The following is a 57671-nucleotide window of genomic DNA, read 5'->3' on the forward strand; positions in this document are numbered from 1 at the left end:
CCGGTTTCGGCGCCCGGTTTCCGCGCGGCCCGGTTGCAGGGCGGCCTGGTTGCAGGGCGGCCTGGTTGCAGGGCGGCCCGGTTGCAGGGCGGCCCGGTTGCAGGGCGGCCCGGTTGCAGGGCGGCCCGGTTGCAGGGCGGCCCGGTTGCAGGGCGGCCCGGTTGCGGGGCGGCCCAGGTTTCCGGGCGGCCGACCCCCGGAGCGCCCGGCCTCCGAACCGCCGGACCGCCCGGCGACCGCCCGGCTGCCGGACCGCCGGACCGCCGGAGCGCCCGACCCCCGACCGCCGGACCGCCCGGCGACCGCCCGGCGACCGCCCGGCCGCTGGACCGCCCGACCGCCCGGCGGGAAGCAACTCGTAGCAGCGGTCCCACCGAGTCGTGCCGGAACACCGGGCCGTCCCGGCACTCAGCCGTCGAACGGATTGACCACCCGCACCCCGGTCCGCTCGAAGTCGGCGACGTTGCGGGTAGCCAAGGTGAGTCGGTGCACCTTGGCGGTGGCCGCGATCAGCCCGTCAACCGGCGACACCTGCCCGGCACCCGCGATGCGGCCCCATTCCGCGGCGACATCCAGGGTGACGGGCAGGATCCGGTCGGCATACGCCCCCAGCAGGCCCGCGTGCCATGCTTCGAGCAACTCGGCCCGCCGCGGCTCCCGGCGCCGCAGGAGCTCGATCCCCTTACGGATCTCGCCCACCACCAAAACGCTGAGGTACACCTCGGCATTCGAGGCGACGAGCCGCTCCAGCCATGCCACGACCCGGCGATCAGGCGACCGCCTTTGCGGCTCGGACAAGACGTTGGTGTCCAGCAGATACGACACCATCAATCGAACAGGTCCTCGTCGCGCCGCCGGCCGCGGTCTCGTTCGAGGTGGAAGTCGTCGTCGAGAGCCGCGCCCTCCGCGGGCCGCTTCAACAGGTATTCCACCAGGGTCGGCTGTTGGTCCTCGTCACGAAGTCGCCGATACTCCGTCATGGTCATCACCACTGCAATCTCCTCGCCGTGCCGGGTGACTATCTGCGGCTCACCCGTCGCCGCGGCCCGGAGCAACTCGCTGAAGCGCTGTTTCGCCTCTTGAACCTGCCAGCGCATGCCTCAATCCCCAGTCGAACAAATCCCTGTCGCATCGAACTCCACCGCACCAAAAGCGCTGAACTCCTGTCCAGACTGTCTAGACCGTATCACCCCCCGAGCCGGCGCCCCAGCCCCTCTGCCCACAGCAGAAGCGGTCGATGCCGGGTGCTGCCCTCGCTAGGCTGGCCCCAACGGATGGAGGTATCGGTGAATCTGCGACACGATCCGATGCGCTGGGGCCAGCCGCCGCACCACTCACCCGAGCCGTGGCCGCCGCCGCATCCGGGCGCCGGCCCCGCCCTGCCTGGCTGGCTCGAGGAGCGCCTGTTCGACCAGCGGATTGTGATGGTGCGCGGCCAGCTCACCCACGAGAGCGCCTCCGCCGTCTCGGCCGCCCTGCTCACGCTGGACGCGGCCGGCCCGGCCCCGATCCAGCTGCACATCGCCGGCGACGGCGGCGAGCTCAGCGCCGCCCTCTCGGTGATCGACGTGATCGACGCGATGGCCGCCCCCGTGCACGCCCTGGTGACGTCGCAGGCCGGCGGCGCCGTGGTCGCCGTGCTGGCAGCGGCCGACAAGCGCCTGGCCTACCGCCACGCCCGCTTCAAGCTCACCGAGCCCCGGGCGGCCGGCGTGACCGGCACGGCCGACGAGGTGACCCGCGCCGCCGGCCAGCATCTGCGCGAGCTGGAAGAGGTCGTGCTCCGCCTGGTCGAGGTGACCGGCCAGACCCGCAGCCGCGTCGAGGACGACCTGGCGGCCGGCCGCTCGCTCAGCGCCGAGGAGGCGGTGGCATACGGCTTGATCGACGAGATCGTCGGCAAGGCACCATAGCGACCCGGCACGGCAGACCCCGGCCGCCCGGCCCAGCCCGGCAACGGCACGGCACGGCCTGACACGCACCGCCACCCAAACCCAGCACGCGCCCGCACAGCCGTCCGACGACACGAGAAAGGGCCCCCGAAACGGGGGCCCTTTCTTGTGCTTTGTTACTCGACCGATGCGATCATCTCGCCGGCCGGGTCACCGCGTCAGGGGACCTTGACGCCCATCGAGCGGGCGGTGCCGGCGACGACCTTGATGGCCGCGTCCAGGTCGTTCGCGTTGAGGTCGGGGAGCTTGCGCTCCGCGATCTCCTTGATCTGCTGCTCGCTGAGCGTGCCGACGGTCTGCGTCAACGGGTTCGACGCGCCGGACTGGATGCCCAGGGCCTTGCGGATCAGGAAGCTGGTCGGCGGGGTCTTGTAGGCCAGCGTGTGGCTGCGGTCCTCGTAGACCGACACGATCACCGGGATGATCTCGCCACGGTTCTTCGCCGTCGCCTCGTCGTACTCCACCTTCACGGCACGCATGTTGGCCCCGGTCGGACCAAGCATCTTGCCGAGGTCGACCATCGCGGCGTTACCCGCCTCAAGCGCGAGGGTTACCTCATGGGTCTTCTTCTTGGGCGGCATTGCGTAGGGCTCCTTAGGGTGAGCTGCAAGCCGAGAAATCGCAGCTCGCCAGCTTCAAATCAACACACGACAACCCCGGGACCTTACAACCGCTCACACGGGCGGGTCAAAACAGAGTCCCGGGTTTCGGAGCAAGTGTAGCTCGCGACGAAATCCGGCCGGTCAGTAGGTGTCGCAGAAGCAGGACTTCATCAGCGAGCGCACCACGTACACGTACTGGGTGCTCGGCAGCTTCTTACTGGATGCCGCCTGCTCGATCGTGCCCACGCCGGCGTGATACGCCGCGATCACGGTGTTGAGCAGGCACCACGACGACGTCGACGAGCACTTGGAAGTCGACAGGCTGTAGTTGCCGCCGAAGTAGTTGTCGCCGATGTACTTGGTCAGCCAGGCGAGGTAGTTCGCGCCGAGGATCGCGTTCTGCTTGTAGTCCTTCACGTCGTACGTCTGCTCGAAGCGGTTATTGATCATGGAGACCGTGTCCGGCATCAGCTGCATCAGGCCGAAGCCGCCGTCGCAGTTCACGACGTTGGACTGCCAGCCGCTCTCGTTCCACGCCACCGCGCGCACCACGTCCGACGGCACGGTCAAGCTGGGCGCGCTGGTCGGCCAGTAATGCTTCGCGGCGGCCGCGTTCAGCGCCGACTTCGCGGACTTCTTGCTGACCGCTTTACCCTCGACGTGGAAGCAGGCGGCGTGCTCGAAGTTGTTGACCGGCCCGGTCGGCGTGGTCTTCGACGGCTTCGGCTTGGCCTTCTTCGTCGCCGACTTCGACGGCTTGGCCGACGGCGGCTCGGTCGTCGGTTCCTCGATGGGCGTCGGCGATTCGCTGGTCGGCTCGAAGGTCGGCTCGTTGGCCGCGACCGATGCCGCGTCCCCGTCCTTGCCGCCGGTCAGCCCGCAGCCGGCCGCCACGACCAGCGCGACCGCCGCCGCCAGCACTTTCCACCGTGAACCCATCGACGCTGAACCTCCCCGTGAGACGCCGACCGCGAACGCTAACAGGGCCCGGCCACCCGGCGCTGCCCCCTGATCCGGGCAAAGCGCGCAAGATCCGGAGCACGTCACGTCGATTGACCCCGAACCCGTAGCAGCAACCGAGGCCGGGGACAATGGGAGGCATGCAGACCCGCACCGACCTCCGCAATGTCGCCATCATCGCTCACGTCGACCATGGCAAAACCACCCTGGTCGACGCCATGCTCCGACAGGGCGGTCAGTCACATGCGCGCGGCGAGATGACCGATCGCGTCATGGACTCCATGGACCTGGAGCGGGAAAAGGGCATCACCATTCTCGCCAAGAACACGGCCATCAGCTATCAGCCGGTCGACGGCGACCCGGTCACCATCAACATCATCGACACCCCCGGCCACGCCGACTTCGGCGGCGAGGTCGAGCGCGGCCTCACCATGGTCGACGGCGTGGTGCTGCTGGTCGACGCATCCGAGGGCCCGCTGCCGCAGACCCGCTTCGTGCTCCGCAAGGCACTCCAGGCGCGCCTCCCGATCATCCTGGTGATCAACAAGGTGGACCGCCCCGACGCCCGGATCAAGGAGGTCGTCGACGACACGTACGCCCTGTTCTTCGATCTTGATGCGGATGAGACGCAGATCGACTTCCCGATCGTGTACGCGTGCGCCCGCGACGGCATCGCCTCGCTGGGCCAGCCGGCCGACGGCACGGTCCCGCAGGACAGCGACAACCTCGAGCCGCTGTTCACCACGATCCTCGAGACCATCCCCGCGCCGACATATCACGAGGACGCGCCGCTGCAAGCCCACGTGGTCAACCTCGACTCCTCGCCATTCCTCGGCCGCCTCGCACTGTGCCGCGTGCACGAGGGGCGGATCCGCAAGGGGCAGACCGTCGCGTGGTGCAAGACCGACGGGACGATCAGCAACGTACGCATCTCCGAGCTGCTGATGACCGAGGGGCTCGAGCGCAAGCCGGCCGAGAGCGCCGGCCCGGGCGACATCATGGCCATCGCCGGCATCCCCGAGATCATGATCGGCGAGACCCTCGCCGACGCGGAGAACCCGCAGCCCCTCCCGCTGATCACCGTCGACGAGCCGGCCATCTCGATGGTTCTCGGCACCAACACGTCGCCGATGGTCGGCAGGGCCAAGGGCGGCAAGGTCACGGCCCGCATGGTCAAGGACCGCCTCGACCGCGAGCTGATCGGCAACGTGTCGCTGCGCGTGCTGCCCACCGAGCGCCCCGACGCGTGGGAGGTGCAGGGCCGCGGCGAGCTCGCGCTGGCGATTCTGGTCGAGCAGATGCGCCGCGAGTCCTACGAGCTGACCGTCGGCAAGCCGCAGGTGGTCACCAAGATCGTCGACGGCAAGGTGTACGAGCCGGTCGAGCGCCTCACGATCGACGCGCCCGACGAGTTCATGGGCCCGATCACCACGCTGCTCTCGACCCGCAAGGGCCGCATGGAGCAGCTCACCAACCACGGCACCGGGTGGTTGCGCATGGAGTGGCTGGTCCCGGCCCGTGGCCTGATCGGATTCCGTACGGAGTTCCTCACCGAGACCCGCGGCACCGGCATCATGCACCACCTCTTCGAGGACTACGAGCCCTGGTTCGGCGAGCTGCGCACCCGCAGCAACGGCTCGCTGGTGGCCGACCGGGCCGGCGTCGTGACCGCGTTCGCGATGACCAACCTCCAGGAGCGCGGCCAGCTGTTCGTCGAGCCCACCACCGAGGTGTACGAAGGCATGATCGTCGGCGAGAACTCCCGCCAGGACGACATGGACGTCAACATCACCAAGGAGAAGAAGCTCACCAACATGCGGCAGTCGACGTCCGACGAGACGGAAAAGCTGATCCCGCCGCGCAAGCTCTCCCTCGAGCAGGCCCTCGAGTTCTGCCGCGAGGACGAGTGCGTCGAGGTCACCCCGTCCGCCGTCCGGATCCGCAAGGTCATCCTCGACCAGCAGACCCGGGGCCGGCAGGCCGCCCGCCGCAAGCACCAGCAGCAGTAGCGGCCGAAGGCGGGCCTCCGACCGCGAGCAGGCCGAAGTCACTCATCTTCACCTGGGAGCAGACGGGAGCCCGCCGGTCCGATAAGGGCTAGGCTGGTAAGAAATGAACAGCCGGATGGGCGTTACGGGCAGAGAGCCCCGCCACGCTTTTCCGGGGTGCTGTGCCATTGGGCCTCGTCATGAGACACAATGGCTGCCGTAGGAGGGGAGTATTCCCTCGCGCCGGTCTCGTCAACACGGAACACCCGGGTGGGTGAACCCGGGGCCGGCGGTCACCCGCTTCATCGCGGGTGGCGGAAGAGACCTCCGACAGCCGCACGTCGCTGTGCTAGCTCTCCCGAGCAGGCGCGGCGCCGAACCGTGTCTGCCGGAGGTCCTCGTTGATCGTGTCCGCCTGGGTGTGGATCGTCACCCTCATCGCCCTCGTCGCCGTCCTGGCCGTCGATCTGCTGATCATCGGCCGGCGACCGCACGAACCCTCGATGAAGGAATCGGGCGGCTGGGTCACGTTCTACGTCGGGCTGGCGGTGCTGTTCGGCATCGGCGTCTGGATCGTCGCGGGCGGCACCCCCGCCGGTGAGTTCTACACCGGCTGGCTGACCGAGTACTCGCTGAGCGTCGACAACCTCTTCGTCTTCGTGATCATCATGGCCCGCTTCGCCGTGCCGCGGCATCTGCAGCAGAAGGTGCTGCTCATCGGCATCGTGCTGGCCCTGGTGATGCGCGGCCTGTTCATCGCGGCCGGCGCCGCCCTCATCGCCCAGTTCTCCTGGGTCTTCTACATCTTCGGCGCGTTCCTGGTCTACACCGCGATCACGCTGCTGAAGGAGGGCGAGAACGACGAGGACGACTTCAAGGAGAACATCCTGATCCGCTGGTCGAAGCGGGCCCTGCCGGTCTCGTCGAAGTTCGGCGACGGCCGCCTGACCACCGTGTCGATGACCGGCAGGCGCCTGTTCACCCCGATGCTCATCGTGATGATCGCGATCGGCACCACCGACCTGCTGTTCGCCCTCGACTCGATCCCCGCGATCTTCGGCATCACCAAAGAGCCGTACCTGGTCTTCACCGCGAACGTCTTCGCCCTGATGGGCCTGCGCCAGCTGTACTTCCTGCTGGGCGGCCTGCTGGAGCGCCTGGTCTTCCTCAACTATGGCCTGGCCGCGGTCCTCGCCTTCATCGGCGCCAAGCTCTTCCTCGAGGCCCTGCACACCAACAGCCTGCCGTTCATCAACGGCGGCGAGGGCGTGCACTGGGCCCCCGAGATCCCCATCTGGCTGAGCCTGCTCGTCATCATCGGCACGCTGGGCGTCGCCACTCTCGCCAGCCTGGCCAAATCCAGCCGGGATCGAAAGCGCGAATTACAGAGCGCAAAAGCCTGACGGGTACGACTCGACCCAGTCCCCAAACCACACAGCCAGGTCCCCCGCCTCCGGCGGCTGCCACCACGCGATCACCCGGCCCGTCGCGCCCCTGCCGCGACCGCCGGGCTGATCCGCACCAAGGGCTCCACGCGATCACCCCGACCCGTCGGGCCTCTGCCGCGACCCGCGCCGCTGCACCTCGGGCTTCCTAGGAGGCTAGCTCGTTGGTGTAGCGGGCGCGCTGCCCCCGGTCGGCGAACCCCAGTCGCCGATACAGCGCCGCGGCCCCCGGGTTGTTGACGTTGACGTTGAGCCAGGCTTCGCTCGCCCCGTCCGCCGCCATCCGGCCCAGCGATTCCCGCACCAGCGCCGCCCCGACCCCCCGCCCGCGGGCCTGCGGCACCACCCCGACCTGCACAATCCACCCGAGCGCCGCGGTGACGTACCCGGCGTCGCCCAGCCCGGGCAGACTGACCAGCACCGACCACCCCGGCCGGAACTCGTCGTCCTCGGCATACTCGGCGATCCACTCCGCCGCCGCCTCATCCGGAAACCCCGGCCGGTCCTTGAACGACTCCCGGTAGACGCCATGGAACCGCCCAGCCGTGTCGCCGGACCATTCGCTCACCACCGTGCCGACCGGCCAGCTCGCGGACGCCGGATCCTCAAGCTCGATCCGCATGACGTCCTCGGCGAAGACCTGCCGAAGCCCCCGGGAGGCGAAAAGCGCCGCGCCCTCCTCGGTCAGCGACTCGGTCTCAACGGTCACCGTCACCGGCAGGGCCACATCGCCGTCCCGCTCGGAGCCAACGCCGGCCGCCAGAGCGAGTCCCCGATCGAGGACCCGGGCGCCCAGCCCACGCCCCCGCGCGCCCGGGTCGACCAGACCGGTCACGACCACCCCGTCGCCGGCCGGACACACGGCTCCGGCCGCGAGCAACTCGCCATCGTCCCCGCGCAGCGCGAAGGTCCGTCCCCCCGCCGCGGCCCACCGCCGCCGCAGAAACCACGGCTCCACCGCAAGCGGCATCCCGCCATCGGCTCGCACGCACCGCTCCGCCAGCCGCACCAAGGCAGCCGGAAGCCCACCGGCAACCTCGCAGGGGAACGCCAGCCCATCGAGCGTCGTCCAGTCAGGAGTCGCCCGGGTCCCGTCCGAAGTCACCCGGCGAGGCTAGCCAACACTGCCTACTTCACGCCTGCCATATCCATGCCGCGCAGCTCCTTCTTGAGCTCGGACATCTCGTCGCGGATCCGGGCGGCCAGCTCGAACTGCAGTTCCCGGGCCGCGGCCAGCATCTGGTCGTTCAGATCCTGGATGAGCTGGGCCAGCTCGGCCCGCGCCATGCCCTCGCGGGCCGCGCCGGCCGACGCCCGCCCCTTGGACCGGGTCTCGGGCACCGGCGCCTTGCCGCGCGACATCTGCCGGCCGCCGCCGCCGACCATCGGGCCGTTGTTGACCGTGGCGTCGGTATCTTCCGCCTCGCGGTAGATGTCGTCGAGGATGTCGTGGATCTTCTTGCGCAGCGCTTGCGGGGTGATGCCGTTGGCCTCGTTGTGCGCGATCTGCTTGGCACGGCGCCGGTCGGTCTCGTCGATGGCGTCGCGCATCGACGGGGTGACCTTGTCGGCGTACATGTGGACCTGGCCGGACACGTTACGGGCGGCGCGGCCGATCGTCTGGATCAGCGAGCGCCCGCTGCGCAGGAAGCCCTCCTTGTCGGCGTCGAGGATCGCGACCAGCGACACCTCGGGCAGGTCGAGGCCCTCGCGCAGCAGGTTGATGCCGACGAGCACGTCGTAGTCGCCCTTGCGCAGCTCCTTGAGCAGCTCGACCCGGCGCAGCGTGTCGACCTCGGAGTGCAGGTAGCGCACCCGGATGCCGTTCTCCAGCAGGTAGTCGGTGAGGTCCTCGGCCATCTTCTTGGTCAGGGTGGTCACCAGGACCCGCTCGTCGCGCTCGGTGCGCAGCCGGATCTCGTGCATCAGGTCGTCGATCTGGCCCTTGGTCGGCTTGACCACCACCTCGGGGTCGACCAGGCCGGTCGGCCGGATCACCTGCTCGACGAACTCGCCCTGCGCCTGCTGCATCTCCCACGGCCCGGGGGTCGCCGAAAGGAACACCATCTGGCCGACCCGCTCGAGGAACTCGTCGAACCGCAGCGGCCGGTTGTCGGCGGCGCTGGGCAGCCGGAAGCCGTGCTCGATGAGGATCCGCTTGCGAGAGGCGTCGCCCTCGTACATCCCGCCGATCTGCGGGATCGTCACGTGCGACTCGTCGATGATCGTCACGTAGTCGTCGGGGAAGTAGTCGAGCAGGGTGAACGACGGCTCACCGTACGTCCGGCCGTCCATGTGCATCGAGTAGTTCTCGATGCCGTTGCAGAAGCCGACCTGGCGCATCATCTCGACGTCGTAGGTCGTGCGCATGCGCAGCCGCTGCGCCTCGAGCAGCTTTCCCTGCCGCTCCAGCTCGGCCAGCCGCTCCTCGAGCTCGGCCTCGATGTCGCGGATCGCCCGCTCCATCCGCTCGGGGCCGGCCACGTAGTGCGTGGCCGGGAAGATGATCAGCTCGTCGACCTCGCGGATCACCTCACCGGTGAGCGGGTGCAGGTAGTACAGCTTCTCCACCTCGTCGCCGAACAGCTCGACCCGGACGGCCAGCTCCTCGTACGCCGGGATGATCTCGAGCGTGTCGCCGCGCACCCGGAACGTGCCCCGCTGGAAGGACATGTCGTTGCGCGAGTACTGGATGTCGACCAGGCGGCGCAGGAGTTTGTCGCGATCGACCTCCTCGCCGACCTTGAGCCGGACGGCGCGATCGACATACTCCTGGGGAGTGCCGAGGCCGTAGATCGCGCTCACGGTCGCCACCACGATCACGTCGCGCCGGGTCAGCAGCGACATGGTCGCCGAGTGACGCAGGCGCTCGACCTCCTCGTTGACCGAGGAGTCCTTCTCGATGTAGGTGTCGGTCTGGGCGATGTACGCCTCGGGCTGGTAGTAGTCGTAATAGCTGACGAAGTATTCGACGGCGTTGTTGGGCAGGAGCTCACGGAACTCCTTGGCCAACTGCGCGCAGAGCGTCTTGTTGGGGGCGAGCACCAGCGCGGGCCGCTGCAGCCGCTCGATCAGCCACGCGGTGGTCGCGCTCTTGCCCGTGCCGGTGGCGCCGAGCAGCACTGTGTTGCGGTCGCCGCGCCGGACCCGTCGCTCCAGCTCGTCGATGGCCGCCGGCTGGTCACCGGCGGGCTGAAATTCACTGACGACCTCGAATCGGCCGTCGAGCACTGGGATGTCGAGCGCCATGGGTCCAACCGTACGTCGGGGGTATGACAACTTCTGCGAACCCCGTGCTGAGGGTGCACATTCCCGCTGTTGTCCGCCGTCGCCGGCCTCGCCTAGCCTGTTCGGGTAGGCCGCTCGCGGCGGCCGCCCGGTATCGCTGACGGATCACCACACGGTCCGTCCGATCGGCTCGTGGTTGATGCGCCCCGGCTCTCCGGAGGCGCTCCCACGATGGTCGCGCTGAGCGCAGACCGGCCGCCGCGAGCGCCCCTTCTCGTCAGCGCCCGGGCGTCCAACCCGTCTCCTCCGCCCAATCGTCGGCCGCGTGCGCCTCCGCGTCGAACCAGGGCTCCTTCGCGTCGCCGTACGCAAATCGGTCGGTGTGCTGCATGGCCCACTGAGCCTTCGCCGATGCGTATTCCTCGCGTGCCGCCGGCACGGCGCGCAAGTGATCCCGCATGAGCAGGGCGAACCGCCACCCCGGCGACCCGGTCACCCGGACGTGCAGGTTGACCGGCCGGCCCGGGTCGGCGTTGCCGTGCAGCCTCTTCGGCCAGGTCTCGCCGGGCAGGCCGCGCGCATTGTCGGCCCACTCCCCGTCGCGCCGCGGGAAACCGGCCTCGGCCAGCCGGGGGGCGAGCGCGTCGGCTTCGTCGAGCGTGCGCACGGCCAGCATCAGGTCGATGATGTCCTTGGCGGGCAGGCCGGGGACCGCGGTCGAGCCGATGTGCTCCACCTCGGCGTCCGCCCCGGCCGCGTGCCGGATCCGGGCGATCAGCCGCGCCGCCTGCTCGGGCCAGGTCGGGTCGGGGTCGGCGATGTGGAGCTCGTGGCCGGCGGGCGCGCTCCGGCCGAGCCGCACATGCTCCTCGAACGGCACGAGTCGTTCCCGGAACAGCACGTCGATCTGCCCGTGCAGCTGCTCGAGAGTGCCGTTGTTCTCGATCACGACGTCGCAGACGGCCCGGCGCCGCGCGTCGTCGGCCTGCGCGCTGAAGCGCGCGAGGGCCTCCTCCGCCGACATGCCGCGGGTTGCATGGAGACGTTGCAGGCGCAGGTCACGGTGCGTTTCCACGACCAAGACCAGGTGGTACGACGATGCCAGGCCGGTCTCGGCCAGCAGCGGCACGTCGTTGACGACGATCGCGTCGTGCGGCGCGGACTGCGTCATTTCGACGGTCCGAGCCCGTACGCGTGGATGAATGATCTTTTCAAGCCGGCGGCGGGCCGCCTCGTCGCCGAAGACCTTCGCACCCAGCGCCGGCCGGTCGAGCTCGCCCTCGGCGGTGAGCACGCCCGCGCCGAACGCCTCGACGATCTCGGCGAGCCCCGGCGTGCCGGCCGCCACCACCTCGCGGGCCAGCTTGTCCGCATCGATGATCACCGCACCGTGATGGGCGAGGCGCTGCGCCGCCGCGCTCTTGCCCGCCCCGATCCCGCCCGTCAAACCGACCCTCAGCACGCGCTCCAGTATCGTCGCTCGCCCGAGCCGCGTCTCCTCCTCACCCGCGATCTTGAAGACTTCCCGCACCCCGCGCGCCCCGCCTCATCGTTGATGACTTACCGCGCGCAGCGCACCGCACCTCATCGTTGATGACTTGCCGTCCCCAGCCGCCGCCACCTCATCGTTGATGACTTACCGCGCGCAGCGCACCACACCTCATCGTTGATGACTTGCCGTTCGCGGCGCACCGCAATTCATCGACGTTGCGGTGGCGGTGCCTGAGGACGGCGAAAGGCCGCCCCGACCGGAGTCGGAGCGGCCTTTTCGGCTGCTGCTGCGGCTGCTACCTCAGTTCTTGCCGCCGGCGAGCTTCTCGCGCAGAGCGGCGAGGGCCTCGTCGGTGGCCAGGGTGCCGGACGGCTCCTCGGCGGCGCGCGCCGGGGCCGGCGAGCTGGACGAGCTCGACGACGACGTGGCAGCGCCACCGGGCGCGGCGGCCGGGGCGGGGTTGAGCGCGGCTTCGGCGTCGGCGTCGCGGGACGCCTGCACCTGCTTGGTGTGGGCCTCCCAGCGCTCGCGGGCGTCGGCGTACTGCTTCTCCCACGCCTCGCGCTGCTTCTCGAAGCCCTCGAGCCACTCGCCCGTCTCCGGGTCGAAGCCCTCCGGGTAGATGTAGTTGCCCTCGGCGTCGTAGGTCGCGGCCATGCCGTAGAGGGTCGGGTCGAAGTGCTCCTCGCCCTCGACGAAGCCCTCGTTGGCCTGCTTGAGCGACAGCGAGATCCGGCGGCGCTCCAGGTCGATGTCGATGACCTTGACCAGGACGTCGGAGCCCACCTGCACGACCTGCTCGGGCAGCTCGACGTGCCGCTCGGCCAGCTCGGAGATGTGCACCAGGCCCTCGATGCCGTCGTCGACGCGGACGAACGCGCCGAACGGAACCAGCTTGGTGACCTTGCCCGGCACGATCTGGTTGATCGCGTGGGTCCGGGCGAACTGACGCCACGGGTCTTCCTGCGTCGCCTTCAGCGACAGCGAGACGCGCTCGCGGTCCAGGTCGACGTCGAGCACCTCGACCTCGACCTCCTGGCCGACCTCGACGACCTCGGACGGGTGGTCGATGTGCTTCCAGGACAGCTCGGAGACGTGCACGAGGCCGTCCACGCCGCCCAGGTCGACGAACGCGCCGAAGTTGACGATCGAGGACACGACGCCCTTGCGGACCTGGCCCTTCTGCAGCTTGTTGAGGAACTCGGTGCGCACCTCGGACTGCGTCTGCTCCAGCCAGGCGCGGCGGGACAGGACCACGTTGTTGCGGTTCTTGTCCAGCTCGATGATCTTGGCCTCGAGCTCACGGCCCACGTACGGCTGCAGGTCGCGGACGCGGCGCATCTCGACCAGGGAGGCCGGCAGGAAGCCGCGGAGACCGATGTCGAGGATAAGGCCACCCTTGACGACCTCGATGACGGAGCCGCGCACGACGCCGTCGTCTTCCTTGATCTTTTCGATCGTGCCCCAGGCGCGCTCGTACTGTGCGCGCTTCTTGGACAGGATCAGGCGGCCTTCCTTGTCCTCCTTGGTGAGAACAAGAGCCTCGATGTGGTCACCGACCGACACCACTTCCGCGGGGTCCACGTCATGCTTGATCGACAACTCGCGCGAGGGGATCACGCCCTCGGTCTTGTAGCCGATGTCGAGCAGGACCTCGTCCCGATCGACCTTGACGACGGTGCCTTCGACAATGTCGCCGTCGTTGAAGTACTTGATGGTCTCGTCGATGGCGGCGAGGAAAGCTTCCTCAGAGCCGAGATCGTCGACGGTGACCCGGTTGGCGCTCGAGGTGGCCTCGATGCTGCTCGTCATGTGGACAGTTGCTCCGAACGGATGGATTGTGGTGTCTCTCGCGCCCGCCGGAACTGCCGCCGGGCACGGCACAACCGAGAAAGAAAGACCGGACCGGGAAAGATCAGATCCTTGCAGTCGATCATGCTGCGACCGACGACCACGGAGCCTGCTCCCTGCCGAGGCACACGATCCGCGAGCGCATCGACTAGCTTACCGTGCGCATTACCACAGGTTGCAAGCCCTCCTGACCACGGCGGCACAATGTTCGGTGGAAACTCCGCAGCATGCCCGTAATGTGCCGAAATCAGGACGGCGGAGCGCGCTGACGTACCGTAGGTCGGGTGATCGAAATTCCGAGTCCCGGGACGGCCGTCCCGGAGACCGAGACGTCGGTGGTCCGCCGCCCGGTGACCGACGACGAGAGCCGCCGCGCCAGCCGCTCCTGGTGGGATCTTGACGCCGACGACTACCAGGCAGAACACGGCAGTTTCCTCGGCGACGTCGACTTCGTGTGGTGCCCCGAGGGCCTGCGCGAGGCGGACGCCCGCCTGCTGGGCGACGTGCGCGGCCGGCGGGTGCTGGAGCTGGGCGCGGGCGCGGCCTCCGGCGCGCGCTGGCTGGCCGGCCAGGGCGCCGAGGTGGTTGCCATGGATCTCTCGGCGGGCATGTTGCGGCAGGCGCGTGCGGGCGAGGAGCGTTCCGGCGTACGCGTGCCGCTCGTGCAAGCCGACGCCCTGGCGCTCCCGTTCGCGGACAGCGTATTCGATGTCGTCTGCACCGCCTTCGGCGCGATACCTTTCGTGTCCGACTCCGGCGCCGCGATGGGCGAGGTGGCCCGGGTGCTGCGCCCCGGCGGCGCCTGGGTGTTCTCGATCACGCACCCGATGCGCTGGATCTTCTGGGACGAGCCGGACGAGACCGGCCTGATCGCGCGGAACTCGTACTTCGACCGCCGGCCCTACGTCGAGGTCGACGACCAGGGCCGCCCGACGTACGTGGAGCAGCACCGCACCCTCGGCGACCGGGTCCGCGAGCTGGTCGCGGCCGGTTTCGTGCTCCGCGACCTGATCGAGCCGGAGTGGCCGGCCGGCCACGAGCAGGTCTGGGGCCAGTGGAGTCCGCTGCGCGGCCGCCTGTTCCCGGGAACCGCGATCTTCGTGGCGGACCTGCCGGCGCCCCCGCCCGCCAACCCACCCCGCCACTGACCGCGTTTCCGGACCGCCGCGGGGCGGGACGGCACCGACTGCCGTTTCTCCTGCCCGCGGCAGAGCGCGGCGGCGCCGATCGCCGTTTCTCCGATCGTGGCGGCGCGGCACCGATCGCCGTATCCCGATCCGCTGCCGGGTAGGACGCGAGCATGACCGAGCACGAAGGTGCGCGGCACGTCCAGGAACGGATCACCGGGAGTGGGCGGCCGGTTCGGCGGGTCAGACGCCGGAGATGAAGGTTCCGGCGTCGAGGAGGGCGGCCAGCACGGTCAGGCCGGCCGGGATCAGCCGGTAGTACACCCACGTGCCGCGCCGGTCGCTGTCGACCAGGCCGGCCTCGCGCAGCACCCGCAGGTGGTGCGAGATCGTGGGCCCGGTCAGGTGGAACGCGCCGGTCAGGTCGCACACGCAGACCTCACCGCCGCCCGCCGAGGCGATCATCGAGAGCAGCCGCAGCCGCACCGGGTCGCCGAGCGCCTTGAACATGGGGGCGAACCTCGTCGCCTGCGCCGGGTCCATCGGACCACGCGCGATCGGCGGGCCGTCGAGCGCCGCGGCGGCGTCCCCGGTCGATTTGCTCACCATCGGCCCAGCCTTTCCGAAGGCCCCAACCCACCACATCGCACACGCCGGTCAGTCGTGTTCCCGAACCGGCAATTCTCGCCGACCACGACACCTCCGCTCTCCGGTCCAGCCGCGCAGAATCTACATCTACAACCTGTAGGACGACACCGCACCCGGCACGTGCGCAGCCATCTCACAGCATCCCGTCACTAGCCTCACAGCGCCGCGCCCACGCGGGCTCGGCACCGTCCGGGGGCGGACTCCCCCGCACAGGAACCCAAGCGGCGTCGGCCGCGCAAGGACAGGCGCTTGCACTGCGAAGGCCGTCGGGCACCCGCGCCAAAAGCCCGCCCGCAATGGCGGCAAGCGCGCAGGCGCCCGCAAAGGCTCGCCGCAGGGGCGACCCCGCACCGCACATGCCGCCCCGCAATGGCGGCACACACGCAAACGCCGGCCCACAGTGGGCGGCACTCGCCCGCCGTCGACCGGCCTCCGGGTCGGACGCCCGGCGCAAACCGGCCGGGGCGGAGGCCCGGGCCGGGCGCCCGCACAGCACCTGCTGGCAACGGGCACTCGCAAAGGCCAGCCCGCAGCCGCTGCCCGCACGCGAAACGAACGCCCGCGACGAAAGCCCGGCGGGGGCGCGACCCGCCGCGTGGGGCGCGACCCGCCTGGCGGGTCAGTGGTCGGCGCCGTTCCAGTCGCGGCCGGAGCCGACCGAGACCTCGAGCGGGACGGACAGCGGGTGGGCGCCGCCCATCTCGCGGCGGACCAGCGCCTCCAGCACCTCGCGCTCGCCGGGGGCCACGTCGAAGACGAGCTCGTCGTGGACCTGCAGGAGCATCCGGGAGCGCAGGCCTTCCTCCTTGATCGCGGCGTCGACGCGGAGCATGGCGACCTTGATGATGTCGGCGGCCGAGCCCTGGATCGGGGCGTTCAGCGCCATCCGCTCGGCCATCTCGCGGCGCTGGCGGTTGTCGCTGGACAGGTCGGGCAGGTAGCGCCGGCGGCCCAGGATCGTGGCCGTGTAACCGTCCTGCACGGCGCGGCGCACGACGGCCTGAAGGTACTCGCGGACGCCGCCGAAGCGGCCGAAGTATTCCTCCATCAGGCCCTTGGCCTCGTCGGTCGGGATGTTGAGCTGGTTGGACAGGCCGAAGGCGGACAGGCCGTAGGCGAGCCCGTAGTTCATCGCCTTGATCTTGCGGCGCTGGTCGGGGACCACCTCTTCGACCGGGACGTGGAAGACCGAGGACGCGGTCGCCGCGTGGAAGTCGAACGCCGAGTTGAACGCGGCGATCAGCGCGTCGTCGCCGGACAGGTGCGCCATGATGCGCATCTCGATCTGGCTGTAGTCGGCCGTCATCAGCTGCTCGAAGCCCTCACCCACGACGAAGGCGCGGCGGATCCGGCGGCCCTCCTCGGTGCGGATCGGGATGTTCTGCAGGTTGGGGTCGGTCGACGACAGCCGGCCGGTCGCGGCGACCGTCTGGTTGAACGTGGTGTGGATGCGGCCGTCGTCGGAGACCGACTTGAGCAGCCCGTCGACCGTCGACTTGAGCTTGGCGACGTCGCGGTGGCGCAGCAGGTGGGCCAGCAGCGGGTCGCCGGTCTGGGCGAACAGGCTCTGCAGGGCGTCGGCGTCGGTCGTGTACCCCGACTTGATGCGCTTGGTCTTGGGCAGGCCCCGCTCGTTGAACAGGATCTCCTGCAGCTGCTTGGGCGACCCGAGGTTGAACTCGCGCCCGACCACCTCGTGCGCGGCCTGCTGGGCGGCCTTGACCTCGGCGGCGAAGTGCGCCTCGAGCTCGGAGAGGTATTGCGTGTCGGCGGCGATGCCCAGGTGCTCCATCTCGGCCAGCACCCGCGACAGCGGCTGCTCGACCTCGGTGAGCAGGGTCTGCGAAGCACCCTGGCCGACAGGCGAATCAGGGGAGGTGGATTCGTCTCGGGACAGCTCCTCGGTCAGCACGTCGGCCAGGTCGAGGGTGGCCCGGGCGCGCAGCATCAGGTTTTCCTCGGCCGCGCCCTGGTCGCCGAGCCCGTCGATGGTGAGCTGCTCGTTGTCGTGCTCCTCGACGCGCAACTCGCGCTTGAGATAGCGCAGCGCGAGGTCGACCAGGTCGTACGCCCGCTGGTCGGGCTTGGCCAGGTAGGCCGCCAGGGCGGTGTCGACACGCACGCCCTCGAGGCGCCAGCCGTGGGCGCGCATGGCCAGCAGCGCCGGCTTGGCGTCGTGCACGACCTTGGGCCGGTCGGGGTCGGCCAGCCAGCGCGCGACGGCCTGCTCGTCGGCCTCGTCGAGGGCGGCCGGGTCGAACCAGGCGGCCGGACCGTCGCCGGTGGCCACCGCGATGCCGGTGAGCGTGCCGGTGCCGCGGCCGAAGGTGCCGGTGACCGCGACGCCGACCGGCGATCCCAGGGCGTGCTTGTCGAGCCAGCCCGCGACGGCGCCGGCGCCCAGCACCGCGGCCGAGATGTCGAAGCCGGCCTCGGCCTCGGGCTCGACGGCCTCGAGGTACGAATACAGCCGCTCGCGCAGGACCCGGAACTCGAGCGCGTCGAAGACCTGGTGCACGGCCTCGCGGTCCCACCCGTGCCATTTCACGTCCTCGGGGCGCAGCGGCAGCTCGAGGTCGCAGACCAGCTTGTTGGTCTGGTAGTTGAGCAGCACCGCGGAGAGGTGGGCGCGCAGGTTGTCGCCCGCCTTGCCCTTGATCTTGTCGGCGTTGGCGACGATGCCGTCCAGGCCGCCGTACTCGCTGATCCACTTGGCCGCGGTCTTGTCGCCCACCCCGGGCACGCCGGGCAGGTTGTCGCTGGCCTCGCCGACCAGGGCGGCCTTGTCGCGGTAGCGCGACGGGGGCACGAAATACTTCGCCTCGATCGCCTCAGGCGTCATGCGCCACACCTCGGAGACGCCGCGCACCGGGTAGAGGATCGTGACGTGCTCCTCGGCGAGCTGGAACGCGTCCCGGTCGCCGGTGGAGATGATCACCTCCATGCCGGCGGCGCGGGCCTGGGTGGCGAGCGTCGCGATCACGTCGTCGGCCTCGTAGCCCGCCTTTTCCACCACCGGGATGCGCAGCGCCTCGAGCACCTCCTTGATCAGGCTGACCTGACCGAGGAACGGCTTGGGCGTCTCGGACCGGCCCGCCTTGTACTCCGGGTAGATCTCGGTGCGGAAGGAGATGCGGGAGACATCGAACGCGACCACGATGTGCGTCGGCTTCTCGTCGCGCAACATGTTGATCAGCATCGAGGTGAAGCCGAACACCGCGTTCGTCGCCTGGCCGGTCGCGGTGCTGAAGTTGTCCACCGGCAGCGCGTAATAGGCGCGGTAGGCCAGCGAGTGACCGTCGAGCAGCAGCAAACGGGGGGTCAGGGCGTCTTCGCTCACGTCGGGAACTCTAGACCCGGCGTACGACAAGAACCGTGACCGCCCCGGTCGCCTTTACAGCACTTTGCTCAGGAATGCCTTCGTTCGCTCGTGGCGCGGGTTCGCGATGATCTCCGACGGCGGGCCCTGCTCGACCACCACGCCGCCGTCCATGAACACGACGTTGTCGCCCACCTCGCGGGCGAAGCCGATCTCATGGGTCACCACGACCATGGTCATCCCGTCGCGGGCCAGGTCTTTCATCACGTCGAGGACCTCGCCGACGAGCTCGGGGTCGAGCGCGCTGGTCGGCTCGTCGAACAGCATCAGCTTGGGCCGCATCGCCAGGGCCCGGGCGATCGCGACGCGCTGCTGCTGCCCGCCGGAGAGCTGGCCCGGGTAGCTGTCCTTCTTGCTGCCCAGCCCGACCCGCTCGAGCAGGCTCTCGGCGCGGTCGCGTACCTGTGCCCGGTCCTCTCTTTTGACCTTGCACGGCGCCTCCATGACGTTCTGGAGGACGGTCATGTGCGGAAAGAGATTGAAGCGCTGGAACACCATGCCGATCGCCTGACGCTGCTTGGCGACCTCGCTGTTCTTCATCTCGTGCAGCTTGCCGCCGCGCTCGTGGTACCCGACCAGGTCACCGTCCACGAAGATCTTGCCCGCGTTGATCTTTTCGAGGTGGTTGACGCAGCGCAGGAACGTCGACTTGCCGGAGCCGGACGGGCCGAGCACGCAGCACACCTCGCCCGACTTCACGACCAGGTCGATGCCCTTGAGCACCTCGAGCGAGCCGAACGACTTGTGCACATTGTCGGCGCGCACCATCTCGCCGGAAATATCAGTCATGTCCCCTCCGAACCAGCCGGGACCGCGCCGCCCTGTTCGACGCCGATGTTCCGCAGCCGCTGGCGGGCCCGGCCGGTTGAACCGTATCCCCTGCCGAAGTGCCGCTCCACGAAGAACTGGGCGATCATCAGCACGGTGCAGATGATCAGATACCAGATCACCGCCGCGACCAGCACCGGCAGCACCACGAACGTGCGCGCCTTGATCGCGTTGAGCTGGAAGAACAGCTCGAAGGTGACCGGCACGAACGCGACCAGCGAGGTGTCCTTGACCATCGCGATGACCTCGTTGCCGGTCGGCGGCACGATCACCCGCATGGCCTGCGGCAGCACCACCCGGCGCAGCACCTGCCCGCGGGACAGGCCCAGCGCGGTCGCCGCCTCGCCCTGGCCGGGGTCGATCGACTGGATGCCGGCCCGGACGATCTCGGCCATGTACGCGGCCTCGGACAGGCCCAGCGCGAGCATGCCGGCCACGAAGCCGGCCAGCAGGTCGCTGGCCTTGATGCTGAAGAACTGCGCGTTCAGATCGTCGATGCCGAACAGCTTGCCGATCTGCTGATCGAACGGCAGGCCGAAGCCGATCCGCTCCCACAGGATGTTCAGGTTGCCGAACAGCACGCAGAGCACCAGCCGGGGCACCGCCCGGAAGAACCAGGTGTAGACGAACGCGACCGCGCTGAGGATGCGGTTGTCGGACAGCCGCATGATCGCGACGATCACGCCGAGCACCACGCCGATCGCCATCGACGTGACGGTCAGCAGCAGGGTGCCGCGCAGGCCCTCGAGCACCGGCTCGGTGAACATGACGCCGCGCTTGCCGGGCTCGTACGAGACGAAGATGAACTTCCAGCGGAACTGGTCGTTGGTGACCAGCAGGTGCACGAACATGGCGGTGAGCACCGCGAGAACCGCGATCGTCACCCACCGCCCGGGGTGCCGGACGGGCACGGCCTTGATCGGTTCAGGCCGTGCCCGCTCGGTGGTTGTCTGGTCGGTCATCGACGGATCAGACCGTGGGGTTCACCGCGGGGTCGGTGATGCCGCCCGCGTCGACGCCCCACTTCGACAGGATCGTCTTGTAGGTACCGTCGTCGATCAGCGACTTCAGCGCGCCCTGGATCGCGGCGCCCATCGTGTCGGCCTGGTCCTTGGGCAGCACGTAGCCGTACGGCGCCGAGTCGTAGATGTCGCCGACCAGGGCCAGCTGGCCGTTGGTCTGCTTCACCGCGTACGCGCACACCGGCGAGTCGGCCAGCATCGCGTCGTCCTTGCCGGTCACCACCGCGTTGGTGGCGTCCGACTGGGCCTGGTACTGGTCGATCGTGATCTTGGGCTTGCCGGCGTCGGTGCACTTCTTCGACCGGGCGGTGATGTCGTCGACCTGCACCGTCGCCGTCTGCACCGCGATCTTCTTGCCGCAGGCGTCGTCGGCGTTGATGGTGGCGCCGGTCTTGGCCGCCCACTGGGTGCCCGCCTGGAAGTAGGAGACCATGGTGGCCTCCTTCATCCGGTCGGCGTTGATCGTGAACGAGGAGACGCCGACGTTGTACTTCTTGGTGGCGACGCCCGGGATGATGCTGTCGAACGACGCCGACTGCCACTCCGTGGTCAGGCCCAGCTTCTGGCCCACCGCGTTGAACAGGTCCACGTCGAAGCCGATGACGGTCTTGCCGTCCGCGTCCAGGAACTCGCTCGGGGCGTACGTCGAATCGGTCCCGATGATCAGCTTACCGGCCGACTTGATGTCGGCCGGGACCTTGTCGGCCAGGCCGGTGTCGGCCGACGCGCTCGCCGCCGGAGCGGCGCCCGAGTCGTCACCGGACTCCGAACCACAGGCGGCCATCGAGGTCGTCAGCGCCACCGCGACGGCCAGCCCGAGGATCGCCCGACGGCCAGGGGAGGTGCGGAACATTGAGGTCTCCCTAAAATGACGGTGCAAAATTTCGGTCATGCGACGCCGAGGTAGGCGTCCTTGACCGCCGGATCGTGCAGCAGCTCGGTGCCGGTGCCTTCCTTCACGATCCGCCCGGTCTCCAGAACGTACGCCCGATGCGCGCGGGACAGTGCCTGCTGGGCGTTCTGCTCCACGAGCAGGATCGTCGTACCCTGCTGGTTGATCTCCACGATGATGTCGAAGATCTGCTGGATCAGCATCGGCGCCAGACCCATCGACGGCTCGTCGAGCAGCAGCAGCTTGGGCCGGGTCATCAGCGCCCGGCCCACCGCGAGCATCTGCTGCTCGCCGCCGGACATCGTGCCGCCGGACTGCTTCTCGCGCTCCTTCAGCCGCGGGAACAGGCCGAACACCCGGTCGAGGTCCTCGTCGATCTCGGACCGGTTGCGCCGGGTGTAGGCGCCCATCTCGAGGTTTTCCCGGACCGTCATGCCCGGGAAGATGCCCCGGCCCTCCGGCGACTGCGCGACGCCGCGGATCACCCGCAGGTCGGCGCGCAACCGCGAGATGTCCTGCCCGTCGAACCGGATCGCGCCGTGCGACAGCGGGCGCAGGCCCGAGATGGCCCGCATCGTCGTCGACTTGCCGGCGCCGTTCGCGCCGATCAGCGCGACGACCTCACCCTCGCCGACGGTCAGGCTGATCCCGTGCAGGGCCTGGATCCGGCCGTACGACAGCGAGACGTTGTCGAGCTCAAGCAGCATCGGTGGGCACCCCCAGGTACGCGGCGATGACCGCCGGATTGTCCCGCACCTCGGCGGGTGTCCCCTCGGCGATCTTCTTGCCGAACTCCAGCACCACGATCCGGTCGGTGACGCCCATGACCAGGCGCATGTCGTGCTCGATCAGCAGCACCGTCACCCCGGTGTCGCGGATCCGCCGGATCAGGTTGAGCAGCTCCACCTTCTCGGCCGGGTTGAAGCCCGCGGCCGGCTCGTCCAGGCACAGCAGCGTCGGGTTCGTGGCGAGCGCCCGCGCGATCTCCAGCCGGCGCTGTTCGCCGTACGAGAGATTGCGGCTGACATCGCCGGCCCGGCGGCGGATCCCGACGAAGTCGAGCAGCTCCAGCGAACGCTGCCGCCCCGACCGCTCCTCCTGCCAATGCCGCGGCAGCCGGAACAGCGCGCTGACCACGCTGGTCTTGTGGTGCGCATCCGCGCCCACCATGACGTTCTCCAGCGCCGTCATCTCGGGGAACAGCCGGACGTTCTGGAACGTCCGGGCGATGCCGCCCCGGGTGATCTCGTGCTTCTTCTTGCCGACGATCGACTCGCCCTGGAACCGGATCCCACCGCTCGTCGGCCGGTACACCCCGGTCATCGCGTTGAAGCAGGTGGTCTTGCCGGCGCCGTTCGGGCCGATCAGGCCGAAGATCTCACCCTTGCGCAGCGAGAAGCTGACGTCGTTGAGCGCGACCACACCGCCGAAGCGCAAAGTCACGTGGTCGACCTCGAGAAGAGCATCGGGATCGCGTACGGCTTCGCCACCGCCACCCGGGCCACCCGTGGGCGTCGGCTCGTCGACCGGACGAGCATTCTGACGGTCGAGCTCCTCGGGAGTCTCGATGTGCGGCTCGCTCACAGCGGAGCCACCTCCTTCTCCCGGTCCTTGAGCTCCATCGCCCGGCGCCGGCTCGGAATCAGGCCCTGCGGCCGCAGGATCATGATGAGGATGATCACGACGCCGAACAGCGCGAACCGGTACTCGTACAGGTCGGTGCCGCCCACCGAGATGCCGCGCAGCCGGTCCGGGATGTACGAGATCAGCGCGCCGCCCAGGATCGCGCCCGCCATGTTTCCCGAGCCACCCATGACCACGCCGGCCAGCACCAGGATCGAGAACTGCAGGATGAACGTCGAGGAGTTGATGAAGCTCTGCTCGCCGGCGAACATCACGCCGCCCAGGCCACCGATGAACGCGCCGATCGCGAACGCCCACAGCTTGAACTTGGTGGTCCGCACGCCCATGATCTCGGCGGCCTCCTCGTCCTCCCGGATCGCCAGCCAGGACCGGCCGACCCGGCTGCGGTCGAGATTCCGCACCCCGAAGATCACCGCGATGATGACGACCAGACCCAGCCAGAAGTACGGGATCGCGTCGGTCACCCCGAAGATCGGCTCGCCGTTCCAGGTGCCCGGCGGGTGCGGCAGGCTGGTGAACCCCCGGTCGCCGCGGAACGTCTCGGTGTTCGTCGCCACGATCCGGATGATCTCGGCGAAGCCCAGCGTCACGATCGCCAGATAGTCACCGCGCAGCCGCAGCGTCGGCCAGCCGAGGATCAGGCCGGCCAGCATCGTCGCCGCCAGCGCCACCGGCACCGCGGCCAGCCAGGCCCAGCCGGTGTGCGAGTACAGCACGCTGTCCTTCGAGGTCAGCAGGGCCGTTCCGTACGCGCCGACCGCGAAGAAGCCGACATAGCCCAGGTCGAGCAGGCCGGCGTAGCCGACAACCACGTTCAGGCCCAGCGCCAGCAGCACGTAGTACGACATGTTGAACAGGGCCGACGGCCAGTCGATACCCTGCGTGATGATCTGCGGCCCGATGACCGGGATGTCACCGGCGTACGGCAGCAGGAACGCCAGCACCGCGGCCACCAGCGCGACGATCGCGCGCATCCAGCCCGGTTGCCGGCCGAACCAGCCCCGCACCCCGCCGTTGTGCCGGAAGCTCTGCTTGGGCTTCTCGGTAGCCACCGCCGTGTCGCTCATGCGCGTGCCCTTCCGAGAGACTCACCCAACAGGCCCGACGGCCGGAACATCAGGATCAGGACCAGGATGACGAACGCCGCCGCGTGCAGCCAGTTGGAGCCGAACAGGCCGGCCGCATAGCTCTGCAGCACGCCCAGCAGGATGCCGCCCACCAGCGCGCCGCGCAGGTTGCCGATGCCGCCCAGCACGGCCGCGGTGAACGCGTCGATGCCGAGCAGGAAGCCCGCGTCGTACTTGGTGACGCCGATCTTCAGGTCGTACATCACCGCCGCGATGCCCGCCATCAGGCCGCCCAGCAGGAAGACCAGCGAGATCACCCGGGACTTGTTCACGCCCATCAGCGCCGCGCTGTCCGGGTTCTGCGCCACCGCGCGGATGCCCCGGCCCAGACGTGAACCGTTGATGAAACGATCCAGGATGAACATCATCACCAGCGCCAGCACCACGATCAGGATCTGCAGGTTCGTGATGTGCGTGTTGCCGATCGTGATCACCGTCTTGGCCTGGATGATCGGCGGAACACCCCTCTGATTCCGGTGCGTCGCCACACCGACGAACTCCGAGATCGCCAGCGACGCGCCGATCGCCGTGATCAGGAACGCGAGCGGCGGAGCGTTGCGCCGGCGCAGCGGCCGATAGGCCACCAGCTCCACGAACAGCGCCACGACGCCCGAGACCACAATGGCCGCTACCAGGCCCAGCGCCATGAAACCCAGCATCGCGCCGAAATCCGGGCGCGCCGAGTTCTGGTCCAGGCCGAACCATCCCCAAACGATCAGGCAGGCGTACGTGCCGACCAGAAACACCTCGGAATGGGCAAAGTTGATCAGTCGCAGCACACCGTAGACCAGGGTGTACCCCAGCGCGAACAGCGCGATGATCGCGCCCTGCGCCAAACCTGCCACGGTGAGCGGCCCGAAATTCTCGATCAGACCGGAAAAGTTCACAGAGGGGCTCCAAAACGACGAGGTCGGTGCGGCCGGAGATCATCCGGCCACACCGGCCCTACGAAGAGATCAACGCGATCAGGAGGTCTTGATCTCCTGGTCCTTCACCGCGTCGCCGCTCTGGTCGAACTTGAACGCCCAGACCTTGATGAACTGCGGGTCCAGCTCGCCCTTGTCGGTGAACTTGTACGTGTTCGCGATGCCCTTGTAGTTCACCGTCGACAGGTAGGTGTTGAGCTTCTCCCACGTGGTGTTACCCGCGTCGATGCCCTGCAGGAAGATGTTCGCCGCGTCGAACGCCACGTCCGAGTACGTACCGGCGGCCACGTTCCACTTCGCCTTGTAGTCGTTGACGAAGGTGCCACCCGCGTTCTCCGGCGGCGAGCAGGGGCAGGTCACCACGGTGCCGACCGCCGCCGCCGTGCCGGAGGCCTTGGCCAGGCCCGGGTCCTTCATGCCGTCGCCGCCGACCATCGTGCCCTTCCAACCGGCCGCGGTCAGCTGCTTACGGATGATGCCGCCGTTGGTGTAGTAACCGCCGTAGAACAGCACCGTGGCGCCGCTCGACTGCACCTTCTGCACCAGCGCCGAGAAGTCGGTCTGCTTGCCGTCGCCCTCGGTCTTGTCCGTCTGCACCACCAGCGAGCCCAGCTTCGACTTCACCACGTCGGCCAGACCCGCGCCGTACGCCGACTGGTCGTCCGCGACGAAGACCTTCTGCGCCTTCATCACGTCCTTGATGTACGCGGCGGCCGCCGGGCCCTGCGCGTCGTCGTTCGCCACCGCGCGGTGGAACACCTTCCACCCGTTCGCCGACAGCGACGTACGCGTCGCCGCGGGCGTCACCGTCGGGATGCCGGCGGCGTCGAAGATCGGGTTGGCGGCCTCGGACTCGCCGGAGAACGGCGGGCCTACCACGCCCAGGATCTTCTTGTCCGCCACCAGGCTCCGGGCGACACCGGGAGCGACCTCGGCAGCACCCTGCGAGTCGAACTTCGCGACCGTGATGCAGTCGGAGCCCTTCGCCTGGTTGTACTGGTTGACGGCCAGCTCGAAGCCCTGCTCGATGTTCACACCGAGGTTGGCGGCCGAGCCGGTGAGAGCGCCGAAGAATGCGAGCTTGTAGCCGCAGTTCGAGCCGCCCGCGGTGTCACTGCCACCCGAATCTTTATTACAGGCAGCGGCACCGGCGATGAGCCCGATGATGGCCACCCCGCCGATGGCTCGTGCGAGAACCTGCCTCAAGGTTGGAACCCTCCTCCATACCGAACCCACCGAGCCACCGCGCGCCGATTGGCACTTGCGTGCCCCACGACGACACCGCGCCCGTCATGGGGCGGGACGCTATCCCAGGTTCCAGGCCTGCCAAAAGACTTCGTTCGGGCTTTCACCGAACCGTTACGTCTGCTCATCCGCAGGCCGGGGCAGGTGTTACATGAGAGGCGTTACGAGAAGATCAACTCGTGGCCTGCGGCGCGCCGCCGGCCTCCTGACTCTCCGCCAGAATCCGATCCGCCACCTCACGCATCGTCATCCGGTGGTCCATCGCCGTCCGCTGAATCCACTTGAACGCCTGCGGCTCGGTCATCTGATACTTCGTCATCAGCTCACCCTTGGCCCGCTCCACCGACTTGCGCGTCTCCAGACGCTCGGTCAGGCCCGCCACCTCGGACTCCAGGGCCGCGATCTCCGAGTACCGGGACAGGGCGATCTCGATCGCCGGCACCAGATCCGACTTCTGGAACGGCTTCACCAGGTACGCCATCGCACCGGCGGCACGCGCCCGCTCCACGAGATCACGCTGGCTGAACGCGGTCAGAATGACCACCGGCGCGATCCGGCCGCCGGCGATCCGCTCCGCGGCCGCCAGCCCATCCATGATCGGCATCTTGATGTCGAGGATGACCAGGTCCGGGCGAAGATCCTCGGCCAGGCGCACGGCGGTCTCGCCGTCACCGGCCTCCCCGACCACGTCGTAGCCCTCCTCGACCAGCATCTCCGCCAGATCGAGCCGGATGAGGGCCTCGTCCTCCGCGATCAGCACCCGCTTGCGATCGGCCCCAGCCTGCGTGTCGGCCACGGAACCCCTACCCCCAACGCTCCCGAAGTCGCGACACCCCGGTATGTGGGTGTCGCCGCCCTAAGCCTAGTAGGTAGGCTGTCCCCTGCTGAGCTTGGCTGGATCGAACCACCGGTCCGGCCGAGGCGTCTGTCCCCGTAGCCCAATCGGCAGCAGGCAATGGACTCAAAATCCATACAGTGTGGGTTCGAATCCCACCGGGGACACAAAACTGTCGTACCCGTGTTCGAAGATGTGGGCATGCATCCACCCCACATCCGCGAACACGCTTTGAGGCTGCGTGCTCAGGGTGTTCCCTTCCGCCAAATTTGCAGCACCCTGGGACTGTCCCGAAATACCGTGGGCCACTGGTTCTACGGCGATCGCGCGCGCCGTCGCGCCGAGTTGGACGCCGAACCGTCGAGATGCCCCCGGTGCGCCAAGCCACCACGACCGCCGGACGATCAAGACTCATATGCCTACCTTCTCGGTCTCTACCTTGGCGATGGCCACCTCGTGACCGCGGCCAGGGTGCCGGTGCTCCGAGTCTTCTGCGCCGATGCTTGGCCAGGGCTGATCAAGGAGTGCGAACTCGCGATGGTGGCCGTCATCGCGCGCAATGTCCAACGAGTACAGAAACAGGGATGCGTCGGCGTGCAGAGCTACTCCAAACACTGGCCTTGCCTGCTACCGCAGCACGGGCCCGGGCACAAGCACCATCGACCGATATTTCTGGCGGCATGGCAAATTCCGATCATCGATCGGTACCCCGGCCAATTCCTGCGCGGCCTATTTCACTCCGATGGATGCCGGGTTACGAATCGAATACGGCGCGGCAGCAAATCCTACGAATATCTCCGATACAACTTCTCCAACGAATCCCGCGACATCATGGGTCTATGCCAGGAATCCCTCGACCGCCTCGGCATCGGCTGGCGTATGTGCCGCCCGAACATGCTGTCGGTGGCCAGGAGGGAGGCGGTGGCGCGCCTCGACGAGTTCGTCGGTCCCAAGTGGTGACCCGATGCCCGATCTTGCCCGTTCCCACACCCGGCGAAAACCCAAACGGGCGCGTTCCGGTCTCTCTCCGTGAGCTTGACCTTGGCGGCGCCCGGGCCGGGTGACCGCCCCGCGCTGACCGCCGGTGGGCGTCGTCAGCTCGGCGGCGACTGCATCGCGCCCGTCACCGCCCTCGAGCCACGCTCGCTCGCGCTTGCACGCCTCGGCTCAGACTGCGCCGATTTCGACCTCACCGGCGGCCCGGCCGACGCCGCGGCCACGCGCGCCGGCCGTGCCGCTCGCATCGGCACATCGTTGTGCGCCGCCGCTCCTGGCTTTCCCAGGCCCTGCCCCCGGCCCGGCCCGCCGGCGGGTTCGGTCGCCGCCCGCGGTGCGCCGGTGGTCGCCGCCGGCCCCGCGCTCGTCGGCGGCGGCGTAGGCACCCCCGACCCCGGCGGCGTGGCCGGACGCTGCGGCGTGACCAGGCCCGGCGGCACCCCCGGCTCCGGCGGCGTGACCGGTCGCGGCGTCGTGGCCGGGCCCTGCCGCCCGGTCCCGGGGCTGCCTGACGGCGCCGCGGACGCCGATCGGCGCAGGTCGGCGCAGTACCGGTCGACGCTCTTCTCGTCGCCGGCCGCGGCCACCAGCTTCCGGCGGTTCTCGCGGCTCAGCGGGGTGGCGCCGCGCCACGAGTCGCACCAGCCGAGCACGAGGACGCGCGGCGTAGCGGTAGCCCCGGGGACGGGGGCGGGGGACGCGCTGGGGACGGGTGCGGGGGTGGTGCCTGTTCTCGGCGCCGGTACGCCCAGCGCCGAGAACAGGCGGTGTGCGTGCTGCTGGGCTTCCTGGGGGAGGTTGCCGGTGCGGGCCGCGACCGCGGTTCCGGAGAGGGTCAGGAGAGCCAGGCCGGCCGTGATGGTCACGACTGCGGTCCTCGTTCTCGCCGGAGCGCGCCGGGCGGCCCGGGCAGCACGTCGGCGATGCGCGGTGAAGGCGGCGACGACGGCCTTTTCGCCGCTGAGCTCCTGGTCGGTCGCCGGGGCACGGGCGGCGTCGAGGAGGTTCTTCAGCGGGGTGTGTGCGGGGCCGGGATGGTCGCCGGCAACCAGTTGCTCGGCTTCGGCGGGGCCGATGCGGTGGGTTCTCCGGATGCGCATCGCATGAAGAAGAGCGCGCGGAGTGCGCATTTTGTTACACCTCCCCGGCCGGTTCGCGGGTGATTCGGGCGTTTACCTGGGGGTGTGTGGCGAGGCGCCGGAGTCCGCGCATGGTGGCTATCCGGATGGCGCCGGGGCGTTTCCCGAGGATCTGGGCGGTGGTGGCGACGTCGAGGCCGGCGACGATGCGGAGCATGACGGCTTCGGCCTGGTCGGCGGGGAGGGTGGCGATGAGGCCGACCGCCCAGTCGGTGCTGCCGCGTTCGAAGGCCACGGTGGCGGCGTCGGGGGCGACCAGGTCGGCGCCGGGCCACGGGAAGGAACGGCGGTGCCGGCGCAGGTCGATGGCGCGGTGCCGGGCGATGCGGAAGAGCCACCCGCGGAAGGCGGCGAGGTCGCCGTCGAAGCGGTCGAGGTCGCGGATCACGTGGAGCCACGTTTCGCTGGCGGCGTCCTCGGCCTGGTCGCCGATGACCACGCGGAGGTAGCGCAGGACGGCCGGTTGCAGGGTTCGCCAGAGCTGGGCGAACCCGTGGGCGTCACCGCGCTGGGCGGCGCGGAGGGCCTCCTGGAGTTCGTGTTCGGCGGGGGTGGGGCGTCGCACGGGTGGGCTCCGGGGGTGGGCGGACGTGCGTGCTTGTACCCCGGGCGGCCGCTCCTTGAACCCCGGATGGGCGCGCCCTGAACCCGGGCTGTGAATCTGGGCGAACCGCCGGTCGGCCCGGTGCGCGGATGTTGTCATGGCAGGGACACCTTCCGCTGGAGGCCTCATGTTGTGGTCCGGTTCCTCCCCCATGACGGTTGTCCGTGACAGCATGTGGGCTTTCCTGCTGTTCGCCGGGGTCGCGTGGCTGGCGACCGGGTGGAGCGTGCTGCGGCTGGAGCCGGTGAATGTGGCGCGGGTGGCGGGGCCGGTGGTGTTGTTCGGGGCGGTGTGCGAGGCGGTGCGGGCGCTGGCGGGCACCCGCACCTGGTGGTTGAACGCGGGGATGTCGGTGCTGTTCGCGGCGACCGGGGCGGTGTTGTGGCTGGACCGGGATGCCACCTTCGCGACGCCGGCCGCGCTGGTGGGCTGGTTCCTGATGGTGCGGGGCGCGCTGGACGTCGCGGTTTCGACGATGAACCGGGGCACCGATCGCACCTGGGGTCTGGTGCTGTCGCTGGGAGTGGCGCAGGTGGGGCTGGGCTTCTACGCCGCGGGGCCGCTGGCCCGATCGGGCGATCCGGTGATCCTGGTGCTGGGCGGGCTGGGTGTGCTGCGCGCGATCGCCGATCTGCTGACCGCCCTGCGGTTGCGGGAGGTTTCCGGCGTACGCCATGAGGTTTTGCATCTGACGCCGGAGCGCGAGGCGGGTGTCGCGGGTTATTCCGCCGGTCTGACGGATTTCGAGGCGACGCCGAAGGCGAAGCACCGGGCCGCGAAGGACCCGAAGACTTTCCACGACGAGGTACTGCGGACCACGAAGGACCTGGATTCGATGATCGCGCAGGCCGGTGTGACCGGAACGGGCACGACGGCGCATCGGATCCCGGAGGATCTGCCGGCCGTGCCGGACACGCCGGAGGGCGCCGAGGAGGCCGCGGTCGGCGACGAGAAGCATCACTGAGGTATGTGTCCCCGGCCCCGCCGGGCGGAGTCCGCGAAACGGTCAGTCGCCGGACCGGGATTCCGCCGGCGGGGCCATCACCTGCGCTGGCCGACCCGGCGCAGCAGCCCTTCCTGGACGGCGCTGGCGATGTGCCGGCCGTCCTCGGTGAACATCCGCCCGGTGGCCAGTCCCCGGCTGCCGCTGGCCGAGGGGCTGGTGCAGTCGTAGAGGAACCACTCGTCGGCGCGGAACGGCCGGTGCAGCCACAGCGCGTGGTCGAGGCTGGCCCCGATCACGCCGCCGGGGCCCCAGACCTCGCCGTGCGCGGACAGCACGGAGTCGAGCAGCGACAGGTCGGACGCGTAGGTCAGGGCGCACGCGTGGATCAGCGGATCGTCCGGCAGGTCGCCGTTGATCCGCATCCACACCCGCTGCTGCTCGCTGGCCACGCGGTCGCCGGGCGGCACCCAGCCGGGCACGCCGACGTAGCGGACGTCGATGGCCTGGGGCGAGGAGGCGAAGATCCCGGCCCGGGACGGGTACCGCGAGACCCAGTCGGACATCGTCGGCGTTTCCAGCGGGCCGGGCACGCCGACCGGCGCGGGGAGGTAGTGGTCGAGCCCCTCCTCGCGTACCTGGAAGGAGGCCGACATGAAGAAGATCGTGCGCCCGTGCTGCTGGGCGACCGACCGGCGCACCGAGAACGACCGCCCGTCGCGGATGTTCTCCACCGTGAACTGAATCGGTTCGGTGGGGTCGCCGGGGCGTACGAAATAACCGTGCAGTGAATGCACGAAGCGGGACGGATCGACGGTCCGTCCCGCCGCCACCAGCGCCTGGCCGGCGACCTGCCCGCCGAAGACGCGCTGGGCGCCGGTCTGCGGGCTCTCCCCCACGAACGTGGCCGCGTCGACCTGCTTGAGGTCGAGGATCTCCAGAAGCTGGTCGACGGCGGCCTGTCCGCTCAGTGGGGGCACGCGATCACACCGTCGCCGGGTCGACGAGCGAGCCGAGCTGGTGCACGCGCAGCGTGTTGGTGGAGCCCGGTGCGTTCGGCGGGGAGCCGGCCACGACGACCACGAAGTCGCCGGGCTTGGCCAGCCCGAGGCCGAGCATCTTGGCGTCGACCTGGCGGAACATGTCGTCGGTGTGCTGCACGAAGTCGGTCAGGAACGTCTCGACGCCCCAGCTGAGCGCCAGCTGGTCGCGCACCTCGGGGACCGGGGTGAACGCGTAGAGCGGGAGCTCGCAGTGCAGCCGGGAGAGCCGCCGGACGGTGTCGCCGGTCTGCGAGAAGGCGACCAGGGCCTTGGCGCCGATGTTGCGGGCGATCTGCGAGGCGGCCACGGTGAGCGCGCCGCCGTGGGTGCGCGGGTCGTGCTGCAGGCGCGGGACGGGGATCGAGCCGCCCTCGGTGGTCGACACGATCTTGGCCATCGTGCTGACCGTGAGCACCGGGTACTTGCCGACCGACGTCTCGCCGGAGAGCATCACCGCGTCGGTGCCGTCGAGCACCGCGTTCGCCACGTCGGAGGCCTCGGCGCGGGTCGGGCGCGAATTCTCGATCATCGAGTCGAGCATCTGGGTGGCCACGATGACCGGCTTCGCGTTCTCCCGGCACAGCTGCACTGCGCGCTTCTGCACCAGCGGCACCTGGTCGAGGGGCAGCTCGACGCCGAGGTCGCCGCGGGCCACCATGACGCCATCGAAGGCGAGCACGATCTGCTCGAGGTGGTCGACCGCTTCCGGTTTTTCGACCTTCGCGATGACCGGGACCGTGCGGCCCTCCTCGGCCATCACGTTGTGCACGAGCTTGATGTCGTCGGGCGAGCGGACGAACGACAGCGCGACCAGGTCGACCCCGAGCGACAGGGCGAAGCGCAGGTCCTCCTCGTCCTTGTCGCTCATCGCCGGAACGCTGACCGCCACGTTGGGCAACGAGACGCCCTTGTTGTTGCTGACCGGGCCGCCCTCGATGACCAGGCAGCGGATGTCGTTGCCCTCGACGCCGGCGACCTCGACCGCCACCTTGCCGTCGTCGATGAGCAGGCGGTCGCCGACCTTGACCTCCTGCGGGAGCTTCTTGTAGGTGCACGACACCCGGTCGGGGGTGCCGATGATGTCGTCGCCGGTGATGGTGACCAGGTCACCGGTGTTCCACACGTGCGGCCCGTTCGCGAACTTGCCGAGCCGAATCTTGGGCCCCTGCAGGTCGGCGAGGACGGCCACGGCGCGCCCGGTCTGGCGGGCGGCTTCGCGCACGAGGCCGTACACCTTCTGGTGGTCCTCGTGGCTGCCGTGGGAGAAGTTCATGCGGGCCACGTCCATGCCCGCCTCGACGAGCCCGAGCATGCGCTCGGCGGATGCGGTGGCGGGGCCCATGGTGCAGACGATCTTTACGCGGCGTGTCACAGCCATCAGGCTAGTCTCTCTTTCGGATCGGCCCGCTGGCCGACCCCGGCATGGGGATGAACGGTGGGCGAGGCCCTCCCACGTGCTCTTCCTGGTGGGTGCACTGCGCCAACGAGCGGGCTTCGACGACCGCGCGGGACAGCTTAATCGGTTCGCTCACCGTGGGTGTCACGACAACCCCCTATCGGGTACGGGGCAGGCGCCGTCACCGACCGCAACGAGGCCGTGCCCGCCGTGCGGGCGCGAGCGACGTGCGTGCGAACGGCCGTGGACGCGTGTCTCGCGCGAGTGGGCGCTTCAGGACACGTCCCGCTCGAGCCCCGGAACGGCGACCGTGATGGGGCCGTCGTAGGCGGTCGCCGCGGCCGTCCGGTGGGTCTCGGGGTCGCTGCCGGGCCACAGGTGCGTGAGCCACAGCGCCTTCGCGGCGGCCCGGGTCGCGAGCTCGCCCGCGTCGATCGCGGTGCCAAGATTGCCCACCATACGCGCCGGCAGCTCGGTCGCGTGCGTGGCCTCGGCGATCAGCAGGTCGACGCCGCCGGCCAGCTCGGCGAAGGCCGGCTTGTCGCCGGCGTCCCCGGTGTAGGCGATGCTCGCTCCCCCGGCCGCGATCCGCACCCCCGCGTTCGGCAGGAAATGCGGCAACGCCACCGTGTCGACCGTGAACGGCCCGATCGCCAGCCGCCCCGGCATCGGCAGGTCGAGCACCTGGTAGGCGCCGGCCAGGGTGACCGGCCGGTCGAGTGCCAGCACCGCGTCCAGCGCCCCGCCCGGAGCGTGCAGCGGCAGCGGCTCCGGCACCCCGGTCATCGCCCGGGTGCGCAGCAGCGGATGCAGATCGGCGCAGTGGTCCGGATGCCCGTGCGTGACCAGCACCGCCCCCACGTCCCCGGCCGCGACGTGCCCGAGCAGCGCCTGGTACGTCGCGTACCCCGGGTCGATCAGCAGGGCGAAGCCGTCGTGCCGCAGCAGGTAACCGCTGCACCCGCGCTCCCGCTCCGGATACGCCCCCACGCCACCCAGCACCGTGATCCGCATGGATCCCACCGTAGCCCCAGCACCTCAACGCCCTGCCTCTTGCTCTGCTCACCGCAGGTACGCACACGCCCTTTGCTCTGCTCACCGCAGGTAAGCACGCGCCCTTTGCTCTGCTTCCCGCAGGTAAGCGCACGCCCTTTGCTCTGCCCACCGCAGGTAAGCACACGCTCCGTGAGTGCGCAGGCCCACCGGAGGGGGGCCGCTTACCACGAGTAAGCAGAGCAAAGGGCGCCTGACGGCGAGCGGCCGGGCCGCCAGGCGGGGGTCAGACGGCAGCCGGGCCGCCACGCGGAGGTCAGACGCCAGCCGGGCCGATGCGCGGGGTCAGACGGCGAGCGGCTGGGTCGACGCGCGGACCGGGGCCGGGAGCTCGCCCTTGGCGCCGAGGTAGTCGTGGATCGCAGCCGCCGCCGAGCGGCCCTCGGCGATCGCCCACACGATGAGCGAGGCGCCGCGGTGCATGTCGCCGGCGACGAAGACGCCCTCGGCCGCGGTCTGCCAGCTGTTGTCGGCGTCGAGCACGCCCCGCTGGTTGCGGTTGATGCCGAACTGCTCGAGCAGCGGCTGCTGCTCGGTGCCCTCGAAGCCGATGGCCAGCAGCACCAGATCGGCGCGCAGGTCGCGCTCCGAGCCGGGGGTGACGGTGACCGTGCGGTCGCCGCCGGCGCGCTCGACGACCACGTCGGCGATCCGGACCGCGGTGACGTTGCCCTGGTCGTCGCCGATGAACTCCTGCACGGCGACGCCGAAGACCCGGTCGCCGCCCTCCTCGTGGGCCGGGTAGTTGCGCAGGACGACCGGCCAGGTCGGCCACGGGTGCTGCTCGGCCGCCCGCACCTCGGGGGGCAGCGGGTACTGGTCGAGCTGGATGACGTTGGCCGCGCCCTGCCGGTGGGCGACGCCGAGGCAGTCGGCGCCGGTGTCGCCGCCGCCGATGATCACGACGTGCTTGCCGGCGGCGTCGATCGGGGTGCTGTACTGCAGGCCGGCCACGACGCGGTTGGCCGGGACCAGGTGCTCCATGGCCAGGCGCACGCCGTTGAGCTGCCGCCCGGGGGTGGACGGAGTGTCCCGGCCGGCCAGCGCGCCCGCGGCCAGCAGCACCGCGTCGAACCGCTCGCGCAGGTCGTCGGCGGTGACGTCGACGCCCACGTTCACGCCGGTCTCGAAGACGACGCCCTCGGCCGCCATCTGGGCGAGCCGGGCGTCCACCACATGCTTCTCGATCTTGAAGTCGGGGATGCCGTACCGGAGCAGGCCTCCGATGCGGTCGTCGCGCTCGAAGACCGTGACCGCGTGCCCGGCCCGCGCCAGCTGCTGGGCCGCCGCCAGGCCGGCCGGGCCGGAGCCGACCACGGCGACCTTGAAGCCGCTGGCGGCCGGGGCCGGCTGCGGCCGCACGTAGCCGAGGTCGAACGCGTGGTTGGCGATCTCGACCTCGACCTGCTTGATGGTCACCGGGTCGTCGGCGATGCCGAGCACGCAGGCGGCCTCGCACGGCGCCGGGCACAGCCGCCCGGTGAACTCCGGGAAGTTGTTGGTGGCGTGCAGCGCCTCGGCGGCCGCCTGCCACGCCCCGGTGCGCACCAGGTCGTTCCAGTCGGGGATGCGGTTGCCCAGCGGGCAGCCCTCGTGACAGAACGGGACGCCGCAGTCCATGCAGCGGGTCGCCTGGTCGCGGATGAGGTCCTCGCCGGCCGGCGGGTAGACCTCCCGCCAGTCGCGGATGCGCACCGGCACCGGGCGGCGCTTGGGCAGCTGCCGCTCGTACCGGAGAAAGCCGTGGGGGTCAGGCATTCTTGGCTCCCATAACCGCCTCGTCGACGTTGCGACCGGCGGCTTCGGCGGTCCTGATCAGTTCCATCACGCGCTTGTAGTCGCGCGGCACCACGGCGGTGAACCGCTCGACCGCGGCCGGCCAGTCCGCGAGCAGCTTGTCGGCGACCGCCGAGCCGGTCTCGGCCAGGTGCTTGCCGATCAGGCCGCGCAGCACGCCCTGCTCGTCCTCGGTGAGCGGGGCGAGGTCGACCAGCTCCGGGTTGACCCGGGTGGGCACCAGGTCGAGCACGAACGCCTGACCGCCGCTCATGCCGGCCGCGAAGTTGCGCCCGGTCGGGCCGAGCACCACCACGGTGCCGCCGGTCATGTACTCGCAGCCGTGGTCGCCGACGCCCTCGACGACGGCCACGCCGCCCGAGTTGCGCACCGCGAACCGCTCGCCGGCCCGTCCCCGCAGCAGCAGCTCACCGGAGGTCGCCCCGTACAGGATGGTGTTGCCGGCGATGATGTTGTCCTCGGCGACGAACGGCGCCCGCTCGTCGGGCCGCACCACGATCCGGCCGCCGGACAGGCCCTTGGCGACGTAGTCGTTGGTGTCGCCGAACAGCCGCAGCGTCACGCCGCGCGGCAGGAAAGCGCCGAACGACTGCCCGCCGGTGCCGCGCAGGGTGAAGGAGATCGTGTCGTCGGGCAGGCCGGCGCCGCCGAAGCGGCGGGTCACCTCGCCGCCCAGCATCGCGCCGACGCTGCGCTGGTCGTTGCGGACCGGCAGCTCCTCATTGACCTTGTCGCCGCCGTCGAGCGCCGGGCGGGCCAGCTCGATGAGCTGGTTGTCGAGCGCCTTGTCGAGGCCGTGGTCCTGGGCCACGACGCCGCGGCGGGCCGCGCCCTCGGGCAGGTCGGGCACGAACAGCACCGGCGACAGGTCGAGGCCGTGCGCCTTCCAGTGGTCGACGGCGGGCCGGATGTCGAGGACCTCGGCGTGGCCGATCGCCTCGTCGATGCTGCGGAACCCGAGCTCGGCCAGGTACTCCCGGACCTCCTCGGCGAGGAACAGGAAGAAGTTCTCGACGAACTCGGGCTTGCCGGTGAAGCGCTCGCGCAGCACCGGGTTCTGCGTCGCGATGCCGACCGGACACGTGTCGAGGTGGCAGACGCGCATCATGATGCAGCCCGACACGATCAGCGGCGCGGTCGCGAAGCCGAACTCCTCGGCGCCCAGCAGCGCCGCGACCACGACGTCCCGGCCGGTCTTGAGCTGGCCGTCGACCTGCACGGTGACCCGGTCGCGCAGCTTGTTGAGCAGCAGCGTCTGCTGGGCCTCGGCCAGGCCCAGCTCCCACGGGGAGCCGGCGTGCTTGAGCGAGTTCAGCGGGGACGCGCCGGTGCCGCCGTCGTGACCGGAAATCAAGATCACGTCGGCCTTGAGCTTGGCCACGCCCGCGGCGACGGTGCCGACGCCGATCTCGGAGACCAGCTTCACGTGTACGCGGGACGCCGGGTTGACCATCTTGAGGTCGTGGACCAGCTGGGCCAGGTCCTCGATGGAGTAGATGTCGTGGTGCGGCGGCGGCGAGATCAGCCCGACCCCCGGGGTGGCGTGCCGGGTCTTGGCGATCCACGGCCACACCTTGTTGCCGGGCAGCTGGCCGCCCTCGCCGGGTTTCGCGCCCTGCGCCATCTTGATCTGCAGGTCGTCCGCGTTGACCAGGTATTCGCTGGTCACGCCGAAGCGGCCGGACGCGATCTGCTTGACCGCGGAGCGCCGGTCCGGGTCGTAGAGACGCTCGACGTCCTCGCCGCCCTCGCCGGTGTTGGACTTGCCGCCCAGCCGGTTCATCGCGATCGCCAGGGTCTCGTGCGCCTCCGCCGAGATCGAGCCGTAGCTCATCGCGCCAGTCGCGAACCGCTTGACGATCTCGCTCGCCGGCTCCACCTCGTCGATCGAGATCGGGGTTCGATCCGATTTGAACTCGAACAGACCACGCAGCGATCCGGCCTCGGCGGCGAGCGCGTCGACCTTCGAGGTGTATTTGCGGAAGACGTCGTACTGGCGCGACCTGGTCGCGTGCTGGAGCAGGAACACCGTCTCGGGGTTGAACAGGTGCACCTCGCCCTCGCGGCGCCACTGGTACTCGCCGCCGACCTCGAGCCGGCGGTGGGTGCGCTCGGCCGGGTTCGCCGGGTACGCCTTCTCGTGGCGCGCCTTCACCTCGGCGTGGATCTCGGCCAGGCCCGCGCCGCCGATCCGGCCGCTGGTGCCCGCGAAGTACCGCTGCAGCAGCTTGTTGTCCAGGCCGACGGCCTCGAACACCTGGGCGCCGCAGTACGACGTGACGGTCGAGATGCCCATCTTCGACATGATCTTCAGGACGCCCTTGCCGAGCGCCTTGACGTAGTTGCGGACCGCGGTGCGAGGGTCGAGCCCGGCGAGCGGGCCGGTGGCGATCAGGTCGTCGACCGTCTCGAAGGCCAGGTACGGGTTGACCGCGGCGGCGCCGTACCCGATCAGCACGGCCGCGTGGTGCACCTCGCGGCAGTCGCCCGACTCGACGACCAGCGCCACCTGGGTGCGGGTCTGCTCGCGCACCAGGTGCTGGTGCACCGCCGCGGTGAGCAGCAGCGATGGGATCGGCGCGAGGTCGGCGGTGGCGTCGCGGTCGGAGAGGACCAGGATGCGTACGCCGTCCTCGATCGCCTCCGACACGTGCCGGCAGATCTGGGTGAGCCGGGCCTTGATGCCCTTCGCCCCGTCGCGCAACGGATACAGGCCGCTGACCCGCACCGCCTTGAAGCCGGGCAGGTCGCCGTCGTCGTCGATGGACAGCAGCTTCGCCAGCTCGTCGTTGTCGATGATCGGGTACGGCAGCACGATCTGCCGGCAGGACGCCGGGCCCGGGTCGAGCAGGTTGGCCTCGGGACCGATGGTGGTCGCCAGGCTGGTGACCAGCTCCTCCCGGATCGCGTCCAGCGGCGGGTTGGTGACCTGCGCGAACAACTGGTGGAAGTAGTCGAACAGCAGCCGCGGGCGGGTCGACAGCGGCGAGATCGGCGTGTCGGTGCCCATCGAGCCCAGCGGCTCGGCGCCGGTCCGCGCCATCGGCGCCACCAGGATCTTGAGCTCCTCCTCGGTGTAGCCGAACACCTGCTGCCGGCGGGTCACCGAGTCGTGCGTGTAGATGACGTGCTCGCGGGCCGGCAGGTCGGCCAGGTTGATCAGGCCGGCGTGCAGCCACTCGTCGTACGGCTCGGCCGCGGCCAGCCCGGCCTTGATCTCGTCGTCGTGCACGATCCGGCCCGCGGCCGTGTCGACCAGGAACATCTTGCCCGGCTGCAGGCGGCCCTTGGCCACCACCGCGGCCGGGTCGAGGTCGAGCACGCCGGCCTCCGAGCCCAGCACCACCAGGCCGTCGGCGGTGTGCCACCAGCGGCCCGGGCGCAGGCCGTTGCGGTCGAGGACCGCGCCGATCTGGGTGCCGTCGGTGAACGCCACCGCGGCCGGCCCGTCCCACGGCTCCATCAGCGAGGCGTGGAAGCGGTAGAACGCGCGGCGCTTGGCCTCCATCCCCGGGTCGTTCTCCCACGCCTCGGGGATCATCATCAGCATCGCGTGCGGCAGCGTGCGGCCGGCCAGGTGCAGCAGCTCGAGCACCTCGTCGAAGCTGGCCGAGTCGGACGCCTCCGGCGTGTTGATCGGGAACAGCCGCTTGATGTTGCCGGGCAGCACGTTCGACCGCAGCAGCGCCTCGCGGGCGGCCATCCAGTTCTTGTTGCCGCGGATGGTGTTGATCTCACCGTTGTGGGCGATGAACCGGTACGGGTGGGCGAGCGGCCACGACGGGAACGTGTTGGTCGAGAACCGGGAGTGCACCAGGGCGATCGCGCTGACCACCCGCTCGTCGGTCAGGTCGGGGAAGAACCGCGGCAGCTGGTCGGGCGTCAGCATGCCCTTGTACGTGATCGTCCGGCTGGACAGCGACGGGAAGTACGCGCCGACGCCGCGCTGCGAGGACTCCCGCTCCGCCTGCTTGCGGATGGTGAACACGACCCGGTCGAGCTCGATGCCGCTCAGCGGCTCGTCCTTGGGGCCCAGCGGCGTGTCGGTCAGCCGGTGTGCCGCGAGGAACACCTGCTTGATCACCGGGCGGGCCTCCTCGGCCGTCGCGCCCAGGCCGTCCGGCCGCACCGGCACGTCCCGCCAGCCGAGCACCTCGCCGCCCTCGACCAGCGCGTACTTCTCGAACACCTTGATCGCGCGGGCCGCGTCCGCGGCGTCGTTGGAGAGGAAGACCAGCCCGGTCGCGTAGAAGCCGGCCTCGGGCAGGTCGAAACCGGCGACCGCGCGGTAGAACGCGTCCGGGACCTGGATGAGGATGCCGGCGCCGTCGCCGGTGTTCTGCTCGGCGCCGCGGGCGCCCCGGTGGTCGAGGCGGATCAGCGCCGACAGGCCCTTGGCCACCACGTCGTGGGAGCGGCGGCCGTGCAGGTCGGCCACGAAGGCCACACCGCAGGCGTCCCGCTCCTGCGCGGGGTCGTACAGTCCACGGTTCGGCATGCTGTTTTCCGCCGCGGGACGGATCGGCCCGCGGCTGTCTGCCTTGCTTTCCGCCGCCGACTGAATCGGTCCCTGGGGGTGCGGATATGCCACCGGGCCTCCTGTCGTCACTGGTGTTTCGTATCAAGGTCGGGACGACGTCGGCCCTGCAAAGTCTCTAGAGTCTACGTGACGGGGCACCGATCTCCGCCAGTTCGGATGGATCACACTTGGATCGGGACGAACCGGCACGTACGGGAAGCAATTGTCGAGAGGCGCGGCGCTGCGCCATTCGGTAGTCTCGCGCGGTGGCGCAACCGAATTCCGACGTCTTCGTCAGGCTCGAGCGTTTCTATGACGCCCTCCCCCGACCCTACGCACGGGTCGAGGACTTCGGAGGGCTCGTGCTCTTCGTTCGCGAGGGCGAGGGGTGGCCCTATTACGCCCGGCCCCGGATAGGGGCGGGAACGCCGTCCGCCGCCGATATTACCGAGGCTCGCCGCCGGCAGCGCGAACTGGGCATCCCCGAGTCTTTCGAGTGGGTCCACGAGACCACTCCCGACCTGCTCGCCGTGGCGCGCTCGGCCGGGCTCGAGGTGCTGCTCGCCCCGCTCATGGTGCTCGAACCGGCCGCGCTCGTGCCCGACCTGCCGGTCCCCGGCGCGACCATCAGCATCCTCGACCCGGCGTTGCCGTCCTACGCCACCGATCTGGCCGCGTCGCGCGCCGTCGCCCAGCTCGCCTTCGGCAGCCCGCCCGCGGCCAGCCCGCTCGAAGGGGTCGCCGCGGCCGCCGCCGAAGCCCCGCAGGCCGAGTCCGCGCTGGTCACCGAGGAGGCCGGCGCCAAGGAGCGGGACGCGGCGACCGAGACGCTCAGCGAGGCGCTGGTCGCCGGATTCCGCGAGCGCGCGGCCGCTGGGGGTTACGTCACAGCCGTCGTGACATCGCCCACCGACGGCATCGTCGCCACCGGCGCGCTGATGCGCGACCACGACACCGCCGAGATCGCCGGCGTGGCGACGCTGCCCGCCGCGCGCGGCCGCGGCTACGCGTCCCAGCTCACCGCGACGCTGGCCCGCCACGCCCTCGACGCCGGCGCTTCGCTGATCTTCCTCTCGGCCGGCGACGACGACGTGGCCCGGCTCTACGCCCGCGTCGGCTTCCGCCGCATCGGCACCGCCTGCATCGCCGAGCCGGCCGCGGCCGGCCTCTGATCCGCCGCCCCGCCGACCGCCCACCGCCAGCCCGCCGACCGCCAGCCCGCCGGCCGACCGCCAGCCCGCCGGCCGCCGGCTGCCTGGGGACAACGCCGCGAAACTGTCACACCGGCCTGCTTGAATGGCCCCACCCAGACCGGGTGGGGGCGGTCCGTGGCGCGCGCGGCCAAATCGTCCGATATGGAGTTTTAGAGGGTTTCGTCGAGGACCAGGGCGGCGTTGATCAGGGCCAGGTGGGTGAAGGCCTGGGGGAAGTTGCCGAGCTGTTCGCCGGTGAGGGCGATCTCCTCGGAATAGAGGCCCAGGTGGTTGGCGTAGGTGAGCATCTTCGCGAACGTCATCCGGGCCTCGACGAGACGACCCGACCGGGCCAGCGCCTCGGCGTAGTTGAAGGTGCACAGCGAGAAGGTGCCCTCGCTGCCGCGGAGGCCGTCGGGGGAGGCCTCGGGGTCATAGCGATAGACCAAGCTGTCGGTGACCAGTTCGGTGGTCATGGCGTCGAGCGTGGAGAGCCACATCGGGTCGGTGGGCACCAGGAAACCGGTGCTGCACATGCGCAGCAGCGAGGAGTCCAGGACGTCGGTGGCGTAATGCTGGCGGAACGCCTGGCGGTTCGGGCTCCAGCCGCGGTCCATGATCTGCTCGTAGACGGCGTCGCGCTCGCGGATCCACTTCGCGAGCGGCGCGGGCCGGCCGTGCTCGCCGGCCAGGCGGATGCCGCGGTCCAGCGCCACCCAGCTCATCAGGCGGCCGTAGGTGAAGTCCTGCCGGCCGCCACGGGTCTCCCAGATGCCCTCCTCGGGCTGGTCCCAGTTCTCGCAGAGCCAGGAGAGCAGGTCTGCGATCTTGCGCCAGCCGGCGTGGCCGGCGGAGATGCCGAGCTGGTCGGCGGTGTAGAGGCTGTCCATCGCCTCGCCGTAGATGTCGAGCTGAAGCTGACCGGCGGCGCCGTTGCCGACGCGGACCGGCGCCGAGCCGCGGTAGCCCTCCCAGTGGTCCAGGGACTCCTCGACCAGGTCGCTCGCGCCGTCGACCCGGTACATGATCTGCAACGGGCCCCCGTCCTTGACGTCGGACTGCTCGTCGACCCGGTCGGCCAGCCAGCGGCCCAGGTCGGCGGCTTCGTCGGTGAAGCCCAGGCCGAGCAGGGCGTAGACCGAGAACGAGGCGTCGCGCACCCAGGTGTAACGGTAGTCCCAGTTGCGCTCGCCGCCGATCTGCTCGGGCAGGGCCGCGGTGGGCGCCGCGACCAGTCCGCCGGACGGCGCGTAGGTCATCAGCTTGAGGGTGATGGCGGACCGCTCCACGGCCTCGCGCCAGCGGCCTTGATAGGTGGACTGGTCCAGCCAGGTGGCCCAGTACCGGGCGGTGTCGTCGAGCAGGCGGCGGGCCTCGGCCACCCGCACCTCGCGGATCGGGCCGCTCGTGCCCGTCTCGAGGATCAGGCCGCGCAGGTCGCCGGCGTGCAGGGTGAGCTCGACGTGGATGTCGCCGCCGTCGTCCAGCCAGGTCCGGGCCAGGCGCCGGTCGTCGGGCTCGCGGACGATATGGACCGTCATCGCCTCGACGGGAGTCTCGAAGACGGCGCCGTTCTCGGTCAGGTGGGTCTCGTGCGGCCGGCGGCCGTAGTCGAACCGGGGGGCGAGATCCGCATGGAACGTGATCGTGCCGCGGACGCACCGAACCAGACGGACCAGGCGGTGGACATCGGTGCGGGTTTTTCCGGCTATCGGCATGAAATCGATGACCTCGCCGACGCCGGCGTCGGTCATGAACCTCGTGATGAGGATGGCGGTGTCCGGGACGTAAAGCTGCTTCCCCCGGGAACTGCCGGGATTTATTCGGAAATAGCCGCCGGAGTCGGCGTCCAGGAGCGCACCGAAAATGCTCGGTGAGTCGAAGCGGGGCGCACAGAACCAGTCGATCGAACCGTCGGTGGCGACCAACGCGGCCGTCTGCAGGTCGCCGATCAGACCGTGCTCGGCGATGGGTGGGTAGTCAGCCATGCTTCGAGCGTTCGGCCGATCCAGCACCGGCGCATCATGCGTCGCGGATGAGGCGCGACTCGACCACCTGGCCGGGGATCCGCTCCTGCTCGCGGGCCAGCAGGGCCAGCGCCCGCTCGTCGGCCTCGGTCGGATCGGACGTGTCGAGCGCGCGCGGCCAGAGACGGGCGCGGCGGACGGCAGCGGTCTCGGCCACCGCGACCAGCGCCTGGCTGACCAGGTAGAGCAGGGTGAACAGGCCGGCCACGGTGGCGAACGCGCCGTAGACCGGGCCCGCGTTGCGCACCAGCGCGGTCAGCAGGGGCCCGCCCACGTGCAACACCACGGCCAGGAGCAGCGCGCCGGAGGCGGCGGGACGCCAGAGCGCGGACAGCTGTGCGGGGCACACCAGGAGGATGCGAACACCGAACAGCAGAACCGCGAACGCCGACAGGGCGGTGCCGAGGGCGGCCAGCAGGCGATCCGGCGCGCCGACGCCGGGAATGGCCGCGCCCGCCACCGCCAGGCCGCCGCCCGCCACCACCCCGGCCAGCAGCACCACAACCACACCGAGGACCCGCGAATAGGCGCCGACCGGGTTGGGGAGATCCCGCATGCGGACGCCGGCGACGTGGTTGAGGGTGCGGTAGGCCGCGTAGACCACGCCGGTCGCCGACCAGATCAGGCCGATCGCACCGATCACGAACGCGACCGGGGAGGTGGGCAGGGCCGCCGCGGCGTCGTCCACGGTGGCCTGCAGGGCGGGCGGGACAATCGCGGTGATCAGCTCGCGCCGCAGCTCGGGGTTGGTGGCGAGCAGCCGGGAGACGACCGCGACGCCGAGCAGCAGCAGCGGGAACAGGCTGAGGAAGCCGTAGTAGGTGATCAGCGCGGCGTGCCGGGGGCCGTCGTCGTCGAGGTACTTGCAGAGCACCGCGTACGGGAAGCCGGCCACGCCGTGCCGTCGCTGAAACCGGTCGAGGCGGGCCAGCACACCATTCATGGTCCGGTCGCGCACGCGAGGCGCTGTCATCCGGGCCGGATGAACCTCGGCTCCGGTGGGCTCAGCACTCCGGTGGCGTCCAGTCGGTGGGGCCGTGGGCGTGGCCGCCGAGGATGCGCGGGCGCATGTGGTTGAGGGCGGCGTCGCGGGCGCGCAGGGCCAGGCGGCCGCGGGCCTGCACGACGGCGGACATGCGGCGGGTCTGCCGGACGACGCTGGTGGTGCGGGGGCGGCGCAGCCGGCTGTACGCCTCGATGGCCGCGATCAGCTGCTCGCCGGGTGCGACGTCGGCCACCAGCGGGCGCAGCGTGGCGGCGTCCTCGAAGGCCAGGCACGCGCCCTGGCCGAGGTGGTGCGGCATGGCGTGGGCGGCGTCGCCGAGCAGGACCACGCCGCCGGGTCCGGAGCGGAAACCGTACGCCCGAGGCAGCGGCCGCAGCTCGCGCACCTCCTGCGGCACCAGGTCGCCGGGGTCGGTGGCCTCGAGCAGCTCGCGCACCGGCGGATGCCAGCCGGCGAACCAGCGGCGCAGCAGGGCGAGCTGGGTGGCGGGCGGCTCGGGCCGCGGCGCGCCGGCGGCGGTGGCCACCCAGTAGATGCCGCCCCGGCCGGCGGCGCGGTCGCCGAGCGGAATCGAGACGAAGCGGTAGCCGGCCCCGAGCGTCTCGCCGCCGGCCTTCTGCTCGTCGGTCAGCCGGGGCGCCCGGTAGGCCGGGATGACCGCCTGCCAGGCCGCGAAGCCGGAGCCGACCGCGACCGACTCGGGCGCCAGCGCGCGCCGGACCGGGCTGTCGATGCCGTCGGCCGCCACCACCAGGTCGGCCTCGAGCTGGGTGCGGCCGTCGCCGACGGACGGGCGCCGGCCGGGGCCGACGCGCACCGAGGTCACGTCGAAGCCGGTGCGGATCTCCACGCGGTCGCCGAGGCCGGCGACCAGCGCGTCATAAAGATCTTCCAGGTGTACGACCGCGGGCGCCGGGCCCGCGCCGGAGCTGAGCCGGGCTCGCGGCTCGACCAGCCACTGGCCGTCGGGGCGGCGCACCCCGCCGTCGGGCAGCGCGGCGGCGATCGCCGACCAGCCGCCGTCCGGGTCGAGCGCCTCCAGCGCGCGGCGCCCGTTGGACCAGAGCACCAGCGCGGTGGGCGGCGCCGCGACCCGCTCGCCGCGCTCGAGCAGGGTGACCTGCCAGCCGGACCGGGACAGGGCGCCGGCGGTGGCCAGGCCGGCCATCCCCGCGCCCACCACCACGGCCGTGCGCACGGTCGCGGGTCAGTTCTCGTCGGCGGGGCGCTTGTCCACTTCGGCGTCGCCGCCGGTGGCGCCGTCGGGCCCGTTGGTCGCGGCCGCCCCGGTGGCCAGGACCGCCTCGGTGCTGCCCGCGGGCCCGGCCGGGTCCGGCTCGACCGGGTGCCCGCCGGCGGCCCGCTCCAGCGCGATGTCCTCGGGCGTCTCGGGCGGCAGCACGCCGGTCCGCCGGTACGCCTCGAAGCGGGCCTCGCTGACGACCTGGTAGCTCTTCGGCGCGCGGTGCGGGCCCTCGGCCTGCTCGGCCCGCTCCTCCTCCGAGGTGGGCGCGTCGTCCGGCACCACGTACGCCCGGGGGCCGCGCACCAGCACGAAGTAGGCCACCGCCGCCAGGAACACGATGATCGCCACGAAGACGTTGAGCCGGATGCCGAGAATGTGGTTGGCCTCGTCGATGCGCAGCATCTCGATCCAGAAGCGACCCGCCGTGTACGCCGCCACGTAGAGCGCGAACGCCCGGCCGCGGCCGAACTTGTACTTGCGGTCGAGCAGCCAGACCAGCACCGCCACGCCGATGTCCCACAGCGCCTCGTACAGGAACGTCGGCTGGTAGAGCCCGGCCTTGGTCACCGGCTCGCCGTCGATGGTCAGCGCGTGGCCCGGGTTGTTCTGGTCCATGTCGTGCACGCGCAGGCCCCACGGCAGGGTGGTGGCCTGGCCGTACAGCTCGTTGTTGAACCAGTTGCCGAACCGGCCGATCGCCTGGGCGACCGGCAGCCCCGGCGCCAGCGACTCGGCGAAGACGCTCAGCGGCAGGCCGAGCTGGCGGGCGGCGATCCACGCGCCGAGCGCGCCGCCGGCCACCGCGCCCCAGATGCCGAGGCCGCCCTTCCAGATGTAGAGCGCGTCGATCGGGTGCCCGCCGGCGCCGAAGTAGTCCTGCGGCGACGTGATCAGGTGATATATGCGGGCGCCGACGATGCCGAACGGCACCGCCCACACCGCCATGTCCAGCGAGGCCCAGTGGGCCACACCGCGGGCACGCAGCCGATACTCCATGATCAGGACGGCGGCGACGATGCCCAGGACGATGCAGAGCGCGTACGCCCGGATCGGCAGGCCCAGCACGTGCCAGACGGACGTCGTCGGGCTCGGAATCGCGGCAAGTATCACGGGTGCACACGCTACCGTCGCGACGCTCGCGGCGGACGACCAGGGCACGCCTACTTTTCGCGCACTCCTTCGGCCAGCTCCGCGCTGAGCGCACGCAGCCGGGACAGGCCGGTGGCGCGGTCCGGAGCGTCGAGAACACACCGGATCAGGGCGCTGCCCACGATCACCCCGTCGGCGAACGCGGCGACCTCGGCGGCCTGTTTGCCGTTGCCGACGCCGAGGCCCACCCCGACCGGCAGGTCGCGGTCGGCCTGCCGCACGCGGGCGACCAGGTCGGGCGCCTGCTGCGAGACCGCGGTGCGGGCGCCGGTGACGCCCATCAGCGCGGTGGCGTAGACGAAGCCGCGGCAGTTCGCCACCGTCATCGCGATCCGCTCGTCGGTCGAGGACGGCGAGACGAGGAACGTGCGGTCGATGTGGTGCTCGTCGGACGCGGCGATCCACTCCTGCGCCTCGTCGGGGATCAGGTCGGGCGTGATCATCCCGGTGGCGCCGGCCGACGCGAGGTCGCGGGCGAACGCGTTGACGCCGTACTTCTCGATCGGGTTCCAGTAGGTCATCAGGACGACCGGTACGCCCTTGGCGGTCACCGCCTCGATGATGCGCAGGGCGTCGCGGGTGCGGACGCCGGCCGCCAGGGCGATGTCGCTCGCCTTCTGGATCACCGGGCCGTCCATCACCGGATCGGAATAGGGCAGCTCGACCTCGATGACGTCGCAGCCGGCCTCGTGCATGGCGATCATCGAGGCGATGCTGTCCTCGACCGTCGGGAAGCCGGCCGGCATGCAGCCGATCAGAAGAGCCCGATCCTCTTTACGGAAAATCTCCGTAATGCTCACTCTTGCTCTCCCGGAACCAGCGTCTCGGTCTCGTCGAGGATGCCGAAGTAGGCGCCCGCGGTGTGCACGTCCTTGTCGCCGCGACCCGAGAGGTTGACGAGGATGACCGGCCGCCGGCCGATCTCTTCCGACAACGCCGGGATGATGCGGATCGCACCGGCCAGCGCGTGCGCGCTCTCGATCGCCGGGATGATCCCCTCGGTGCGGCAGAGCAGCTGGAACGCTTCCATCGCCTCGGCATCGGTCACCGGCTCGTACTCCGCACGGCCGGTGTCGTGCAGCCAGGCGTGCTCGGGCCCGACGCCGGGGTAGTCGAGACCGGCCGAGATCGAGTGCGACTCGACCGTCTGGCCGTCCTCGTCCTGCAGGACGTAGGTGCGGGCGCCGTGCAGCACCCCCGACGAGCCGCCGGTGATCGACGCGGCGTGCCGCCCGGTCTCGACGCCCTCGCCGCCGGCCTCGAAGCCGTACAGCCGCACGTCCTCGTCGGGCACGAAAGCGTGAAAGATGCCGATCGCGTTGGAGCCGCCGCCCACGCAGGCCGCCACCGCGTCGGGCAGGCGGCCGAGCTGCTCGAGGGACTGGGCCCGGGCCTCGACGCCGATCCCGCCCACGAAGTCGCGGACGATCTCGGGGAACGGGTGCGGCCCGGCCGCCGTGCCGAGCAGGTAGTGCGTGGAGTCCACGCTGGCCACCCAGTCGCGCAGGGCCTCGTTGAGGGCGTCCTTGAGAGTGCGCGAGCCGTTGGTCACCGGCACCACGGTGGCGCCGAGCATGCGCATCCGGGCGACGTTCAGCGCCTGGCGCTCGGTGTCCATCTCGCCCATGTAGACCACGCACTCGAGGTCGAGCAGGGCCGCGGCGGTCGCGCTGGCCACGCCGTGCTGGCCGGCGCCGGTCTCGGCGATCACCCGGGGCTTGCCCATCCGCTTGGCCAGCAGGGCCTGGCCGAGCACGTTGCGCACCTTGTGGGCGCCGGTGTGGTTCAGATCCTCGCGCTTGAGCAGGATGTCGGCGCCGACCCGCGCACTCAGCCGCTCCGCGCGGTAGAGCAGGGATGGCACTCCGGCGTAATTCTTGAGGAGATTTCCGAATTCCGCCTGAAATATCGGATCAGTCTTGGCTGTCCGATATGCGGCGTCCAGCTCGTCCAGCGCGCGGACGAGCGCCTCCGGAACGAAGCGGCCGCCGTAGCGCCCAAAATGCCCGGAAATGTCTGGCAAAACGGTCATCGCACCGGCCTTGGAGTGGCGGGATGATTACCCGCGTTGACCAGCTCGGCCACCGCGTCCCGGGGGGACTTCTGCGTCACGAGACCCTCTCCCACCAGCACGGCGTCGGCGCCGGCCGAGGCGTACCGAATCAGGTCGTGCGGCCCGCGCACCCCCGATTCCGCGATTTTCACGACGTTGTTCGGCAGGCCCGGCGCGATCCGCTCGAACACCGACCGGTCCACCTCGAGCGTGCGCAGGTCCCGGGCGTTCACCCCGATCACCTTCGCGTTCGCCTCCAGCGCCCGATCGGCCTCTTCCTCGTTGTGCACCTCGACCAGCGCGGTCATGCCCAGCGACTCGATCCGCTCCAGGAGGCCCATCAGAACGTTCTGCTCGAGCGCGGCCACGATCAGCAGCACCAGGTCGGCGCCGTGCGCGCGGGCCTCGTGCACCTGATAGGCCGAGACCACGAAGTCCTTGCGCAGCACCGGGATCTGCACCGACGCGCGCACCGCCGCCAGGTCGTCCAGCGAACCACCGAACCACCGGCCCTCGGTGAGCACGCTGATGCAGCGGGCGCCACCCGCCGCGTACTCGCCCGCGAGGTCGGCCGGGTCGGGGATGTCGGCGAGCGCGCCCCGGGACGGCGACGAGCGCTTCACCTCGGCGATCACCGCCACGCCGGGCTTGCGCAACGCCGCGTACGCGTCGATCGCCGGTGGCGCCGCCGCCGCTGCCTCCCGAACCTGCTCCAGCGGCACCCGCTCCTGCCGGGCCGCCACGTCCTCGCGCACTCCGGCGAGAATCTCCTCCAGCACGTTCTGCGGTCCGCCAGTGCCCGCTTCCGCCTGCTGATCGGATGTCACGAAATGACTCCCCTCTCCGGGTGTCCTCCGCCCGATGCTAGGAGGTGGCGGTCCCCGGCAAGCCCCCGGGGTATGGCGCGCCTCACGAGGTGGGCTGCGGCATAATGCCGCCTGCCATGCATGGTGTCACGACATCCTGTCAGTTCAGTCACAGGCATCGCACGGGCCTGCGCTGCGCCACCTCATCTGATCGGTGGATGCTCCGGCGCGTTGACGGCATCGTCATGTCCGGGAAATACGGCCCCGCCATGCTGGATCCGGGGCACACTTGCTTCCGGGAATTACCAGTGAGAGTGATCGACGTGGAGTTGACCGTGACCGACAGCAGGCCCGTTCCGGCCCCGCCGGCCGGCATCGCAGCCGTCTCCCGAGCCGTCGTCTCCGTTGCCGCCGATCTGGTCACCAACGTGCAGCGCGCGGTGGTGGGCCCGGCTAACGTCCGCACGGCCCGCGACAACGCTTTCGACGCCATGCTGGCCGACCGCGCCCGCAACCAGGCCCGCGCCGACCTCTCCCGCGAGGTGGCCGCGCTGGTCGCGGCCCGTCCCGTGCGTTCCCGCAAGATCGCAAAAACCCCGCATATCGTACGAGGCTGACGGCCCCCGCAGCGCCGGCACAGTGCGGTCGTCGCCCCGATCCGGTCGGCCGGCGCCTCCAGGACGTCCCAGGCCGCGCGGTGGCCCGCCTCGGACGGCTCGCTCAGTCGGCGGTGGGGTCGTCGCCCCGGTCCAGGGCGTCCCAGGCCGCGCGGTGGTCGGCAGTCGCGTCCGGAGTGGCGGGCTGGACGGCCGTCCCGGCGACGCGTGCGGGCGGAGCCGGCTTGCGCTCGTACCGCGCCGACATGCGGGGCCACTGGTGGCCGCGGCGGGCGGCGGTGAGCCCGCCGGCGACGACGAGCAGGCCACCCAGCGCGCAGAGAATCGGCCAGGCGGTGGCGCCGGCGCCGGCCGAGCCCGGGTCCAGGCCCGCGCGGCCGGCGATCGCGCCGATCACCACACCGAGGCCGGCCGCGGCCAGCAGCGCGCCGACCGCGCGCCGGGCCCAGCCGGAGGTGGCCAGCAGGGCGCCGGTGCCGGCCAGCGCCACCAGGGCCAGGCCGGTCACCCAGGGCTCGAGGTCGGTGCCGGTCCGGGCCTCGCGCAGGTCGGTCATGCCGGGGCGCGGGCTCAGGTGGACCGACCAGGTGCGGGTGATCGCGTACAGGGAGAGCGCGGCGCCGGCCAGGCAGGCGACCAGGGTCAGGAAATAGGAGCGGCGGGTCATCGGGCCGCGCGCAGGGTTTCCGCCGAGGCGATGGCGGCCAGGACGGCGGCGGCCTTGTTGCGGGTCTCCGTCTCCTCGGCGGCCGGGTCGGAGTCGGCGACGATGCCGGCGCCCGCGCCCACGTACGCGGTGCCGTCCTTGAGCAGGGCGGTGCGGATGGCGATCGCCATGTCCATGTCGCCGGCGAAGCCGAAGTAGCCGACCGTGCCGCCGTAGAGGCCGCGGCGGGTCGGTTCGAGCGACTCGATGATCTCCATGGCCCGGACCTTGGGCGCGCCGGAGAGCGTGCCGGCGGGGAAGGTCGCGGCCAGCGCGTCGAAGGCGGATCGGTCGTCACGCAGCTCGCCGGTGACGGTCGAGACGATGTGCATGACGTGGCTGTACCGCTCGATGCGGGCGAACTCGGGCACCTCGACGGTGCCGGGCTTGCAGACCCGGCCCAGGTCGTTGCGGCCCAGGTCGACCAGCATCACGTGCTCGGAGCGCTCCTTCGGATCAGCCAGCAGCTCGGCGGCGAGCGCGTTGTCCTGCTCGGGAGTGGCGCCGCGCCAGCGGGTGCCGGCGATCGGGTGGAGCAGCGCCCGGCGGACGCCGGCCTCGTCCGCGCTGACCTTGAGGTGGGCCTCCGGCGAAGAGCCGACGATGTCGAAGTCATCGAAGCGCAACAGATACATGTACGGGCTGGGATTGGTCGCCCGGAGCACGCGGTAGACGTCGAGCGGGTCGGCGTCGGTGGGCCGCTCGAAACGCTGGGCCACGACGATCTGGAAGCACTCGCCGGCGCGGATGGCCTCCTTCGCCTCCTCGACCGCCTTTTGATATTCCCCGGGCGCGGTGCGGCTCACCGGCTCGCCGGCGGGCCGCCGCTCCACAGTGGAGATCATCGGCGGGGTCGGGCGGGAGAGCGCCGTGGTCATCGCGTCGAGCCGGCCGATCGCGTGATGGTAGGCGGCGCGGCGGGCGGTCTCGTCGGCGTCGTCGGCGAGCACGGCGTTGGCGACCAGGATGGCCGAGCCGTCGTAGTGGTCGAGGACCACCAGGTCGGTCGCGAGCATCATGCCCACCTCGGGCAGGCGCAGGTCGTCGGTGGCGGTGGCGGGCAGGCGCTCGAAGCGGCGGACCAGGTCGTAGCTCAGATAGCCCACCATGCCGCCGGTCAGCGGGGGCAGGTCGTCGTCGGCGAGGCCCTCGGCCAGGGCGGCCACCGTCTCACGCAGGGCGGTCACCGGGTCGCCGCCACGCGGGACGCCGGCCGGCGGGGCGCCGAGCCAGACCGCCTCGCCGTCGCGCTCGACCAGGGTGGCGGCGCTGCGGACGCCGATGAACGAGTATCGCGACCAGGCCGCGCCGGACGGGCCGGCGCCCTGCTCGGCCGACTCGAGCAGAAACGTGCCGGGGCCGCCGGCGAGCTTGGTGTAGACCCCGACCGGCGTCTCGCCGTCGGCGAGCAGGCGGCGGATCACCGGCACCACCCGGCGGCGCTGCCGCAGGAAGGTCGCCTCGTCGGGCCGGACCATGCCGCTGGTCATTCGCCTTCTCCCGGGACAGCGCCGGCACCGGCGGCCGGTGCTCCGGACGGCGTGGACGACCCGGGCGGCACCGGAAGCTCAGTCGCGACCGGAAGCTCGGTGAAGAAGCAGTCGTGCGCGCCGGTGTGACAGGCGGCGCCGATCTGCTCGACCGTCACCAGCAGGGCGTCGCCGTCGCAGTCGAGGGCCACGGCCTTCACGTACTGGTGGTGGCCGGAGGTCTCGCCCTTCACCCAATACTCCTTGCGGCTGCGCGACCAATAGGTGGCCCGGCCGGTGGTGAGCGTGCGATGCAGCGCCTCGTCGTTCATCCACGCCAGCATGAGCACGTCGCCGGTGCCGTGCTCGCGCACGATCGCCGCGACGAGGCCGTCGGGGGTGCGCTTGAGCCGGGCCGCGATCGCCGGATCCAGGTCGGTCTTGACTGCCACGCTCCGATTCTCCACCCCCGCTTCACAACGCCCGGACAGCCCCCGCGACGCGGCCCACGATCCGGGCACGGGGGATGTGCCCGGCGGCCCGGGACGGTACCGTCGTCGTGCGCCGCGCCCGGTCGAGGGCGTGGACGCCCGCCCGCCGGATGAGGGTCCACCCAGCTCACGGGCCGCGGGTCGGGCTGCGCGACGTCCCCGAGCACGTCGACGTCGTGAACTTCTCAGCCTCGCGACGGGAGCACACAACCGATGGATCCGACGTCCAGCCCCGACAACACCCGGCCACCGCGCGGCCTCTCGCGTTTCTGGCCGGTCCATCGGGACGGCGAGGACCCGGCCGCCGAGGCGGAACGGGGTGAGCTTCCCGTCGCCCTTCCGGGTGAAACGGAGATGGTCGCGCTCGGTTCGCGGCGCGGCTCGGACCAGGCCGCCGGCGGTGTCTTCCCGCTCGACGGCCCGCTCGACGGCCCGGTCGGCGGCCCGGCCGGCGGCTCGGTCGAGGCCGGGCCGATCCCGCCGGGAGGCGTGGTGCACGGGACTCCGGTGCCGGCCTTCCCCGGTACGCCGCTGACGGCAGCGCCCTTCGCGTCGGCGGCCCGCGGACCGGCCGGCGGACCCGGCGGCGGACCGGACGGAACGCAGCCGAATGGACCGGTGCCCAAAGCGTCGGCGGCCCATGGGCCGGCCGGCGGCCCCGAGGGATCGCCGTCGAACGGACCGGTGCCCGGCGGGCCGGGTGGCGCGGGCGGCCTCGGCGGCGGCGCAGGCGGCCGCGGCGGTAGCGCGGGCGGCCTCGGCGGTGGCACGGGCGGCCTCGGCGGTGGCACGGGCGGCCTCGGCGGTGGCACGGGCGGCCCCGGCGGTGGCGGCCCCGGCGGTGGCGGCCCCGGCGGTGGCGGCCCCGGCAGTGGCGTGGGCGGCCTCGGCGGTGGCGCATTTGATGGGCTCGGCAGTGGGCCGGGCGGCGGTCACCGGGAGGGTGCGGAGGGCGATCCAGATCACTCCGGCGCGTCGGAGACCGGCGAAGGTGCAGCTCAGGCCGTAGAGTCCTCGCGAGCCAACGGGTGGGACCGGGACACCGGTTCGTTCGGCGGGTTCGGGCTCGGCGGCCGCAACGGGCGCTTTCTGCTCGGCGGGCGCACCGTCGGCGGCGAGTCGCGGCCCGGCCTCAACGGGCACGGCGGCCCCGACCTGAACGGGCGGGTGAGCAGGCCGGGCCCGGAGCCGTCTACTGTGGATGGCCCGGCGGCGGGCGGGCCGCCGGACCGAAGCGACGAGAACGGGCGTGATGACATGAACGGACGGGCCGGCGTTCCCGGTTTCACCGCACCCGGCGATGTCCCGGCCGAGGACGGTCCCGCGGACCGGACGGGCGACACCGAGCCGCGCCGCCAGGCGACCGGCTGGGCGTCGGTGCCGACCTCGACCAACCCGATCGTCACGCCGACGTCGGGCGCCCCGATCTCGGGCACCCCGCTCTCCGGCACCCCGGGCACGGGCAACCCGCTCTCCGGCATGCCGACCACGGGGGCACCGACCTCCGGCACATCAGCGTCCGGCGCGCCGACCTCGGGGGCGCCGACCTCCGGTGGGTCGGCGTCGCCGGGGTTCGGCCCGGGCGCGTATGGGCAGCCGCCGTCCTATGTGCCGGCGCTGCCCGACCCGGCCGCCGGTCCGGTCTCGGGAGTGCCGGCGCCTCGCGCCGCCGCCTCGGCGCCCACCGACTCCCCGGCCGAGCGAGCCAATCCGGCCGAGCGAACCAACCCGGCCGAGCGAACCAACCCGGCCGAGCGAACCAACCCGGCCGAGCGAACCAACCCGGCCGAGCGAACCAACCCGGCCGAGCGAACCAACCCGGCCGAGCGAACCAACCCCGCTGAGCGAGCCAACCCGGGCGCGCGGGTCGAGAATGACCTTCGGCCGCTGGTGACGCCGCCAGGCGAGCCGATCGAGACCGTTCCGGTGACGTCGGCGTTGCCGCTGCGCGCCGGTGACGAGGAGCGCCGGCCATGGGAGGACGAGGGCACGCCGCGCCCGCCGGCGCCGCGCCGCTCGGCCAGCCTCGAGGACGCCGCGCCGGCCCGCCGGGGTCGCCGCGCCGCGCCGGAGCCGGACGCGGAGGACGAGAGGGACGAGGGGGGCGACGAGCAGCCGCTGCGGCCGGGCGACGTCGCCGCCGGGCACATCGCGTTCTGGGACGACGACGCGACCCGGCACTTCCGGGCGGCCTGGCACGAGGTGAAGGCCGAGTTCGTGGACGATCCGGTGGGGGCGCTCACCCGGGCGCACGACCTGCTCACCGACGCGGTCAACGAGCTCACCGAGGCGCTGCTGGCCGAGCGGGACGAGCTCGACCCGCTGCGTGGCACCGCGACCCCGGACACCGAGAGCATGCGCATGGCGATGCGGGGCTACCGCGAGTTCCTCGACCGGATCCTCGCCCTGTGATCCCCGCCCGGTAATCCCCGATCACGCCGACAAAGGCCGCGCCGTCATCGATGGCGCGGCCTTCTGCTTTGAGGGTGGGTCCGCAGGCCAGCCCGCCGCTGTGAGCGTGCGTCCGCAGGTCAGCCCGGCGGCCGGGGACGGCCTCGGCCACCCACCCGGCCCGTCCCGCGGACGGGGGACTTGTCAGATGCCGTACAGATAAGGATTTTGACTTGCCTTGAAATTCATCATGCGTTGAACTCATCAGGTGATGAAATCTCAGAGTGCGATCGAGATCGAAGATCTCGTGGTGGAGCGGGGACGGCGGCGCGTGCTGCACGGGATCGCGTGCGCGATTCCGGCGGGGAGCGTGACCGGGTTGCTCGGGCCGAGCGGCAGTGGCAAGACGACGCTGATCCGGGCGATCGTCGGGGTGCAGATCGTCAAGTCGGGCACGGTGACGGTGCTCGGGATGCCGGCCGGGAGCGCCGAGCTGCGCCGGCGCGTGGGATACGTGACGCAGGCGCCGAGCGTGTACGCGGATCTCTCGGTGCGGGAGAACGCGCGGTATTTCGCCTCGCTGTACGGGCTGGGCGCGCGCGAGGCCGACCAGGCGATCAAGGATGTCGGGCTGTCGGATGCCGCGCGGCAGCTGGTCGGCAACCTGTCTGGCGGGCAGCGGAGCCGGGCGTCGCTGGCGTGCGCGATGATCGGGACGCCGGACGTGCTGGTGCTGGACGAGCCGACGGTCGGGCAGGATCCGGTGCTGCGCGCCGACCTGTGGGGCAAGTTCCACGCGCTCGCCGGCCAGGGCACGACGCTGCTGGTCTCTAGCCACGTGATGGACGAGGCGCGGCGCTGCGACCGGCTGCTGTTGATCCGCGAGGGCGAGATCATCGCGGACGACACCCCGGCCGCGGTCCGCGCGGCGGCGGGGACGGACGACCTGGAAGAGGCGTTCCTCCGACTGATTCGCCAGAGGCAGGAGGTCGCGGCATGAGCGTGGCCATCACGTTCTCGACGTCGGGCCGGGTGGCGCGGCAGCTGCGGCACGACCGGCGGACGGTGGCGCTGCTCGTCGTGGTGCCGGCGCTGCTGCTGGCGCTGCTCTATTTCATGTACGAGGACTCGGCGGCGACCTTCGACCGGATCGCCCTGATCATGCTGGGCATCTTCCCCTTCGTGATCATGTTCCTGGTCACCAGCATCGCGATGCTGCGGGAACGCACCAGCGGCACCCTCGAACGGCTGCTCACCACACCGCTCGGCAAGGTGGATCTGCTGTTCGGTTACGGCATCGCGTTCTCGGTGGCCGCGGCCGTGCAGGGCGCGGTGGCGACCGGCGTGACCTACTGGCTGCTCGGGCTCGACACCATGGGCAGCCCGGCCCTGGTCGTGCTGATCGCCGTGGTCAACGCGGTGCTCGGGGTGGCGCTCGGCCTGCTGTGCAGCGCCTTCGCCCGCACCGAGTTCCAGGCCGTACAGTTCCTACCGGTGGTGGTCGTGCCGCAGATCCTGCTCTGCGGGCTGTTCGTGCCGCGCGAGCAGATGGCCGGCTGGCTGCAGGCGATCGCCGACGTGCTGCCGCTGACGTACGCGGTCGACGCGCTGATCGAGGTCGGCAGGTCGGCCGAGCCCACGTCGACGATGTGGCGCGATCTGATCATCGTGGCCGGCGCGGCGGTGGTCGCGCTGGTCCTGGCCGCCGCGACGCTGCGGCGGCGCACACCCTAGGAGCGTCTGTTGGTGAAGCGGAGCGGGCGGCGACCCGGCAATCAGGACACCAAAGCGTCCATCCTGGAGGCCGCCCGCAGAGCCTTTGCCGAGAAGGGGTTC

The 57671-nt window shown here is 70.8% G+C and carries 48 protein-coding genes and 1 tRNA gene (1 of these 49 running past the window's edge); 13 read left to right on the forward strand and 36 right to left on the reverse strand.

All coding sequences use genetic code 11. The annotated features are described in order from the left end of the window. Positions 1 to 408 precede the first annotated feature (408 nt). Together ACFQS1_RS04200 and ACFQS1_RS04205 are read right to left on the reverse strand one after the other, a co-directional pair. The gene (locus ACFQS1_RS04200) at positions 409 to 828 is read right to left on the reverse strand and encodes a type II toxin-antitoxin system VapC family toxin (protein WP_378964704.1); all 420 of its coding nucleotides are present in this window, start codon (positions 826 to 828) and stop codon (positions 409 to 411) included. After that, positions 828 to 1097 carry a type II toxin-antitoxin system Phd/YefM family antitoxin gene (locus ACFQS1_RS04205; protein ID WP_378964705.1) on the reverse strand — a complete coding sequence of 90 codons (270 nt, stop codon included), beginning with the start codon at positions 1095 to 1097 and terminating at the stop codon, positions 828 to 830. The genes ACFQS1_RS04200 and ACFQS1_RS04205 overlap by 1 nt, the downstream gene beginning before the upstream one ends. A 189-nt stretch (positions 1098 to 1286) precedes the next feature. Here ACFQS1_RS04205 and ACFQS1_RS04210 point away from each other — a divergent pair, with 189 nt between their 5' ends. Beyond that, entirely contained in the window at positions 1287 to 1913 is a 627-nt protein-coding gene (locus tag ACFQS1_RS04210) for an ATP-dependent Clp protease proteolytic subunit (RefSeq protein WP_378964707.1), read from the forward strand. 197 nt (positions 1914 to 2110) lie between these two features. Here the strand turns inward: ACFQS1_RS04210 and ACFQS1_RS04215 are convergent, their stop codons facing one another. Both ACFQS1_RS04215 and ACFQS1_RS04220 read right to left on the reverse strand, forming a co-directional pair. Further along, positions 2111 to 2533, reverse strand: coding sequence for an uL11 family ribosomal protein (locus tag ACFQS1_RS04215; protein WP_378964708.1), 423 nt, complete (start codon positions 2531 to 2533; stop codon positions 2111 to 2113). 162 nt (positions 2534 to 2695) lie between these two features. Beyond that, positions 2696 to 3493 (reverse strand): transglycosylase SLT domain-containing protein, encoded by a 798-nt coding sequence (locus ACFQS1_RS04220; protein ID WP_378964709.1) that lies wholly within the window; start codon positions 3491 to 3493, stop codon positions 2696 to 2698. 161 nt (positions 3494 to 3654) lie between these two features. Between ACFQS1_RS04220 and typA the strand changes: the two genes are divergently transcribed. Together typA and ACFQS1_RS04230 are read left to right on the forward strand one after the other, a co-directional pair. Then, entirely contained in the window at positions 3655 to 5523 is a 1869-nt protein-coding gene (typA, locus tag ACFQS1_RS04225) for a translational GTPase TypA (protein ID WP_378964710.1), read from the forward strand. Positions 5524 to 5903: 380 nt separating this feature from the next. Continuing rightward, positions 5904 to 6905, forward strand: a complete 1002-nt coding sequence (locus ACFQS1_RS04230) for a TerC family protein (protein ID WP_378964711.1) — start codon at positions 5904 to 5906, stop codon at positions 6903 to 6905. A gap of 190 nt (positions 6906 to 7095) precedes the next feature. Here the strand turns inward: ACFQS1_RS04230 and ACFQS1_RS04235 are convergent, their stop codons facing one another. The 4 genes from ACFQS1_RS04235 to rpsA all read right to left on the reverse strand — a co-directional run bounded on the left by ACFQS1_RS04235 (position 7096) and on the right by rpsA (position 13479). Further along, positions 7096 to 7917 (reverse strand): GNAT family N-acetyltransferase, encoded by an 822-nt coding sequence (locus ACFQS1_RS04235; RefSeq protein WP_378964712.1) that lies wholly within the window; start codon positions 7915 to 7917, stop codon positions 7096 to 7098. 158 nt (positions 7918 to 8075) lie between these two features. Next, entirely contained in the window at positions 8076 to 10196 is a 2121-nt protein-coding gene (uvrB, locus tag ACFQS1_RS04240; protein WP_378964713.1) for an excinuclease ABC subunit UvrB, read from the reverse strand. 256 nt (positions 10197 to 10452) lie between these two features. After that, complete coding sequence (gene coaE, locus ACFQS1_RS04245; RefSeq protein ID WP_378964714.1) at positions 10453 to 11637, reverse strand: dephospho-CoA kinase; 1185 nt, start codon at positions 11635 to 11637, stop codon at positions 10453 to 10455. Positions 11638 to 11967: 330 nt separating this feature from the next. Then, positions 11968 to 13479 (reverse strand): 30S ribosomal protein S1, encoded by a 1512-nt coding sequence (gene rpsA / locus ACFQS1_RS04250; RefSeq protein WP_378964715.1) that lies wholly within the window; start codon positions 13477 to 13479, stop codon positions 11968 to 11970. Between the two features lie 323 nt (positions 13480 to 13802). Between rpsA and ACFQS1_RS04255 the strand changes: the two genes are divergently transcribed. Continuing rightward, entirely contained in the window at positions 13803 to 14666 is an 864-nt protein-coding gene (locus ACFQS1_RS04255; RefSeq protein WP_378964716.1) for a class I SAM-dependent methyltransferase, read from the forward strand. 222 nt (positions 14667 to 14888) lie between these two features. Here the strand turns inward: ACFQS1_RS04255 and ACFQS1_RS04260 are convergent, their stop codons facing one another. The 11 genes from ACFQS1_RS04260 to ACFQS1_RS04310 all read right to left on the reverse strand — a co-directional run bounded on the left by ACFQS1_RS04260 (position 14889) and on the right by ACFQS1_RS04310 (position 27152). Beyond that, on the reverse strand, positions 14889 to 15188 hold the full coding sequence (locus tag ACFQS1_RS04260; protein ID WP_378965017.1) for an ArsR/SmtB family transcription factor: 300 nt from the start codon (positions 15186 to 15188) through the stop codon (positions 14889 to 14891). 724 nt (positions 15189 to 15912) lie between these two features. Then, positions 15913 to 18633 (reverse strand): DNA polymerase I, encoded by a 2721-nt coding sequence (gene polA, locus ACFQS1_RS04265; RefSeq protein WP_378964717.1) that lies wholly within the window; start codon positions 18631 to 18633, stop codon positions 15913 to 15915. Between the two features lie 54 nt (positions 18634 to 18687). Next, positions 18688 to 19461, reverse strand: a complete 774-nt coding sequence (locus ACFQS1_RS04270) for an amino acid ABC transporter ATP-binding protein (RefSeq protein ID WP_378964718.1) — start codon at positions 19459 to 19461, stop codon at positions 18688 to 18690. Next, positions 19458 to 20462: an amino acid ABC transporter permease gene (locus tag ACFQS1_RS04275; protein WP_378964719.1), complete on the reverse strand. Its 1005-nt coding sequence runs from the start codon at positions 20460 to 20462 to the stop codon at positions 19458 to 19460. Before ACFQS1_RS04275 ends, ACFQS1_RS04270 begins: the two co-directional genes overlap by 4 nt. A gap of 7 nt (positions 20463 to 20469) precedes the next feature. Further along, positions 20470 to 21375, reverse strand: a complete 906-nt coding sequence (locus ACFQS1_RS04280) for an ABC transporter substrate-binding protein (RefSeq protein ID WP_378964720.1) — start codon at positions 21373 to 21375, stop codon at positions 20470 to 20472. Positions 21376 to 21410: 35 nt separating this feature from the next. Then, entirely contained in the window at positions 21411 to 22121 is a 711-nt protein-coding gene (locus ACFQS1_RS04285; protein ID WP_378964721.1) for an ABC transporter ATP-binding protein, read from the reverse strand. Next, positions 22111 to 22857: an ABC transporter ATP-binding protein gene (locus ACFQS1_RS04290; protein WP_378965018.1), complete on the reverse strand. Its 747-nt coding sequence runs from the start codon at positions 22855 to 22857 to the stop codon at positions 22111 to 22113. Before ACFQS1_RS04290 ends, ACFQS1_RS04285 begins: the two co-directional genes overlap by 11 nt. A 137-nt stretch (positions 22858 to 22994) precedes the next feature. Beyond that, the gene (locus tag ACFQS1_RS04295) at positions 22995 to 24125 is read right to left on the reverse strand and encodes a branched-chain amino acid ABC transporter permease (RefSeq protein ID WP_378964722.1); all 1131 of its coding nucleotides are present in this window, start codon (positions 24123 to 24125) and stop codon (positions 22995 to 22997) included. Continuing rightward, on the reverse strand, positions 24122 to 25072 hold the full coding sequence (locus ACFQS1_RS04300) for a branched-chain amino acid ABC transporter permease (protein WP_378964723.1): 951 nt from the start codon (positions 25070 to 25072) through the stop codon (positions 24122 to 24124). The genes ACFQS1_RS04295 and ACFQS1_RS04300 overlap by 4 nt, the downstream gene beginning before the upstream one ends. A 78-nt stretch (positions 25073 to 25150) precedes the next feature. After that, positions 25151 to 26317, reverse strand: a complete 1167-nt coding sequence (locus tag ACFQS1_RS04305; protein ID WP_378964724.1) for a branched-chain amino acid ABC transporter substrate-binding protein — start codon at positions 26315 to 26317, stop codon at positions 25151 to 25153. A gap of 211 nt (positions 26318 to 26528) precedes the next feature. Next, a complete protein-coding gene (locus ACFQS1_RS04310) occupies positions 26529 to 27152 on the reverse strand; it encodes an ANTAR domain-containing response regulator (RefSeq protein WP_378964725.1) in 624 nt (207 codons plus the stop codon). 131 nt (positions 27153 to 27283) lie between these two features. Here ACFQS1_RS04310 and ACFQS1_RS04315 point away from each other — a divergent pair. Both ACFQS1_RS04315 and ACFQS1_RS04320 read left to right on the forward strand, forming a co-directional pair. Then, positions 27284 to 27358: transfer RNA gene (locus ACFQS1_RS04315), tRNA-Leu, on the forward strand. Positions 27359 to 27374: 16 nt separating this feature from the next. Beyond that, a complete protein-coding gene (locus ACFQS1_RS04320) occupies positions 27375 to 28151 on the forward strand; it encodes an LAGLIDADG family homing endonuclease (RefSeq protein ID WP_378964726.1) in 777 nt (258 codons plus the stop codon). A 134-nt stretch (positions 28152 to 28285) separates the two neighbouring features. Here ACFQS1_RS04320 and ACFQS1_RS04325 read toward each other — a convergent pair whose 3' ends face one another. Next, positions 28286 to 29287, reverse strand: coding sequence for a hypothetical protein (locus ACFQS1_RS04325; RefSeq protein WP_378964727.1), 1002 nt, complete (start codon positions 29285 to 29287; stop codon positions 28286 to 28288). Between the two features lie 34 nt (positions 29288 to 29321). Then, the gene (locus ACFQS1_RS04330; RefSeq protein WP_378964728.1) at positions 29322 to 29891 is read right to left on the reverse strand and encodes an RNA polymerase sigma factor; all 570 of its coding nucleotides are present in this window, start codon (positions 29889 to 29891) and stop codon (positions 29322 to 29324) included. Between the two features lie 190 nt (positions 29892 to 30081). Here ACFQS1_RS04330 and ACFQS1_RS04335 point away from each other — a divergent pair, with 190 nt between their 5' ends. Continuing rightward, entirely contained in the window at positions 30082 to 30894 is an 813-nt protein-coding gene (locus tag ACFQS1_RS04335; protein ID WP_378964730.1) for a hypothetical protein, read from the forward strand. A 77-nt stretch (positions 30895 to 30971) separates the two neighbouring features. On the opposite strand, the gene ACFQS1_RS04340 is transcribed toward ACFQS1_RS04335, so the two are convergent. From ACFQS1_RS04340 to gltB, 5 genes are all read right to left on the reverse strand, one after another. Beyond that, a complete protein-coding gene (locus ACFQS1_RS04340) occupies positions 30972 to 31853 on the reverse strand; it encodes an acyl-CoA thioesterase (protein WP_378964731.1) in 882 nt (293 codons plus the stop codon). A gap of 4 nt (positions 31854 to 31857) precedes the next feature. Next, positions 31858 to 33294 carry a pyruvate kinase gene (gene pyk, locus ACFQS1_RS04345; RefSeq protein ID WP_378964732.1) on the reverse strand — a complete coding sequence of 479 codons (1437 nt, stop codon included), beginning with the start codon at positions 33292 to 33294 and terminating at the stop codon, positions 31858 to 31860. Between the two features lie 291 nt (positions 33295 to 33585). Then, positions 33586 to 34326, reverse strand: a complete 741-nt coding sequence (locus tag ACFQS1_RS04350) for an MBL fold metallo-hydrolase (protein WP_378964733.1) — start codon at positions 34324 to 34326, stop codon at positions 33586 to 33588. A 324-nt stretch (positions 34327 to 34650) separates the two neighbouring features. Beyond that, entirely contained in the window at positions 34651 to 36123 is a 1473-nt protein-coding gene (locus ACFQS1_RS04355) for a glutamate synthase subunit beta (RefSeq protein ID WP_378964734.1), read from the reverse strand. Next, the gene (gene gltB / locus ACFQS1_RS04360) at positions 36116 to 40660 is read right to left on the reverse strand and encodes a glutamate synthase large subunit (protein WP_378964735.1); all 4545 of its coding nucleotides are present in this window, start codon (positions 40658 to 40660) and stop codon (positions 36116 to 36118) included. Before gltB ends, ACFQS1_RS04355 begins: the two co-directional genes overlap by 8 nt. A gap of 287 nt (positions 40661 to 40947) precedes the next feature. Here gltB and ACFQS1_RS04365 point away from each other — a divergent pair, with 287 nt between their 5' ends. Continuing rightward, on the forward strand, positions 40948 to 41853 hold the full coding sequence (locus ACFQS1_RS04365) for a GNAT family N-acetyltransferase (protein ID WP_378964736.1): 906 nt from the start codon (positions 40948 to 40950) through the stop codon (positions 41851 to 41853). A gap of 191 nt (positions 41854 to 42044) precedes the next feature. On the opposite strand, the gene ACFQS1_RS04370 is transcribed toward ACFQS1_RS04365, so the two are convergent. Genes ACFQS1_RS04370 through trpC form a run of 7 tightly spaced genes read right to left on the reverse strand, consistent with a single transcriptional unit; the run spans position 42045 to position 50134 of the window. Then, positions 42045 to 43862: a glycoside hydrolase family 15 protein gene (locus ACFQS1_RS04370; protein WP_378964737.1), complete on the reverse strand. Its 1818-nt coding sequence runs from the start codon at positions 43860 to 43862 to the stop codon at positions 42045 to 42047. A gap of 34 nt (positions 43863 to 43896) precedes the next feature. Beyond that, positions 43897 to 44874, reverse strand: a complete 978-nt coding sequence (locus tag ACFQS1_RS04375) for a YhjD/YihY/BrkB family envelope integrity protein (protein ID WP_378964738.1) — start codon at positions 44872 to 44874, stop codon at positions 43897 to 43899. 31 nt (positions 44875 to 44905) lie between these two features. Continuing rightward, positions 44906 to 46105, reverse strand: coding sequence for an FAD-dependent oxidoreductase (locus tag ACFQS1_RS04380; RefSeq protein ID WP_378964739.1), 1200 nt, complete (start codon positions 46103 to 46105; stop codon positions 44906 to 44908). 9 nt (positions 46106 to 46114) lie between these two features. After that, the gene (gene lgt, locus ACFQS1_RS04385) at positions 46115 to 47263 is read right to left on the reverse strand and encodes a prolipoprotein diacylglyceryl transferase (protein ID WP_378964740.1); all 1149 of its coding nucleotides are present in this window, start codon (positions 47261 to 47263) and stop codon (positions 46115 to 46117) included. 50 nt (positions 47264 to 47313) lie between these two features. After that, complete coding sequence (trpA, locus tag ACFQS1_RS04390) at positions 47314 to 48102, reverse strand: tryptophan synthase subunit alpha (RefSeq protein WP_378964741.1); 789 nt, start codon at positions 48100 to 48102, stop codon at positions 47314 to 47316. Next, the gene (trpB, locus tag ACFQS1_RS04395) at positions 48099 to 49334 is read right to left on the reverse strand and encodes a tryptophan synthase subunit beta (protein WP_378964742.1); all 1236 of its coding nucleotides are present in this window, start codon (positions 49332 to 49334) and stop codon (positions 48099 to 48101) included. The genes trpA and trpB overlap by 4 nt, the downstream gene beginning before the upstream one ends. Then, a complete protein-coding gene (gene trpC, locus ACFQS1_RS04400; protein ID WP_378965019.1) occupies positions 49331 to 50134 on the reverse strand; it encodes an indole-3-glycerol phosphate synthase TrpC in 804 nt (267 codons plus the stop codon). Before trpC ends, trpB begins: the two co-directional genes overlap by 4 nt. A gap of 341 nt (positions 50135 to 50475) precedes the next feature. Here trpC and ACFQS1_RS04405 point away from each other — a divergent pair, with 341 nt between their 5' ends. Continuing rightward, a complete protein-coding gene (locus ACFQS1_RS04405; protein ID WP_378964743.1) occupies positions 50476 to 50778 on the forward strand; it encodes a hypothetical protein in 303 nt (100 codons plus the stop codon). A gap of 103 nt (positions 50779 to 50881) precedes the next feature. Here the strand turns inward: ACFQS1_RS04405 and ACFQS1_RS04410 are convergent, their stop codons facing one another. The 3 genes from ACFQS1_RS04410 to hisI are packed head-to-tail and all read right to left on the reverse strand — an operon-like array spanning position 50882 to position 53444. Then, entirely contained in the window at positions 50882 to 51445 is a 564-nt protein-coding gene (locus tag ACFQS1_RS04410) for a Trp biosynthesis-associated membrane protein (protein WP_378964744.1), read from the reverse strand. After that, a complete protein-coding gene (locus tag ACFQS1_RS04415) occupies positions 51442 to 52974 on the reverse strand; it encodes an anthranilate synthase component I (RefSeq protein ID WP_378964745.1) in 1533 nt (510 codons plus the stop codon). The genes ACFQS1_RS04410 and ACFQS1_RS04415 overlap by 4 nt, the downstream gene beginning before the upstream one ends. After that, positions 52971 to 53444, reverse strand: a complete 474-nt coding sequence (hisI, locus tag ACFQS1_RS04420; RefSeq protein ID WP_378965020.1) for a phosphoribosyl-AMP cyclohydrolase — start codon at positions 53442 to 53444, stop codon at positions 52971 to 52973. Before hisI ends, ACFQS1_RS04415 begins: the two co-directional genes overlap by 4 nt. Positions 53445 to 53657: 213 nt before the next feature. Here hisI and ACFQS1_RS04425 point away from each other — a divergent pair, with 213 nt between their 5' ends. The 4 genes from ACFQS1_RS04425 to ACFQS1_RS04440 all read left to right on the forward strand — a co-directional run. Next, a complete protein-coding gene (locus ACFQS1_RS04425; RefSeq protein ID WP_378964746.1) occupies positions 53658 to 55856 on the forward strand; it encodes a hypothetical protein in 2199 nt (732 codons plus the stop codon). Between the two features lie 250 nt (positions 55857 to 56106). After that, complete coding sequence (locus ACFQS1_RS04430) at positions 56107 to 56835, forward strand: ABC transporter ATP-binding protein (RefSeq protein ID WP_378964747.1); 729 nt, start codon at positions 56107 to 56109, stop codon at positions 56833 to 56835. Further along, positions 56832 to 57569 (forward strand): ABC transporter permease, encoded by a 738-nt coding sequence (locus ACFQS1_RS04435; RefSeq protein ID WP_378964748.1) that lies wholly within the window; start codon positions 56832 to 56834, stop codon positions 57567 to 57569. Before ACFQS1_RS04430 ends, ACFQS1_RS04435 begins: the two co-directional genes overlap by 4 nt. A gap of 9 nt (positions 57570 to 57578) precedes the next feature. Continuing rightward, positions 57579 to 57671, forward strand: partial view of a TetR/AcrR family transcriptional regulator gene (locus ACFQS1_RS04440; protein ID WP_378964749.1) — the 5' portion only. Its footprint extends 570 nt past the window's final position; the window shows 93 of its 663 coding nt (coding positions 1-93); the start codon lies at positions 57579 to 57581; its stop codon lies beyond the right edge, outside the window.

Origin of the sequence: Paractinoplanes rhizophilus (genome assembly GCF_042664765.1) — a bacterium.
Classification (GTDB): Bacteria; Actinomycetota; Actinomycetes; order Mycobacteriales; family Micromonosporaceae; genus Actinoplanes; species Actinoplanes rhizophilus.

Excerpts from the sequence above, each read along its gene's own strand:
- ACFQS1_RS04325 (WP_378964727.1), bottom strand. The coding sequence starts at position 29,287 with ATGCGCATCCGGAGAACCCACCGCATCGGCCCCGCCGAAGCCGAGCAA.
- ACFQS1_RS04425 (WP_378964746.1), top strand. The coding sequence starts at position 53,658 with ATGGATCCGACGTCCAGCCCCGACAACACCCGGCCACCGCGCGGCCTC.
- ACFQS1_RS04275 (WP_378964719.1), bottom strand. The coding sequence starts at position 20,462 with ATGACCGACCAGACAACCACCGAGCGGGCACGGCCTGAACCGATCAAG.
- ACFQS1_RS04260 (WP_378965017.1), bottom strand. The coding sequence starts at position 15,188 with ATGGACCCGGCGCAGGCGACGAGGTTCGCCCCCATGTTCAAGGCGCTC.
- ACFQS1_RS04370 (WP_378964737.1), bottom strand. The coding sequence starts at position 43,862 with ATGGCTGACTACCCACCCATCGCCGAGCACGGTCTGATCGGCGACCTG.
- ACFQS1_RS04435 (WP_378964748.1), top strand. The coding sequence starts at position 56,832 with ATGAGCGTGGCCATCACGTTCTCGACGTCGGGCCGGGTGGCGCGGCAG.
- ACFQS1_RS04270 (WP_378964718.1), bottom strand. The coding sequence starts at position 19,461 with ATGACTGATATTTCCGGCGAGATGGTGCGCGCCGACAATGTGCACAAG.
- ACFQS1_RS04205 (WP_378964705.1), bottom strand. The coding sequence starts at position 1,097 with ATGCGCTGGCAGGTTCAAGAGGCGAAACAGCGCTTCAGCGAGTTGCTC.
- ACFQS1_RS04410 (WP_378964744.1), bottom strand. The coding sequence starts at position 51,445 with ATGACCCGCCGCTCCTATTTCCTGACCCTGGTCGCCTGCCTGGCCGGC.
- ACFQS1_RS04285 (WP_378964721.1), bottom strand. The coding sequence starts at position 22,121 with ATGCTGCTTGAGCTCGACAACGTCTCGCTGTCGTACGGCCGGATCCAG.
- ACFQS1_RS04430 (WP_378964747.1), top strand. The coding sequence starts at position 56,107 with ATGAAATCTCAGAGTGCGATCGAGATCGAAGATCTCGTGGTGGAGCGG.
- ACFQS1_RS04375 (WP_378964738.1), bottom strand. The coding sequence starts at position 44,874 with ATGACAGCGCCTCGCGTGCGCGACCGGACCATGAATGGTGTGCTGGCC.
- ACFQS1_RS04355 (WP_378964734.1), bottom strand. The coding sequence starts at position 36,123 with ATGCCTGACCCCCACGGCTTTCTCCGGTACGAGCGGCAGCTGCCCAAG.
- pyk (WP_378964732.1), bottom strand. The coding sequence starts at position 33,294 with ATGGCTGTGACACGCCGCGTAAAGATCGTCTGCACCATGGGCCCCGCC.
- rpsA (WP_378964715.1), bottom strand. The coding sequence starts at position 13,479 with ATGACGAGCAGCATCGAGGCCACCTCGAGCGCCAACCGGGTCACCGTC.
- gltB (WP_378964735.1), bottom strand. The coding sequence starts at position 40,660 with ATGCCGAACCGTGGACTGTACGACCCCGCGCAGGAGCGGGACGCCTGC.
- ACFQS1_RS04200 (WP_378964704.1), bottom strand. The coding sequence starts at position 828 with ATGGTGTCGTATCTGCTGGACACCAACGTCTTGTCCGAGCCGCAAAGG.
- ACFQS1_RS04335 (WP_378964730.1), top strand. The coding sequence starts at position 30,082 with ATGACGGTTGTCCGTGACAGCATGTGGGCTTTCCTGCTGTTCGCCGGG.
- ACFQS1_RS04280 (WP_378964720.1), bottom strand. The coding sequence starts at position 21,375 with ATGTTCCGCACCTCCCCTGGCCGTCGGGCGATCCTCGGGCTGGCCGTC.
- uvrB (WP_378964713.1), bottom strand. The coding sequence starts at position 10,196 with ATGGCGCTCGACATCCCAGTGCTCGACGGCCGATTCGAGGTCGTCAGT.
- ACFQS1_RS04350 (WP_378964733.1), bottom strand. The coding sequence starts at position 34,326 with ATGCGGATCACGGTGCTGGGTGGCGTGGGGGCGTATCCGGAGCGGGAG.
- ACFQS1_RS04415 (WP_378964745.1), bottom strand. The coding sequence starts at position 52,974 with ATGACCAGCGGCATGGTCCGGCCCGACGAGGCGACCTTCCTGCGGCAG.
- ACFQS1_RS04235 (WP_378964712.1), bottom strand. The coding sequence starts at position 7,917 with ATGCCGCTTGCGGTGGAGCCGTGGTTTCTGCGGCGGCGGTGGGCCGCG.
- ACFQS1_RS04295 (WP_378964722.1), bottom strand. The coding sequence starts at position 24,125 with ATGAGCGACACGGCGGTGGCTACCGAGAAGCCCAAGCAGAGCTTCCGG.
- ACFQS1_RS04220 (WP_378964709.1), bottom strand. The coding sequence starts at position 3,493 with ATGGGTTCACGGTGGAAAGTGCTGGCGGCGGCGGTCGCGCTGGTCGTG.
- ACFQS1_RS04215 (WP_378964708.1), bottom strand. The coding sequence starts at position 2,533 with ATGCCGCCCAAGAAGAAGACCCATGAGGTAACCCTCGCGCTTGAGGCG.
- typA (WP_378964710.1), top strand. The coding sequence starts at position 3,655 with ATGCAGACCCGCACCGACCTCCGCAATGTCGCCATCATCGCTCACGTC.
- trpB (WP_378964742.1), bottom strand. The coding sequence starts at position 49,334 with ATGACCGTTTTGCCAGACATTTCCGGGCATTTTGGGCGCTACGGCGGC.